General features: G+C 61.5%; 58 protein-coding genes and 1 pseudogene (2 of these 59 running past the window's edge). 35 read left to right on the top strand and 24 right to left on the bottom strand.

Features of this window, described 5'->3' with window-relative positions:
- From QTI51_RS26945 to QTI51_RS26920, 6 genes are all read right to left on the bottom strand, one after another.
- On the bottom strand, window positions 1–619 hold the 5' portion of the coding sequence (locus tag QTI51_RS26945) for an ABC transporter substrate-binding protein (RefSeq protein ID WP_286516806.1). Its footprint begins 875 nt before the window's first position; only the first 619 of its 1494 coding nucleotides appear in the window; the start codon lies at window positions 617–619; its stop codon lies beyond the left edge, outside the window.
- A gap of 52 nt (window positions 620–671) precedes the next feature.
- The gene (locus QTI51_RS26940) at window positions 672–1499 is read right to left on the bottom strand and encodes an ATP-binding cassette domain-containing protein (protein ID WP_286516805.1); all 828 of its coding nucleotides are present in this window, start codon (window positions 1497–1499) and stop codon (window positions 672–674) included.
- A complete protein-coding gene (locus QTI51_RS26935; RefSeq protein WP_286516804.1) occupies window positions 1496–2512 on the bottom strand; it encodes an ABC transporter ATP-binding protein in 1017 nt (338 codons plus the stop codon). The genes QTI51_RS26940 and QTI51_RS26935 overlap by 4 nt, the downstream gene beginning before the upstream one ends.
- Before the next feature lie 15 nt (window positions 2513–2527).
- A complete protein-coding gene (locus QTI51_RS26930; protein WP_286516803.1) occupies window positions 2528–3403 on the bottom strand; it encodes an ABC transporter permease in 876 nt (291 codons plus the stop codon).
- Window positions 3400–4350, bottom strand: a complete 951-nt coding sequence (locus QTI51_RS26925; RefSeq protein ID WP_116912122.1) for an ABC transporter permease — start codon at window positions 4348–4350, stop codon at window positions 3400–3402. The genes QTI51_RS26930 and QTI51_RS26925 overlap by 4 nt, the downstream gene beginning before the upstream one ends.
- A 262-nt stretch (window positions 4351–4612) precedes the next feature.
- Complete coding sequence (locus QTI51_RS26920) at window positions 4613–5695, bottom strand: tartrate dehydrogenase (protein WP_116912121.1); 1083 nt, start codon at window positions 5693–5695, stop codon at window positions 4613–4615.
- 362 nt (window positions 5696–6057) lie between these two features.
- Between QTI51_RS26920 and QTI51_RS26915 the strand changes: the two genes are divergently transcribed.
- Together QTI51_RS26915 and QTI51_RS26910 are read left to right on the top strand one after the other, a co-directional pair.
- Window positions 6058–7497: a sensor histidine kinase gene (locus QTI51_RS26915; protein WP_286516801.1), complete on the top strand. Its 1440-nt coding sequence runs from the start codon at window positions 6058–6060 to the stop codon at window positions 7495–7497.
- A 55-nt stretch (window positions 7498–7552) separates the two neighbouring features.
- Window positions 7553–8410 (top strand): aldo/keto reductase, encoded by an 858-nt coding sequence (locus QTI51_RS26910; protein ID WP_286516799.1) that lies wholly within the window; start codon window positions 7553–7555, stop codon window positions 8408–8410.
- A 66-nt stretch (window positions 8411–8476) separates the two neighbouring features.
- Here QTI51_RS26910 and QTI51_RS26905 read toward each other — a convergent pair whose 3' ends face one another.
- From QTI51_RS26905 to QTI51_RS26885, 5 genes are all read right to left on the bottom strand, one after another.
- On the bottom strand, window positions 8477–9973 hold the full coding sequence (locus QTI51_RS26905; RefSeq protein WP_116912117.1) for a nucleobase:cation symporter-2 family protein: 1497 nt from the start codon (window positions 9971–9973) through the stop codon (window positions 8477–8479).
- A 154-nt stretch (window positions 9974–10127) separates the two neighbouring features.
- A complete protein-coding gene (locus QTI51_RS26900) occupies window positions 10128–11912 on the bottom strand; it encodes an EAL domain-containing protein (RefSeq protein WP_286516797.1) in 1785 nt (594 codons plus the stop codon).
- Window positions 11913–12045: 133 nt separating this feature from the next.
- The gene (locus tag QTI51_RS26895) at window positions 12046–12822 is read right to left on the bottom strand and encodes a GntR family transcriptional regulator (RefSeq protein ID WP_286516795.1); all 777 of its coding nucleotides are present in this window, start codon (window positions 12820–12822) and stop codon (window positions 12046–12048) included.
- Window positions 12823–12836: 14 nt separating this feature from the next.
- Window positions 12837–13583 carry an aspartate/glutamate racemase family protein gene (locus QTI51_RS26890; RefSeq protein ID WP_286516794.1) on the bottom strand — a complete coding sequence of 249 codons (747 nt, stop codon included), beginning with the start codon at window positions 13581–13583 and terminating at the stop codon, window positions 12837–12839.
- Window positions 13584–13606: 23 nt separating this feature from the next.
- Window positions 13607–15100 carry an NCS1 family nucleobase:cation symporter-1 gene (locus QTI51_RS26885; RefSeq protein WP_286516793.1) on the bottom strand — a complete coding sequence of 498 codons (1494 nt, stop codon included), beginning with the start codon at window positions 15098–15100 and terminating at the stop codon, window positions 13607–13609.
- A 395-nt stretch (window positions 15101–15495) separates the two neighbouring features.
- Between QTI51_RS26885 and QTI51_RS26880 the strand changes: the two genes are divergently transcribed.
- From QTI51_RS26880 to QTI51_RS26870, 3 genes are read left to right on the top strand one after another with little or no spacing between them, the layout of a single operon-like run.
- Complete coding sequence (locus QTI51_RS26880; RefSeq protein WP_286516792.1) at window positions 15496–15864, top strand: EscR/YscR/HrcR family type III secretion system export apparatus protein; 369 nt, start codon at window positions 15496–15498, stop codon at window positions 15862–15864.
- Between the two features lie 31 nt (window positions 15865–15895).
- Window positions 15896–16795, top strand: coding sequence for a sigma-70 family RNA polymerase sigma factor (locus QTI51_RS26875; protein ID WP_286516791.1), 900 nt, complete (start codon window positions 15896–15898; stop codon window positions 16793–16795).
- Window positions 16796–16838: 43 nt separating this feature from the next.
- Window positions 16839–18095 (top strand): tetratricopeptide repeat protein, encoded by a 1257-nt coding sequence (locus tag QTI51_RS26870; RefSeq protein ID WP_286516790.1) that lies wholly within the window; start codon window positions 16839–16841, stop codon window positions 18093–18095.
- An 18-nt stretch (window positions 18096–18113) separates the two neighbouring features.
- Here the strand turns inward: QTI51_RS26870 and QTI51_RS26865 are convergent, their stop codons facing one another.
- Entirely contained in the window at window positions 18114–18548 is a 435-nt protein-coding gene (locus QTI51_RS26865) for a hypothetical protein (protein WP_286516789.1), read from the bottom strand.
- Window positions 18549–18591: 43 nt separating this feature from the next.
- The gene (locus tag QTI51_RS26860; protein WP_286516788.1) at window positions 18592–19176 is read right to left on the bottom strand and encodes a hypothetical protein; all 585 of its coding nucleotides are present in this window, start codon (window positions 19174–19176) and stop codon (window positions 18592–18594) included.
- Window positions 19177–20912: 1736 nt separating this feature from the next.
- Between QTI51_RS26860 and QTI51_RS26855 the strand changes: the two genes are divergently transcribed.
- The 14 genes from QTI51_RS26855 (at window position 20913) to QTI51_RS26790 (ending at window position 30347) form a co-directional block, all read left to right on the top strand.
- The gene (locus tag QTI51_RS26855; RefSeq protein WP_286547664.1) at window positions 20913–21179 is read left to right on the top strand and encodes a hypothetical protein; all 267 of its coding nucleotides are present in this window, start codon (window positions 20913–20915) and stop codon (window positions 21177–21179) included.
- Window positions 21180–21368: 189 nt separating this feature from the next.
- Window positions 21369–21986, top strand: coding sequence for a DUF1444 domain-containing protein (locus QTI51_RS26850; RefSeq protein ID WP_286516786.1), 618 nt, complete (start codon window positions 21369–21371; stop codon window positions 21984–21986).
- 75 nt (window positions 21987–22061) lie between these two features.
- The gene (locus tag QTI51_RS26845; protein WP_286516784.1) at window positions 22062–22484 is read left to right on the top strand and encodes a hypothetical protein; all 423 of its coding nucleotides are present in this window, start codon (window positions 22062–22064) and stop codon (window positions 22482–22484) included.
- A gap of 163 nt (window positions 22485–22647) precedes the next feature.
- Window positions 22648–22953, top strand: coding sequence for a hypothetical protein (locus tag QTI51_RS26840; RefSeq protein WP_286516782.1), 306 nt, complete (start codon window positions 22648–22650; stop codon window positions 22951–22953).
- A 380-nt stretch (window positions 22954–23333) separates the two neighbouring features.
- The gene (locus QTI51_RS26835; protein WP_286516781.1) at window positions 23334–23648 is read left to right on the top strand and encodes a hypothetical protein; all 315 of its coding nucleotides are present in this window, start codon (window positions 23334–23336) and stop codon (window positions 23646–23648) included.
- Window positions 23649–24192: 544 nt separating this feature from the next.
- Window positions 24193–24627: a hypothetical protein gene (locus QTI51_RS26830; protein WP_286516779.1), complete on the top strand. Its 435-nt coding sequence runs from the start codon at window positions 24193–24195 to the stop codon at window positions 24625–24627.
- A 72-nt stretch (window positions 24628–24699) separates the two neighbouring features.
- Window positions 24700–25062: a hypothetical protein gene (locus tag QTI51_RS26825; RefSeq protein ID WP_286516756.1), complete on the top strand. Its 363-nt coding sequence runs from the start codon at window positions 24700–24702 to the stop codon at window positions 25060–25062.
- Between the two features lie 128 nt (window positions 25063–25190).
- Entirely contained in the window at window positions 25191–25685 is a 495-nt protein-coding gene (locus QTI51_RS26820) for a hypothetical protein (protein WP_286516778.1), read from the top strand.
- A gap of 384 nt (window positions 25686–26069) precedes the next feature.
- Window positions 26070–26468, top strand: a complete 399-nt coding sequence (tnpA, locus tag QTI51_RS26815) for an IS66-like element accessory protein TnpA (RefSeq protein WP_286516777.1) — start codon at window positions 26070–26072, stop codon at window positions 26466–26468.
- Window positions 26465–26812 carry an IS66 family insertion sequence element accessory protein TnpB gene (gene tnpB, locus QTI51_RS26810; RefSeq protein WP_286516776.1) on the top strand — a complete coding sequence of 116 codons (348 nt, stop codon included), beginning with the start codon at window positions 26465–26467 and terminating at the stop codon, window positions 26810–26812. The genes tnpA and tnpB overlap by 4 nt, the downstream gene beginning before the upstream one ends.
- Window positions 26813–26896: 84 nt before the next feature.
- Window positions 26897–28477, top strand: coding sequence for an IS66 family transposase (tnpC, locus tag QTI51_RS26805; protein WP_503011545.1), 1581 nt, complete (start codon window positions 26897–26899; stop codon window positions 28475–28477).
- Window positions 28478–28533: 56 nt separating this feature from the next.
- Complete coding sequence (locus QTI51_RS26800) at window positions 28534–29031, top strand: hypothetical protein (RefSeq protein WP_286516774.1); 498 nt, start codon at window positions 28534–28536, stop codon at window positions 29029–29031.
- A gap of 67 nt (window positions 29032–29098) precedes the next feature.
- On the top strand, window positions 29099–29572 hold the full coding sequence (locus QTI51_RS26795) for a hypothetical protein (RefSeq protein WP_286516773.1): 474 nt from the start codon (window positions 29099–29101) through the stop codon (window positions 29570–29572).
- Window positions 29573–29807: 235 nt separating this feature from the next.
- On the top strand, window positions 29808–30347 hold the full coding sequence (locus tag QTI51_RS26790) for a hypothetical protein (protein WP_286516772.1): 540 nt from the start codon (window positions 29808–29810) through the stop codon (window positions 30345–30347).
- 131 nt (window positions 30348–30478) lie between these two features.
- Here the strand turns inward: QTI51_RS26790 and QTI51_RS26785 are convergent, their stop codons facing one another.
- Window positions 30479–31618: a DKNYY domain-containing protein gene (locus QTI51_RS26785; protein WP_286516770.1), complete on the bottom strand. Its 1140-nt coding sequence runs from the start codon at window positions 31616–31618 to the stop codon at window positions 30479–30481.
- A gap of 209 nt (window positions 31619–31827) precedes the next feature.
- On the opposite strand from QTI51_RS26785, the gene QTI51_RS26780 reads away from it, so the two are divergent.
- The 14 genes from QTI51_RS26780 to QTI51_RS26720 all read left to right on the top strand — a co-directional run bounded on the left by QTI51_RS26780 (window position 31828) and on the right by QTI51_RS26720 (window position 40025).
- On the top strand, window positions 31828–32451 hold the full coding sequence (locus tag QTI51_RS26780) for a tyrosine-type recombinase/integrase (RefSeq protein WP_286516769.1): 624 nt from the start codon (window positions 31828–31830) through the stop codon (window positions 32449–32451).
- 45 nt (window positions 32452–32496) lie between these two features.
- Window positions 32497–32724: a hypothetical protein gene (locus QTI51_RS26775; protein WP_286516768.1), complete on the top strand. Its 228-nt coding sequence runs from the start codon at window positions 32497–32499 to the stop codon at window positions 32722–32724.
- 71 nt (window positions 32725–32795) lie between these two features.
- Entirely contained in the window at window positions 32796–33152 is a 357-nt protein-coding gene (locus QTI51_RS26770) for a hypothetical protein (RefSeq protein WP_286516767.1), read from the top strand.
- A gap of 241 nt (window positions 33153–33393) precedes the next feature.
- Window positions 33394–33792 (top strand): SMI1/KNR4 family protein, encoded by a 399-nt coding sequence (locus QTI51_RS26765; protein WP_286516766.1) that lies wholly within the window; start codon window positions 33394–33396, stop codon window positions 33790–33792.
- 1100 nt (window positions 33793–34892) lie between these two features.
- A complete protein-coding gene (locus QTI51_RS26760; RefSeq protein WP_116913234.1) occupies window positions 34893–35165 on the top strand; it encodes a DUF6881 domain-containing protein in 273 nt (90 codons plus the stop codon).
- A 147-nt stretch (window positions 35166–35312) separates the two neighbouring features.
- The gene (locus QTI51_RS26755) at window positions 35313–35882 is read left to right on the top strand and encodes a hypothetical protein (protein ID WP_286516764.1); all 570 of its coding nucleotides are present in this window, start codon (window positions 35313–35315) and stop codon (window positions 35880–35882) included.
- 172 nt (window positions 35883–36054) lie between these two features.
- Window positions 36055–36330 (top strand): hypothetical protein, encoded by a 276-nt coding sequence (locus tag QTI51_RS26750; RefSeq protein WP_286516762.1) that lies wholly within the window; start codon window positions 36055–36057, stop codon window positions 36328–36330.
- A gap of 66 nt (window positions 36331–36396) precedes the next feature.
- On the top strand, window positions 36397–36951 hold the full coding sequence (locus QTI51_RS26745) for a hypothetical protein (protein ID WP_286516760.1): 555 nt from the start codon (window positions 36397–36399) through the stop codon (window positions 36949–36951).
- Between the two features lie 201 nt (window positions 36952–37152).
- Window positions 37153–37536 carry a hypothetical protein gene (locus QTI51_RS26740; protein ID WP_286516758.1) on the top strand — a complete coding sequence of 128 codons (384 nt, stop codon included), beginning with the start codon at window positions 37153–37155 and terminating at the stop codon, window positions 37534–37536.
- Window positions 37537–37605: 69 nt separating this feature from the next.
- Entirely contained in the window at window positions 37606–38064 is a 459-nt protein-coding gene (locus QTI51_RS38980; protein ID WP_353506554.1) for an SMI1/KNR4 family protein, read from the top strand.
- 92 nt (window positions 38065–38156) lie between these two features.
- Window positions 38157–38612, top strand: a complete 456-nt coding sequence (locus QTI51_RS26735) for a DUF2059 domain-containing protein (protein ID WP_286516757.1) — start codon at window positions 38157–38159, stop codon at window positions 38610–38612.
- A gap of 92 nt (window positions 38613–38704) precedes the next feature.
- Window positions 38705–39067 carry a hypothetical protein gene (locus QTI51_RS26730; RefSeq protein ID WP_286516756.1) on the top strand — a complete coding sequence of 121 codons (363 nt, stop codon included), beginning with the start codon at window positions 38705–38707 and terminating at the stop codon, window positions 39065–39067.
- 116 nt (window positions 39068–39183) lie between these two features.
- Complete coding sequence (locus QTI51_RS26725) at window positions 39184–39615, top strand: hypothetical protein (protein ID WP_286516755.1); 432 nt, start codon at window positions 39184–39186, stop codon at window positions 39613–39615.
- Window positions 39616–39749: 134 nt separating this feature from the next.
- The gene (locus QTI51_RS26720) at window positions 39750–40025 is read left to right on the top strand and encodes a hypothetical protein (protein WP_286516754.1); all 276 of its coding nucleotides are present in this window, start codon (window positions 39750–39752) and stop codon (window positions 40023–40025) included.
- A gap of 205 nt (window positions 40026–40230) precedes the next feature.
- Here the strand turns inward: QTI51_RS26720 and QTI51_RS26715 are convergent.
- The 3 genes and pseudogenes from QTI51_RS26715 to QTI51_RS26705 form a co-directional block, all read right to left on the bottom strand.
- A pseudogene (locus tag QTI51_RS26715) lies at window positions 40231–40650 on the bottom strand (helix-turn-helix domain-containing protein); the annotation flags it as partial.
- A gap of 403 nt (window positions 40651–41053) precedes the next feature.
- Window positions 41054–42709 (bottom strand): lactonase family protein, encoded by a 1656-nt coding sequence (locus QTI51_RS26710; protein WP_286516753.1) that lies wholly within the window; start codon window positions 42707–42709, stop codon window positions 41054–41056.
- 393 nt (window positions 42710–43102) lie between these two features.
- Entirely contained in the window at window positions 43103–43915 is an 813-nt protein-coding gene (locus QTI51_RS26705; RefSeq protein ID WP_286516752.1) for an SDR family NAD(P)-dependent oxidoreductase, read from the bottom strand.
- Window positions 43916–44017: 102 nt separating this feature from the next.
- On the opposite strand from QTI51_RS26705, the gene QTI51_RS26700 reads away from it, so the two are divergent.
- Window positions 44018–44452: a winged helix-turn-helix transcriptional regulator gene (locus QTI51_RS26700; protein ID WP_286516750.1), complete on the top strand. Its 435-nt coding sequence runs from the start codon at window positions 44018–44020 to the stop codon at window positions 44450–44452.
- A gap of 141 nt (window positions 44453–44593) precedes the next feature.
- Here QTI51_RS26700 and QTI51_RS26695 read toward each other — a convergent pair whose 3' ends face one another.
- From QTI51_RS26695 to QTI51_RS26665, 7 genes are all read right to left on the bottom strand, one after another.
- The gene (locus QTI51_RS26695) at window positions 44594–45118 is read right to left on the bottom strand and encodes a hypothetical protein (RefSeq protein ID WP_286516749.1); all 525 of its coding nucleotides are present in this window, start codon (window positions 45116–45118) and stop codon (window positions 44594–44596) included.
- Between the two features lie 488 nt (window positions 45119–45606).
- Window positions 45607–46029, bottom strand: a complete 423-nt coding sequence (locus QTI51_RS26690; protein ID WP_286516748.1) for a hypothetical protein — start codon at window positions 46027–46029, stop codon at window positions 45607–45609.
- A gap of 196 nt (window positions 46030–46225) precedes the next feature.
- Entirely contained in the window at window positions 46226–46519 is a 294-nt protein-coding gene (locus QTI51_RS26685) for a hypothetical protein (protein ID WP_132970630.1), read from the bottom strand.
- Window positions 46520–46680: 161 nt separating this feature from the next.
- A complete protein-coding gene (locus QTI51_RS26680; protein ID WP_286516745.1) occupies window positions 46681–47217 on the bottom strand; it encodes an ankyrin repeat domain-containing protein in 537 nt (178 codons plus the stop codon).
- Window positions 47218–47494: 277 nt separating this feature from the next.
- Complete coding sequence (locus QTI51_RS26675; RefSeq protein ID WP_286516743.1) at window positions 47495–48667, bottom strand: hypothetical protein; 1173 nt, start codon at window positions 48665–48667, stop codon at window positions 47495–47497.
- Between the two features lie 121 nt (window positions 48668–48788).
- Complete coding sequence (locus QTI51_RS26670) at window positions 48789–54695, bottom strand: hypothetical protein (RefSeq protein WP_286516741.1); 5907 nt, start codon at window positions 54693–54695, stop codon at window positions 48789–48791.
- A 714-nt stretch (window positions 54696–55409) separates the two neighbouring features.
- Entirely contained in the window at window positions 55410–56312 is a 903-nt protein-coding gene (locus tag QTI51_RS26665; RefSeq protein ID WP_286516740.1) for a WYL domain-containing transcriptional regulator, read from the bottom strand.
- A 224-nt stretch (window positions 56313–56536) separates the two neighbouring features.
- On the opposite strand from QTI51_RS26665, the gene mblB reads away from it, so the two are divergent.
- Window positions 56537–56834 carry the start of an anti-phage 6A-MBL system MBL-fold protein gene (mblB, locus tag QTI51_RS26660; protein ID WP_286516738.1) on the top strand. Its footprint extends 899 nt past the window's final position, so the window shows 298 of its 1197 coding nt (coding positions 1–298); its start codon is at window positions 56537–56539; its stop codon lies off the right edge, out of view.

Raw genomic sequence — 56834 nt, 5'->3', positions numbered from 1 at the left:
GAAAGGTCGGCGACTTCACCAGGGTGCACGAGGCGCCGCGCTGCCAGGCCGAGAGCTTGTACGGGCCGGTGCCCACCGGCGCGGTGGCGTTGGTGTCGGCGCTCTTGGGCTCGACCAGGCAGGCGGTCGACTGGCCCAGCATGAAGGGCAGGTCGGGGTTGGGCAGCGTGCTGTTCACGCCCACCGTGAACTCGTCGAGCACCACGGTGCCGACTTCGCTGAAGAAGCGCTTGTCCTTGTTGGTGCTCTTGGTGCCGCCCGCGCGGTCGAAAGAGAACTTCACCACCGACGCGTTGAAGGGCTGGCCGTTTTCAAAGCGCACGTTCTTGCGCAGCTTGAAGACGAAGGTCTTCATGTCGGGCGACGACGACCAGCTCTCGGCCAGCATCGGCGTGACCGAGCCGTCGGCGTTGACCTTGGTGAGCGTCTCGAAGATGTTGTATTGCGTGATCTCGGCAATGGCCGACGCCGCGCCCGTGGTCGGGTCCAGGCCCGGCGGCTCCAGCGGCATGCCGATGGTCAGCGTGTGCTTGCCCGCTTGCGCGCGCGCCTCGGGCAGGAAGACACCCGGAATTGCCGCGGCCATGGCCGAGGTCATGAGTGTGCGTCGCTTCAACATTCGATAGGTCCTGGAAGTGAGGTGGAAAAGGAAGAACGAAGAAAACGCCCGCCTAGCGCGACGGCGTGTGCAGCACGGCCGACAGCAGCGTGCGCGTGTACTCGTGCTGCGCATGGGCGAACAGGTCGGCGGGCCGGCCGCGCTCCACGATGCGGCCCTTGAACACCACGCACACCTCGTCGCACAGGTGGTTGACCACCGCGAGGTCGTGGCTGATGAGCAGGTAGCTGATGCCGAACTGCTGCTGCAGGTCCTGCATGAGGTTGAGCACCTGCGCCTGCACCGACACGTCGAGCGCGCTGACCGGCTCGTCGGCGACGATGAGCTTGGGCCGCGTGATGAGCGCGCGCGCAATCGCGATGCGCTGGCGTTGCCCGCCCGAGAACTCGTGCGGGTACTTGTCCATGTCGGTGGTGCGCAGGCCGACGGCGGCCAGCGCTTCCGAAGCACGCTCGCGTTGTTCGGCGCGGCTGGTTTCGGCCAGCGCCTCGAGCGGCTCGGCCACGATGCGCGCCACGGTCTGGCGCGGATCGAGCGAGCCGTACGGGTCCTGGAACACCATCTGGAAGTCGCGCCGCGCGGTGCGCAGCTCGCTCTTCGACAGCGTGTGCAGGTCGCGGCCTTCGAGCGAGACGCTGCCCGAGGTGGGCGTGTCCAGCGCCATCACGAGGCGTGCGATGGTCGACTTGCCCGAGCCCGATTCACCGACGATGCCCACGCTCTGGCCCGCTTGCACGTCGAAGCTGACGCCGTTGAGCGCCTTGACGGTCGGTGGCGGGCCGAAGAGCTTTTCGCGCGGCAGCGCGTAGTGGCGGTAAAGGTTGTTCACGGACAGCAGGGGCTGGCCGGGAGCGAGAGCGTTGATGGAAGGCTGGCTCATGCGGAGAGAACCGTGGTGGTGGCCTTGGCGGCATGGGCCTCCAGCGCGGCGATTTCACCCAGCCGCAGGCAGCGCACCGTGTGGTCGTTCGGCAGCAGCGTGGCTTGCGGCCGCGTGCCGTGGCACAGCTCGATGGTGTGGGCGCAGCGCCCCGCGAAGGCGCAGCCGCGCGGCATGTCGACCAGCTCGGGCACGCTGCCGCGAATGGTGGGCAGCCGCCCGGCGCGAACGGCACCCAGCGCGGGCCGCGCCGCGAACAGGCCGCGCGTGTAGGGGTGGGCGCGGCCCGCGAAGACCGTGCCGGTCGGCCCGCTCTCCACGGCGCTGCCGCCGTACATCACGAGCATGCGCTGCACGCTGTTGGCGATCACGCCCAGGTCGTGCGAGATCAGGATCAGCGCCATGCCCATCTCCTTGACCAGCCCCTGGATCAGGTCGAGCACCTGCTTCTGGATGGTCACGTCGAGGGCCGTGGTCGGCTCGTCGGCAATCAGCAGGTCGGGGCCGCAGGCCAGCGCCATGGCGATGCCGATGCGCTGGCGCTGGCCGCCGGAGAACTGGTGCGGATACGCATCGAGCCGCGAGGCCGCGTCGGGAATGCCCACGCGGTCGAGCAGGTCCAGCGCCTCCTTGCGCGCCTGCGCCTTGCTGAGCCCGCGGTGCAGCTGCAGCGGCTCGCCGACCTGGCGCGCGATGGTGTGCACCGGGTTCAGCGCCGTCATCGGCTCCTGGAAGATCATGCCGATGCGGTTGCCGCGCACCTGGCACATCTGCTTCTCGGGCAGGCCGACCAGCTCTTGCCCGTCGAGCTTGATGCTGCCGGTGACCTTCGCGCTGGAGGGCAAGAGGCCCATGAGCGACATCACGGTGATCGACTTGCCGCAGCCCGATTCGCCGACGATGCCCAGCGTTTCGCCGCGCTCCAGCGAGAACGAGATGCCGCGTACGGCCTGCGCCGGACCGCGCTGCGTTTGCAGGCCGATCTGGAGGTTGTTGACTTCGAGGAGGGGCATCTTGTTCTCGTGGTCTTAGCGCGCGCGGGCAAGGCGGGGGTCGAGCAGGTCGCGCAGGCCGTCGCCCAGCATGTTCAGGCCGAGCACGGCCAGCGCGATCGCCATGCCGGGGAACACGGCCAGCAGCGGCTGCTGGAACATGAGCGTCTGCGCTTCGCTGAGCATGCGGCCCCACGAAGGTTGTGGCGGCTGCGTGCCCAGGCCCAGGTAAGACAGCGCGGCCTCGGCCAGGATCGCGATGGCGAAGCGGATGGTGATCTGCACGATCAGCACGGCCGAGATGTTCGGCAGCACGTGCTGCATGGTGATGGCGAAGCCGCCCTTGCCGCAGGCGCGCGCGGCGGCCACGTACTCGCGCGACCAGATGGCGTTGGCCGAGGCGCGCGTGATGCGCGCGAAGGTCGGAATGTTGTAGATGCCGATGGCCACGATGGCGTTGACGATGCCCGCGCCGAACACCGCCGTCATCATGATGGCCGAGAGAATGGCCGGGAAGGCGAGCGTGAAGTCCGACAGGCGCATCACCGCTTCCTCGACCCAGCCGCGCTTGGCGGCCGCGAGCAGGCCCAGCGCGGTGCCGACGACCAGGCCGATGCCCACCGCGATCACGCCGACCAGGATGGACGCGCGCGCACCCACCAGCAGCAGCGAAGCCACGTCGCGCCCGAAGGCGTCGGTGCCCAGCCAGTGCGAGGCCGACGGCGCCTGCATCTTGTTGGCCATGTCCATCGCGTAGGGCGACCACGGCGTCCACACGAAGGAGACGAGGGCCGCGAGCAGCAGCAGGGCGGCGAGCACGGCGCCGATGACGAAGCTGCGGTGGTGCAGCGCCCGGCGCCAGAAGCCCGGGACCTTGAGCGCGGCGGCGCTCGGTGCGGTGATGGCGTTCATATGTCGCTGGCCTTGATGCGCGGGTCGATCACGGCGTAGAGCACGTCGACCACGAAATTCACGATGACCACCATGGCCGCGAGCAGCATCACGCAGTTGCGCACCACGATCAGGTCGCGGTTGCTGATGGCCTGGAAGATGAGGCGGCCCAGCCCTGGCAGGTAGAACACGTTCTCCACCACGATGGTGCCGGCCAGCAGTTCGGAAAACTGCATGCCCATGACGGTGATGACCGGAATCATCGCGTTGCGCAGCACGTGGGTCCACAGCACCATGCGCTGCGACACGCCCTTGGCGCGCGCGGTGCGCACGAAGTCCTCGCGCATCACCTCGAGCACCGCCGAGCGCGTGATGCGGGCCAGGATGGCCGCTTGCACCACGGCCAGCGACAAGGCCGGCAGCAGCAGCGACTTGACGCCCGCGAAGAAGCCTTCGCCCCAGCCCTCGAAGCCTCCAGCGGAGAACCATTGCAGCTTCACTGAGAACACGAGGATCAGCAGGATCGCGAACCAGAAATTCGGAATGGCGATGCCGATCTGCGCCGCACCCATGAGGCCGACGTCGCCCAGCTTGTTGTGGCGCGCAGCGGCTGTCACGCCGACGAGCAGCGCGATGACCACCGTGAAGGCCATGGCGAGCATGGCGAGTGGCACCGTCAGCGCCAGGCGTTCCAGGATCAGGTCGAGCACCGGCGAGCTGTAGGCATAGCTGTCACCCAGGTTGCCGGTGAGCAGGCCGCCGATCCAGTGCCAGTAGCGTGTCCATGCCGGCAGGTCGAGGCCGAGCTTCGTGGCCAGGGCGGCCACGGCTTCGGGGGAGGCGTCGGGTCCCATGAGCATCTGCGCGGCATTGCCGGGCAGGATCTCGAGGACGAGGAAAACGATGATCGATGCGCCGACCAGCGTGCCGAGCAATGTCAGCGTGCGCTTCAGCAGGAACAGGCCCATGGTCAGTGACTCCGCTGTGCGTTGGGATTCGAGGGGCAGGCGTTTTTGACGTTGATGTTCAGGGCGTGTGAACAGGCCGCCGGGTACTTCCCTCCGCGAATGTCCCCCGGCTTCGCCTCCTCCTTGATTTCGCTGCGGGAAGCACCCGGCGCCCTGTTCACCCGGGCACGCTGCGAGTGGACCGCGATCGGCGACCGCCACGACCAACGACCGCGCCCCGAACGACGCGGCTCACGACAAACAGCACACGCCAAAAAAGGCTTCATGCCGAAATGCATTCGGCAATGGCACGCCCCACGTCCACGGTGTTGGCCGTACCGCCCATGTCCCGCGTGCGCGGACCTTCGCTCAGCACGGTCTCGATGGCCGAGATGACGGCGGCCGAGGCTTGCGCGTACACCGGGTCGTTGTTGCCCAGGTGGTCGAGCATCAGCGCGGCCGACCAGATCTGGCCGATGGGGTTGGCGATGCCCTTGCCCGCGATGTCGGGCGCCGAGCCGTGCACCGGCTCGAACAGCGAGGGGAACTTGCGCTCGGGGTTCAGGTTGGCCGACGGCGCGATGCCGATGGTCCCGGTACAGGCCGGGCCCAGGTCCGACAGGATGTCGCCGAACAGGTTGGAGGCCACCACCACGTCGAACCAGTCGGGGTGCTGCACGAAGTGCGCGCACAGGATGTCGATGTGGTACTTGCTCGTGGCGATGTCCGGGTGGCGCTTGGCGATTTCCGCGAGGCGCTCGTCCCAGTAGGGCATGGTGATCGAGATGCCGTTCGACTTGGTGGCGGCCACCAGGTTCTTGCGCGGGCGGCGGCTGGCGAGCTCGAACGCGTATTCGATGATGCGGTCCACGCCCACGCGGGTGAACACGGCTTCCTGAATGGCCATTTCGCGCGGCGTGCCTTCGAACAGGCGTCCGCCCACCGAGGTGTATTCGCCTTCGGTGTTCTCGCGCACCACCAGGAAGTCGATGTCGCCGGGCTTGCGGTGCGCCAGCGGGCCGGGCACGCCGGGCATCAGGCGCACGGGGCGCAGGTTGACGTACTGGTCGAAGTCGCGGCGGATCTTGATGAGCAGGCCCCACACCGCGATGTGGTCGGGCACCTTGGCCGGGTCGCCCACGGCACCGAAGTAGATGGCGTCGTGGCCCTGGATCTTGTCGGCCCAGTCCGCCGGCATCATCAGGCCGGTGCGCACGTAGTGGTCGCTGCCCCAGTCGAAGTGGTCGTACGAAAAGTCGATGCCGAAGCGCCGGCCGACCGCGTCGAGCACGCGCAAACCTTCGGGCATGACCTCGACGCCGATGCCGTCTCCGGGAATGACGGCAATCCTGTGCTTTTTCTGCATTGACTCAACCTGTTCCAAATTCGTTGCGGTGGGGGCGCCTGCGCTCGTGAGACAGGACCAGGCAAAAATTCTAGGATGTGGTCGACAGCAGGCCGATGGGGTTGGCACCCAAGGTGCATTGACAAAATCAGAAGGTTCGCAAGGCCGCTTTCGCTTGATGGCATTGAATTTGGCTGTCACGAAACTGACTTTGACTTCTACAAATTAGAAGGCTTGGAACCCCGGCGTACCGTGGGCTCGGCGGCCTGAGCGCAGGGTTCAGCGCGGGGTTCATGAAGGCTTGCTGAACTTGCCCGCCGCGGCCCGGCGGATACTCCGCCGCGCTCGCAAAGTTCGGCGCCCAGTTCGCCGCCCGGAGATCCATGACCCCCCTGACCGTCGCCACCCAGGCCATCGCCCGGCGCGCCAAAGGCTGGCTGCAGCCTTCGCTGCTGCGGCGGCTGCTGCTCGCGCAGATTGGCGTGGTCGCGCTGCTGTGGGGCGCGACGGTGGCGCTGTTCCTGTACGACTCCAACAAGCTGACGGAGCTGGTGCGCTACGACAAGGTCTTTGCGTGCGTCATCGAGGCAGCGCAGCACCTGGCGCACGACCCCGCGCGCCAGCAGGCGACGCTCAAGGCCTTCGACCTGGCGCTGCTCGAGACCTCGGGCGACTTCAACTCCGAGACCGACAAGGCGCCCGTGATGCAGGTGTGGCAGCGGGGGCGGCTGATCTACAACTCCACCGAGGCCATGCCGGCGATGCAGACCTCGGCGCCGGGGCGCATCGAGAACATCCGCATCGGCCACCGGCTATGGCGCGCGCGCACCATGAGCTCGCCGCTGCTGGACACGCGCGTGCTGCTGGCGGAGCCCGATTTTCTGCGGCTGAACTTCACCATCGAGACGCGCAGCTACTACCTGCTGCCGCTGGGCATCAGCCTGCCGATCCTGGTGTTTCCGGCGTGGCTGTCGGTGCTGCTGGCGCTGCGCCCGTGGCGGCAGGTGACGCAGGAGACCGCCGCGCGCGGCCCGGCCGACCTGTCGCCGCTGTCGTTCGAGCCGCCGCACAAGGAGCTGCAGCCGCTGGTGCGCGGCATCAACGGCCTGCTGCGCAGCCTGCGCGAGCGCAACGCGCGCGAGCGCGGGCTGATTGCCGACGCCGCCAACGAACTGCGCACCCCGCTGGACGCCATGCGCGTGAACGTCGAGGCGCTGAAGGCGCAGACCGCCGACCGCGGCCAGCGCGAGCTGATGGCCAACCTGCTGCGCAGCAACGACCGGGCGTCGCGCCTGGTGGGACAACTGCAGCAGCTGATGCGCAGCGACGAGATGCCGCAGGACGCCACACCCGTCGTGCTGGCGTTCGACGTGCTGGTGCGCGAACGCATCGCGCTGATCGACAGCCTGGCGCACGCGCGCGGCATCGCGATCGATTTCGTGCATCCAGGCGGCGAGGCAGATGTGCCTGTGTTCGGCGAGCGCGAGAGCCTGATCTCGATGGTGAGCAACGTGGTGGAAAACGCCGTCAAGTACAGCCCCGATGGAGGCCGGGTGACGGTGCATGTCTTTCGCGAAGCGGGTCAGGCGGTGCTGCGCGTGACGGACCAGGGCCCGGGCATTCCGCCGGCCTTGCGCGAACGCGTGTTCGACCGCTTCTTTCGCAACCCGGACCAGACGCAGTCGGGCAGCGGGCTGGGGCTGGCGATCGTGCGGGCGGTGCTGCGGGAGCACGGGGGCGAGGTGGTGTTGGAGGATGGGGAGGGGAACGGTGAGGGAAGAGGTTTGTGCGTGACCGTGCGGCTGCCGTTGTCTGTCGGTTGATGCGGCCTTGCTCGTGCCGCCTTGCGCTCCCCCCGCGCGTGCGTACCATGGCCCGATGCGAACACTCTCACTCCCCACCGGCGGCGAGATGCCGGTCCTGGGCCTCGGCACCTGGCGCATGGGCGAAGACGCGGGCCGCCGCGCGGCCGAGGTCAAGGCCGTGCGCGAGGCCATCGTGCTGGGCTACCGGCTTATCGACACCGCCGAGATGTACGGCGAAGGCGGCGCGGAAAGCGTGCTGGGCCAGGCCATCGGCGAGGCCCTGCGCGCGGGCGACGTGCGGCGCGAAGCGCTCTTCGTCGTCAGCAAGGTCTACCCGCACAACGCCAGCCGCAACGGCACGCGCGCGGCCTGCGAGCGCAGCCTGCAGCGCCTGGGGCTGGACGCCATCGACCTTTACCTGCTGCACTGGCGCGGCAACCACCCGCTGCGCGACACCGTCGCGGCCATGCAGTCGCTGGTGGCCGAAGGACGCATCGCGCACTGGGGCGTGAGCAACTTCGACACCGACGACATGCAGGAGCTGGCGCGCACCGTGGGCGACGGCCCGGGCTGCGCGGCCAACCAGGTCTACCTGTCTTTGGGGGAGCGAGGGCCCGAGTTCGATCTGCTGCCCTGGCAGCGCGAGCGCGACATGCCGTTGATGGCCTACAGCCCGATCGACCAGGGTGCGCTGGCCGACGACGACGGGCTGGCGGAACTGGCCGCGCGCCTGGGCGTGACGGCGGCGCAGCTGGCGCTGGCGGCGGTGATCGCGCGGCCCGGGGTGGCGGCGATCCCGAAGGCGGTGCGCAGCGCGCACCTGAAGGAGAACCTGGCCGCAGCCGAATTGAAGCTCGACGCGGCAACGCTGGAAGCGCTGGACCGCCTGCACCCACCGCCGCGGCGCAAGAGGCCGCTGGCGATGATCTAGCGAGCGCTCAAGCGCCCAAGGTCTCGAGCGAGCGACGGGTGCCCGCGACGGGCGCCCAGTCGCTCGTCAATGCGCCTCGGCCTGCTTCGCCGCCGCGATCACAGCCTGCTCGTCGTGCTTCGCCCCGTTCAAGAACAGGTTCAGCAGCACCGCCGCAATCGACGCCAGCAGAATGCCCGACTCGATCAGCGAGTGGATCGCGTGCGGCATCCATTGCTTGAAGTTGGGCGCGATCAGCGGGATCATGCCCACGCCGATCGACACCGCGACGATCATCGCGTTGTGGCGGTTGGTCTTGAAGTCCACGCCCGACAAGATGCGGATGCCCGTGGCGGCCACCATGCCGAACATGACGAGGCCCGCGCCCCCGAGCACCACGGTGGGCAGCGACTCGACCAGCGCCGCCATCTTCGGCAGCAGCCCCAGCACGATGAGGATCACGCCGCCGGCCACGCACACGTAGCGGCTCTTGATGCCGGTAACCGCCACCAGGCCCACGTTCTGCGAAAAGCTGGTGTACGGAAAGGTGTTGAAGATGCCGCCGATGAGCGTGCCCAGGCCGTCGGTGCGAAGGCCGCGGGCCAGGTCCTGCTGGCTGATCTTGCGCTCGGTCATCTCGCCCAGCGCGAGGAACATGCCGGTCGACTCGATCATCACCACGATCATGATGAGCGTCATCGTCAGGATGAGGATGGGGTCGAACTGCGGCATGCCGAAGTGAAAGGGCAGCACGATGTCGACCCACGCGGCCTTGCCCACCTTCTCGTAGGTCATGAGGCCCGTGACCGAAGCCACCACCGCGCCGATGACGATGCCCAGCAGCACCGAGATGTTGGCGACGAAGCCCTTGGCGTACTTGACGATCAGCAGGATCGACACCAGCACCAGCGCGGCCACGCCGAAGCCCGACAGGTCGGCGTACTTGGGGTTGGGCACGGTCGGCATGATGGCGAAGCCCTTGGGCACCGCGGGAATGGAGCTGCCGGGCGACGTCACTTCGGCCAGCCACTTGGCGTACACCGGGTCGACCAGCGCGGGCGCCGTCGGGCCCACCGGGTTGCCGAAGATCCAGTTGATGCCCACGCGCATCAGGCTGATGCCGATGACCGCGATGATGGTGCCGGTGACCACCGGCGGAAAAAAGCGCAGCATGCGGCTCACCAGCGGCGCGATGAGCATCGACACCACGCCCGCGCCGATGATGGCGCCGAACAGCAGCTGCGCGCCGTTCTGCCCGGGGTTGGCGTTGGCCATGGCGACCATGGGCGCGACGGAGGCAAAGGTGACGCCCATCATCACGGGCAGCTTGATGCCGAAGAACTGCGTGGCGCCCAGCGCCTGGATCAGCGTGGCGATGCCGCAGCAGAACAGGTCGGCCGAGATCAGCAGCGCGACCTCGTCGGGCGAGAGCTTGAGCGCGCGCCCCACGATGAGCGGCACCGCGACCGCGCCCGCGTACATGACCAGCACGTGCTGCAGGCCCAGGGCCGCGAGCTTGCCGGTGGGGAGCCGCTGGTCCACCGGATGCACCGTGGGGACAGGGGAAGAAGTGTCGGCCGTCATCGTGTATCTCCAGTCAGAGAGAAGGCGTGGACGGCGCGCTCGGTGCCGCGTCCACACGTCGTGTACGCGAAACTGTATACAGTTTATGGCCACAATCGCTTCAGGAAAACCCGAGGAAGCGTTGCGACCGGTATCGGCCGCGGAGATGCAAGGATCAGGCCGGCCCCGGGCGCCCCGCTTGCGGCTCGCGCACCGTCAGGCCCGAAGGCGCCTGCTTGGCCTCGTGCTTGGCAATGGCGGCCTGGCCGGCCACGTCTTCCGCATGGCGGAACATGCCCGGCGGGATGCGTACCGCGCCGATGGCCAGCGTGGTGAACGGGGTGAAGCGCACCACGCCGTGGCGGTCTTCGCCCTCGATGCCGCCGGCCTGGCGGGCGGCGTCGTCATACAGGTCGCGCGCCTGGCGGTTGAAGTCGTCGATGACGGCGGCGCAGCGCAGCTGCCAGTCGGGGCTCTGGAACAGCATTAGGAAGTCGTCCCCGCCGATGTGGCCCACGAAGTCGCGGTGGGCGTCGGCGTGCCGGGTGGCCGTGCGCGCCAGCAGCAGGATCATTTCGTCGCCGCGCCAGTAGCCGTAGTGGTCGTTGAACACCTTGAAGTTGTTCAGGTCGGCGTAGCAGGCGACAAAGTCGGCCCCGCCGTCGAGCAGCCGCCCGATGTGGATGTTGACGGGAATGTTCCCCGGCAGGAAGGTCAGCGGGTTGGCATGCCGCGCGGCCTCGATGCGCGCCTCGGTCACGGCGCGCACCAGCTGGTCGCCGGTGCCCAGGCCGACGTAGTGCTTCTTCTCGGTGACCACGAAGCCTTCGCTCAGGTAGCGCTGGTCTTCCGACATCAGGATGCCCAGCAGGTTCTCCACGTTGTCTTCCCGCTCCACCACGCGCGGCGACTGGTTGCCGTACGACAGGCAGGGGCGCCTGCCGTGCACCTCGCGGAAGTACATGCGCGCGTAGTCGTTCATGAACGCCTGGCGGTTGATGAGCGCCACCGGCCGGCCCTGGTCGACCACCGCGAGCGCATGCAGCTCGGGGTGCTTCTGGAAGATGGCCGATACCTCGTCGATGGGCGTGTGCGGCGCCAGCGCGGGCGCCTGGATGACCGACAGGCTGCGCAGCACGTGGGGCTGCGAAGGCTGGGTGGCATGCGGCATCACCGCGATGCGCGTGTCGCGGATGACCTGGGCCACGCTCGCGGGCAGGGCCGGCTGCAGCGTGGGCGCCGGCTGGCCCAGCAGGAAGCCCTGGCCGTGGGCAATGCCCAGGTCGCGCAGCACGCGCAGGTCCTTGGCGTCTTCCACGCCTTCGGCCACCAGCTCGGTGCCCATGGCGTGGCCGAAGGCGACCACCGCGCGTACCAGTTCCACGCTTTGCGGGCAGCTCGCGATGCCGCGCGTGAGCTGCTTGTCGAGCTTCACGAAGTCGGGCTTCAGCTCGCGCCAGCGCCGCAGGTTGGAATGCCCCTCGCCGAAGTCGTCGAGCGCCAGCCGCGCGCCCATGGCGTGCAGCGCCTGCACCGCGCGCGGCAAGGCTTCGGGGTTGCCGTTGGCCGGGTGCTCGGTGAGCTCGACCGTGACGTCGCGCGCCGGAATGTCGTGCTGCGCCAGCAGGCGCGCGAGCCAGCAGGCCGAGCCCACGCCGCCCATGGCCGCGGTGAGCGCGTCGGGGCTCAGGTTGACGAACAGGCGGCCAGGGGCTTTCAGGCGGCCCCACTCGGCCAGCACGATTTCCACGCACTGCAGCTCGAACTCGGTCAGCCTCGACTCGCTGGCCGCGAGCGCCAGCAGCGCCTCGGGGTGGTGCAGCGCAGTGCTGGCGGGGCCGCGAATGAGTGCCTCGTGGCCGAAGATCGTGCCCTGCCGCAGGTCCACGATGGGCTGGAAGAAGGGGAGGATGGCGGGGTGCGATGCGTTCGCGTCGCTGGGCCGAGGTTGCCGGGGCATGCTGGGGAGTGGGTTCAACGGTGGCGGTTCCGCGCAAGACTCGTGGCCCATCCGGGGTGCAGCATGACGGGGTTATATGACAGTGGCGGCCTGGGGGGCAGGGCGGCTGGGCGCGGGGCGGATCGCTCGCCGCTCAGGCCAGCAGCGCCTTCACCAGGTCGAGCTGCCGGTCGGGCTTGCCGGTTTCCAGCGCCAGGCTGGCCTCGATGCGCAGCAGGTGCTCGTTCATGTGGGCCACGGCGCCTTCCACCTCGCCCTTGCGGCACAGGCGCAAGAACTCGGCGTGCTCGTCCGACGAGCAGTGCGGGTCGTTCGACGAGTGGTACAGCATGGCGATCAGCGAGCTGCGCGCCACCAGCTCGCGCACCAGCTCGGCCAGCGTGTGGTTGCCGGTGGCCTCGGCCAGCGCCACGTGGAAGTCGCCCAGCAGCTTCTCGCGCACGGTGCCCATGGTGGTGGACTGGCGCAGCGCGGTGCGCTCGAACTTGATGTGCTGCTCCAGCGCCTGGTAGTCGCGCGGCCGCGCCGCGGCGATGAACAGGCGCACCACCTCGCTCTCGAGAATGCGGCGCACCGCGAACACCTCGCGCGCTTCTTCCACCGAGGGTTGGCACACGAAGGCGCCCTTGTCGGGAATCATCTCGATGAGCTTGTCCTTCGACAGCATCAGCAGCGCGGCGCGCACCTTGGTGCGGCTCACCGAATACACCCGGCCCAGCGCCTCTTCGCGCAGCCAGGTGCCGGGGGGCAGGCGCTTCTCGACGATTGCCGTGGCAATGTCGTTGGCGATGCTTTCGATGGACGTGTTCCTGTCGGCCGGCGCCCCGGTCTCGGCCGGGGCGGCATCTGTAGGGCCGCCAGGGCCGACGGAACCGGAAGGGAGTGGAGATTTGGAACTTGCGCGGGGCATGCGCGGATTGTGGCCTAGCCCTGGGGCGGCGCGAGCGTGAAGCCCTCCAGCGAACCGATCATCCGCTTGGGCAGCGGCCGGGCGAGCTCGCCGCGCTTGCTGGTGCGCAGCCGCAGCGTGACCAGCGACTCGATCAGCTTGGTGCCCGCCGCCACGCCGTCGATCACCGGCACGCCGAGCACGCTTTCGATGTGCGCGCACAGGTCGGTCATGCCGGCGCAGCCGAGCACGATGCAGTCGGAGCCGTCTTCTTCGAGCGCGCGCCGGCATTCCTCGACGATGCGCTCGCGGGCGTTGGAGCCCGGTTCTTCCAGCTCGAGCACCGGCAGCTCGCAGGCGCGCACGTTGGCGCAGAAGCGCTCCATGCCGTAGATCTCGGCCAGGTGCCAGGCCTGCCCGATGGTGCGGCCCAGCGTGGTCACCACGCTGAAGCGGCTGCCGATCATGCTGGCCAGGTGCATGGCCGCCTCGGCGATGCCCACCACCGGGCCGCGCGCCAGCTCGCGTGCCGCCTTCAGGCCCGGGTCGCCGAAGCAGGCGATCACGTAGCCGTCGACGCCGTCGCGCTCGCCCGCCGCAATTTCCTGCAGCAGGCCCGGCACGGCCAGCGCCTCGTCGTAGTGGCTCTCGATGGACACCGGCCCCATGGCCGGGCTGACCGCGACGATTTCCGTGCCGGCGTGCGCCACCGCGCGGGCGCAGGCACCGATCTTCTCGGTCATGCTCCAGGTGGTGTTGGGGTTGATGAGCTTGATGCGCACGGGGCGGCCCTTTCTGTTTCAGTTCAAAGCTTGTTGTTGCGGTTCAGCAGCACGTACAGGACGAAGCCCAGGCCCATGCCGATGAACCATGCGTAGTTGGCGGCGCCGCGCAGCGTCGGCACCATCACGCAGAGGATGGGCACCAGCGCGGCCGGCACCAGCGCCATGATCGCCTTCGGGTTGTAGCCGCCGCTGTACCAGTACTCGCCCTTCGGGCTCATGGTGTACAGCGCGTCCACGTCGATGCGCTGCTTGCGCACGATGTAGTAGTCGGCAATCAAGATGCCGAACAGCGGGCCGATGAACGAACCCAGCACGTCCAGCGTGTAGTGGATGACTTCGGGGCTGTTGTAGAGGTTCCATGGCGTGAGAAACACCGAACCCACAGCAGCAATCATGCCGCCCGTGCGCCAGCTGATGTGCTGCGGCGCCACGTTGGAGAAATCGAAGGCTGGCGACACGAAGTTGGCCACGATGTTGATGCCGATGGTGGCGATCATGAAGGTCAGCGCGCCCAGCACCACGGCGGTGGTGCTGTCGATCTTGCCCACGGTGTGCACCGGGTCGGTGATGAGTTCACCGAAAACAGGCAGCGTGGCCGCCGTGGTGATGACCGTCAGCAGCGAGAAGAAGACGAAGTTGACGGGCAGGCCCCAGAAGTTGCCCTTCTTCACCGCGTCGAAGCTCTTGCCGTAGCGCGAGAAGTCGCCGAAGTTGAGCATCGGGCCGCTGAAGTAGCTCACCACCAGCGCAATGGCCGAGAGCATGACCGGCAGCGCGTCCCAGCCCTGGAACTTGATGCCGCCCAGGTTCAGGTCGATCTTGCTCCAGCCCGCCTTCCACACCAGCCAGCCGCACAGCACCGCCATGACCACGTACACGGCCGGGCCGGCCCAGTCGATGAACTTGCGGATGGCTTCCATGCCGTGCCAGAACACGAAGGCCTGCAGCACCCACATGACCATGAACGCCACCCAGCCCAGCGTCGACAGGCCCACGAAGCCGTGCTGCGCCACGTCGGCGTACGGTGCCAGGCCCGGGAACATGTGCAGCGCCAGCACCATGAAGGCGGCGGAGGCGAGATATGTCTGCACGCCGTACCAGGCCACCGCGATCAGCCCGCGGATGATGGCCGGAATGTTCGCGCCCAGCACGCCGAAGGGCGCGCGGCACACCACCGGGTAGGGCACGCCCGTCACCTGGCTGGGCTTGGCCACCAGGTTGCAGAAGAACTGCACGATCACGATGCCCACCAGCAGCGACACCAGCACCTGCCAGCTCGACAGCCCCAGCGCGAACAGGCTGCCGGCGGTGATGTAGCCGCCCACGCTGTGCACGTCGGACATCCAGAACGCAAAGATGTTGTATTGACCCCAGGTCTGCTTCTTCAGCGGCGCGAGGTCCTCGTTGGTCAGGCGCGGGTGGTAGCCGGGCTTGATGAGGGCGTTCGATTCCGCGTGCGGCGCAATGCCGGCTTCGCTTGCCCCCGCGGGGGCCTGGCTGACGACTATGCTCATGGTCTTTCCTCGTGCGAGTAGGTAGGGATCGGGACCCGTTTCGACGCGAATTCGGCGCCGTCTTTCGAGTGCGTTATTTGTATACAAAAACTGCACGCAATCAAGACCATTCGGGGAATCATATATCCGTAGATTCCCTGATTGCCGGGCGCCTGCTGCTCTTGAATAAGGTGCGTCGGAAAAATAAGGTGCGTCGAGGCAACGACCTCTTCGTCACACCGGCTGCGAGGCCGAAAACGCCTAGACGGTGGGTTGTCGTCGAGGTCCACACTGATGGCGACCAGCAACAGCCTGGAGTGCTCACTGAGGGGCAGAGAGATGTGTACGACTAGGCAGCGGTCGGCCCCGCCCGCTGCTGTCGGAGGCCTAGTAGCAGATGAAGCGCTGGGAATGCGGTGACTTGTGGCTACGGCAAGGGCGTGGCGCCGTTCCGGGAATTCATGGTGCGGCAAACGCGAGAGGCGGACCTGGCACTGATGGTCGAGTTGTCGAAGGCACCGACGCCGAAGTCGATGGCTGACATCAGCAATGTGCAGCTCATTCCGTCGTTCATGCTCTCGGAGCTGCGCGCCGCGTTTCAGATCGGTTTCGTCATCTTCTTGCCGTTCTTGCTGATCGACCTGATCGTCTCGAGCATTCTCATGGCTCTGGGCATGATGATGATGCCACCGACGACGATTGCCTTGCCGCTGAAGATCCTGATGTTCATCCTCGTCGACGGCTGGAGCCTCGTGCTCAAGGCGTTGGTAGGCAGCTTCCACTGAGTCATGGCCCTCATTTCGCATTGAGACACTCATGGCACGCTTGAGCTCTGCATTGTCTTCCACGCCCGTTCGGTTTTCCGGCGCTGCGGTGGATGTTGCTGCGCCGCGTGATGTCCCGGAATCTTCATCGGAAGGCCTGGACCTTGTTGCGCCACTCTGGACTCGTTGGCGCGGCGACAGCGATGAGGCAGCGCGCGACCTGCTGATCCGGCACTATCTGCCCTATGCGCGGATGATGGCAGCCACCGTCTATGGCCGCCGCACGCACGACGACGTCGAGTTCGAGGACTACCTGCAGCTTGCGAGGATCGGACTGGTAGAGGCCGTGGATCGTTTCGATCCGTGCCAAGGAGCCCAATTCAAGACCTTTGCATCCAAACGCGTACAAGGCTCGATCTTGAATGGGCTCGTTCGCTTGACTGAGAAAAATCAGCAGATCAGCGTGCGCACTCGGCTGCAGCAAGAGCGGATCGCGGCCATCAAGGAAGCCGCAGCTCAAGACCACATCCACGGATCCGAGGGAGAAGGACGCTCAGCCGCACCTGATGCGCTTAGCGCCGACAAATTGTTCAAGTACCTCGCCGAGGTCGGCATCGGCATCGCGCTGGGCGTGTTGCTGGAAGACACTGGCATGGTCGATGCGGAAGCGTTCGACAGCGAAGCTGGCTCGCATGCAGTCTCGCCTGAGGTGAGCTACTTCCGAAAGACCGAGATTCGCCAGTTAGGTACCGTCTTGCGGGGTCTGGTCGATCAGCTGACTGACCAGCAAAAGACGGTCATCCGTCACCATTATCTGCAAGAGATTCCGTTTGACGAGATCGCCTCGCGAATGAACGTCACGCGCGGGCGCATTTCTCAGTTGCATCGCCAGGGACTCCTGCGTCTGCGCGAACTCCTGGACAAGGACTCCAGGCTCGATGTGTCGCTATGACACGCGGGTCACTCCATCCACTTTCTGACATCGCATTGTTGCCATGACCAATACCTCTGAAACCCAGGCCACTACCAAGGGCGAACTTTCGCATCGCGACGATCCGCGCGTGGTCGCTTCATTGCAGCGCCTCGACCGCATGGAGGGATTTCTTCGTGAGGATCCCTCGAACAACTCGCTGCTCATCACTGCCTTCGAGGCGGCGCTGTCGTGTGGTGAGTGGGAGCGAGCGGAGGTGCATCTGCGCCGAGCCCAGTCACTGTCCGAGGATGTGCTGGGCTGGCGATTGCGCGAGGGAGATTTTTGGCTGGCGCAACAGCGCTACGACGAAGCGCTGTCGGTACTCGATGCGCTCACTGACACGCAGGATCCTCCTCCCGGCTTTCTTGATGTCTTGATGCACAACATCGCCTTCATTGAACTGCGGCGCGGCCGCCATGCAGAATGCGTGGCACGGCTGGCGTCAGTGCTCGAAGCCGGTAGTGCAGCATCCGCGTCCCAGACGGCGACGGGTCAGCCTCCTGTCGCTGCGCGTGCGTTGCAGCAGCTCTGGCTGCGCGCGCTGCATCACGATAGACAGATCGACCGTGCAATGGGCTGGACGCTTGTTGCGGAGCAGCAGCGGACGCTTGACCCCCAAGCTGCTGGTGTGGCGAGCCTGATCGCGATCGACGCGTCGAATTTCGAAGCGGCGCAGCGCTGGTGCATGCTGAGCCTGAGTAACGGCACACCGCCGGAGCAACCGGTTGAGGCCTTTGCGACGCGCGCGACCTTGGCTCTGGCGCAACGCGACGCGGCAGCGGCAAGTCAGTTTGCGGATGCAGCGCTTCAACGTCACCCTGGAGATGGCCGAGCCTGGTCGACACGTGGCTTTGCGTCTTTGCTGGCGGGTGATCTGGGGAACGCATTCAAAGCGTTTCGACAGGCCCTCTCGGTCATGGGGCAGCACATTGGCACTTGGCATGGTCTTGGATGGACGCAGATCCTTCAAGGCGACCTCGCGGGTGCGCATGAAAGCTTTGAAACGGCGCTCGCGTTGGATCGGAATTTCGCCGAGAGCCATGGCGGACTGGCTGTGGTTTTGGCAATGCAGGGACGTCCGGGCGAAGCTGGCGAGCAAGCGGAACTCGCTTTGAGGCTCGACCGGACCAACTTGTCCGGTCGCTATGCGCAGGCGCTGCTGACGGGGGATGTGAAGGATGCTAGCGACGTGCAACGTTTCGCGCGCCGAATTCTAGGGGGCATCGCCGCGCCGCTCGGGGGCGATCTTGCTGATCTGGTTGCTACGCCAGGCGCGTAAGCCAACGAATGAAGCGTGTCAGCGCCTGGCGGCAATGGTCGGCTTTGAGTCGGCCAGCAGGAGGTCGCCGGCTTCGCGCAGCGCTGCGTGGAGTTCCTCGTCTCCCTCCATGCGTTGCATCACGGCGTCGACCATCTGATCAAAAGCGATGCCGTCGATGCGTTCGCGGCCGAAGGTCTGCATGAGCACCGACTCGAGGAACAGGCGGAAAGCCTTTCGTTGGCGCTGCGGATCATCGGGCGATAGCGCCCGCACTCGCAGTGCGACCATCTGCTGGATTTGAGCATCCGTGTCGCCGGCGACATACGCGTCAGGCTCGCCCTTTGCTTTGGCGAGTCGGCCATCGCTCGGTGTTTCACGCGCTGCCAGGCCGCGGGCTTTAGCCTGCGCCTGAAATTGTGCGCTGAACCGCGCGCGAATCATGGCGGCGAGCTGCGTGGTCGGATCGATCATGAAGGCGGCGGTATCTGGCTATCAGGCGAGTTCGAGCTTTGGTTCAGTGCACATGACCCTGCTGCTGATAGTTTGCCAACAGGATGTGTGCTGAAGACTCGTCAGGCACGTCCTCGGCACTCTCGGATTGCACTGTGGAGTGCCTCAATGAGCGAATGCCGTCGATCACTTTTTGGATGTCGCTCGACAGTGCGGCGTTCGTCGTATTGAGCGTGAGGCCGTGTTCGTAGTGGGCCAATGCCTCGTCGAATTGATCCTGTGCCAGCGCCGCGAACCCATGGATGAAGTGGGGCAGGGGATCGGTCTGAGGAAGTGCCAGAAGCGGTTGCCAAGTCAACATGGCGACAGCTGCTCGCCCCGAGCTGAACTGCAGCAGTCCCAGTTGGTAGCGTGCCATCGGGAAATCAGGTGCCAGGCGCGTGGCGTTCGCAAACGCAGTCTCGGCTTGGTTCATGTCGCCCAGCGCGGCGAAGTCGGCGCCGAGCATGAACTGAGGCAGTGCAGCGCTGGGCTGGACTGCACTCGCTCGCTGAAAGCCCTCGATTGCGCGGTTTGCCTCGTTGGCCTGGCTGGCGGCCATGGCAGCAGCCATGAGCGCATCAAACGAATCGAAATCGGAGGTTGGCATGGTTGCTTTCAGGCGCGTGGCTCTGTGAGCGATGTGGAGCAGAGTGCACATTGTCGCTGTCTTGGAAGCCGCGTGAAAGCGAGCACCCTCGTACTCCCGTGGGGCATCTGCGCAAGAGCTAAACAGATGGGTATTGCCTTGGATATGTTGCCAAGTGCGAGGCGACGTGGATCTCTTGATGCGCTGCTGCCTCGAGCGCGAATGGTGATCAAGCAATGCAATAGGTTGGGGGACGTTCTCCGACGATTTGAAGAAGGTAGAGAAACATGGTGAAGTGGGCAAGGGTGCGCACGTTCTGCGCCGTTGGGTTGTTGGCTGGGGTGATGTTGACCGGATGTGGAGGCGGAGGAGGTGGTGGTGGCGGCGGCATCGCGGTCGCGCTACCAACGGCGACGAACGCAGGCAGCAACGAGGGCGCAGGGCAAGTTAACGGAACGGGCTCGACCGCTGGTAGTGACCGAGGGTCTACTGGGGGCCCTGGTGGGACGAACTCCGGCGTTTTGGGAGCGCCAGTGAGTGTGGTGTTTTCTCCTGCAGTCGCTCGGGTCACCCTGGCCAAGGGGGACAGCCCCTCGGCAACGCCAGGCATTCAGAAGCTGACCGCAACGCTCACTGGTGCGAAGGTTGCTGGCTTGTACGTGTTTACCACCGCCGCGGACGTACTCTTTCCTGCTCGCCAACTGCTGAACGATGATGGCAATGGGTCATACGTCAGCGGCTTTCCTATCTACTTCAATCGTGATCTACCCGCTGGGATTAAAAGGGAACACTTCAGCTTCAAATGTGCGCGGATGTGGATTGCTCGGTTGAGTACGGTGCGAACGGCGGCAGCTTTCCCTATGAGATCACGGTGCTTCCTGCGCCAACCATATCGATCGCTGTAAACGGGGCACCCGTGGCAGGCGGCACACAGCCCGTAGCATTGAAGGACGGGGATACAGTTGATCTTCACTCGGATGTATCGGTCACTTGGTCGACGGGATCTGGCGGCGTGATGTTCTCTGGTGAAAGCTTCACGGGCACTGATTGGCACTCCGTGATCAGGTACGCGATCAATAGTCATGGATCCACGGCCACGGCCACGGCCACGGCCACGGTGAACGTCAACGCTGTCGCGGCAGTAGATCCGAGTGATCCCGATGGACCTTTGGCAAATACGCGCGTGCGGTTCACGTTAACTGAGTAGGTCCAAGATCTGCTTAATGCGCTGTGGGGTCGACCCTCATTCGGCTACAGTCGGTCAGGACCGTACATACCCGATGCCTCCTTAAATTGTGAACACTGCCTTCGTTGCCTCGCAGCGATGGAAGCTCTGGCTTTTTGCATTTGCAGGCGCAGTGGTGGGTGCTTGCCAGTTCGCACCGGCGTGGGTGGCCGACTGGTTCGGCGCTGACGTGGCGACCATAAGGCTATTGGCGCTTGTTGGAGCCTGCCTGCTCTCCGTCCTAGCATGCATCTCAATTCGGTGCCCTGCTTGCGGCCTCGCTCTGGTTTGGCAGGGTATGCGACGACAACCTGTATCCCAGTGGCTCGCTTGGCTTCTGCGCGTTGAGGCCTGTCCGTGTTGCGGCTTCTCGCACGGGCCATTCGAGCACGGAAAATAGCGGTAGCCGACGTGAGTCGGCCAAAACCGGACCTTCGCCAGCGGCCCCAAGTTTCGAATTTCAAAGACGCGGCAAGGGGCAAAATGCTCACGCCAACAGGTTGGAGAACGGCGCTTGCGACAAGACATCACCTTGAATATCCCGTACGACCTTTCCGAGCAAGAGTGGGCAAAGGTTTTGACCGTCTACGAGTCGATGGATGGTTGGTTAGGCGATAAGAACGGGCCGGCTTGGTACGGGCAGGAGGGCGACGCCCGGTACATATGGGCATCAGTCGAACCCAGCGGTATCCAGTTCTGCGGCGAAGCAGAGCCGCCCGTCTGGATTGGCTGGCTCACGGTGCTGTGCGCAAGAATGAGCCTGGCCCTCGGACGCGAAGTTCATGACGCATGTGCGTGATGGCGGCAGGACGTCGTAGCGCCGCCTTCGGCCAGGACCGGTCATTCGGAGGGCGGCTTCAATTCGCCTGATAGCGGACGTTCGAGGCGTCCGCACCACAATATTGCGCAGATTCAGCAGAACACACTCCGAGCGCGTGCACACCAACGGCGCGCCCATGAACAATTAGGCCAACTTCCGCGTCGAACCATGAGCATCACGCCTCCCGCCGAATTACACCCGCTTGCCGGCAACCTTCATCTTCTCTATCCGTACGTCGTTCCACGGAGCTGGGTGGACTACGTTGGCGCCGATTCCCTTCTGACTTGGGATTTTTCAGAAGACGTCCGCATGGTTCTGGTCATTGACGGACTTGGAACCGTACGCAATGCGAAGTCGCAAGACCTGTCGGAGGCGGGCCTCTCAGTGGAAGACGCCTTCGAGGTGGCCGCGAACAACCTGGGAAAAGCCTTTCAAGCAGGGGAATTTCAGCTCGGCGGGGCAACCCTCATCGATGGAACGAACATCGGGATGGCTCGTGGAAACTGGATGGCGCCCGCCGGCGCGCTGATGCTTGGCAACTTCTACGAGATGCTGAAGGAGAACCTGGGCGGCGAGGAGTTCGCCGCGGTAGCCGTGAACCAACAGTGCCTGTTCGCGTTTCCGACCGACGAGAAGACTCTTAGCTCCAAGTCGCTGCGCATCGCGATTGAGGATGAGTTCCGAGGCCATCCAAAGCCGATTTCACGGGCCTGGCTGAAGCTTGACGGAACATGGCCGAGCGAGCATCCGTTGAACGGTATCTTTAATGCCAGTCCCGATAGTTGAACGCCCTTTGGTCGGCAGTCGGCCAAGACCAGACATCCGAACAGCGTCGCCAGTTCGTTCCCAGAATCCAGCTCGATGACCAGCTACATCAGCCTCAGAGACCGAAGGTTTGCCGTCACGTCAGCGGTGGTTCGGCAGATTGACGGCCTGTGGAGCGTGGAGATTGAGACGGAGCCGAGGGAGTTCGATGGCGAAATGTGGTCACCCAGGCTGTATCACCAGGGCCTGCGGCTCCAAACGCATGCGGATGACAATCTGGAAGGCGCGAGCACTTCGTGGAGTGACAAGTCGGACGCCGCATACCCCCATCCGGAGTTGGGGTTCATGTACGTGTTCGGCCATCATGATGTGTACGACACGACGTTGGCGTTCAGTCGCATGGCCGCCGAACACATCGAACTCGCGTGGGATGGCCTTTGCGACGTATTCTGGTCCGGCGACTTCACAGAGGCTGTACCCTTTCAGTGCCGCTGCGTCGCATCGGTGCACCACGGCTGATGGCAGCACGCGGCCAAGAGCAGAAGTTTGGAGGGGCAATTTGTCATCCTTGATGTATCTCGAAGATGGGCGGGCACTGAACCGTTCCAATCTAGGCTACTGCGGCATGTTGGTCCTAATCGCTCGCGAAATACCCGAACATCACAAGAGGCTACGCACATGGTTGGAGGACCTCTCCGACCGAACTGCACCCTTCTGTGAGTTCGACATACGCGGCCTGTCGGACGAGCATCGACAGACGTTTTGGACTGCCGCCGCTCGTGCTGGCGTGATCATCCGAGCGAAATACGGTTGCGACGCGGTGCCAAGTAACGCGTGGGCGGCGGAAAGCCTCCTGCATTTGTTGCGAATGCATAGCAGCATCGTGACTGGCGAGCCGCCGTCGGCGCTCAACGACCTGGATATGGCGACGCCGTATTCAGGCATGCCTGAAGATCTTGAACTGCTCTGGCGTGATCCGACAGCCTGACAGGTCTCGGCCCAATCGCCGCTTCGCGATCCACTGCGACGGCTGCGCGACCGGCTACAGTCGGCCAACACCAGACATTCGGTTAGCATCTTGCTTGTAACATAAGCATCAGCTCATCCCGCGTAGGGCCAAGAGCACGCGTTCCAACAATGACGAGATTCTTCAGCCGGCCGGCCAAGACGTATCCGCCTGCTCGGTTTGCAAGGGCCATGCAGCATGTATCGATGTTGGTGGCTGCACTTGCAACTGTCGCCCTCAGTGCTTGTGGCAGTGTGACGATGCCAAATGCCCCTCAAGATGCGACAGGAGTTGTCATCAACTCCGTCGGTGACACCGGGTTCCGAATAGATCGAACGTATAGAAATCGAGGAGCCGCGCCATTGATCTCGAAGGTGGATGACACCATCGTTGGGAGTGCCGAACTCGGCTATGCCACGCGAGTGAACACTAAGCCGGGAAAGACCAAACTCCAAGTGATCTGTAAGTTGCCAAGTGCGTCCGCGACGGAGGGACGTCCTCGTCCCTTTGCCCCTCAAGTAAATGGGCAAGCACCAATAAGTGGGGTGGCTTCGGGAGGCGCCGAAGCCCAAATCATCCTGATCGACGAGCTTGAACCCGGCGGTCGATATGAGCTGCACTGCGACGCAATGGGCGGCGCAATGGCGCGGGCCTGGTTGACGAAGGAGAAGTCGTGAGAGTCGGACAAATATTCGTAGTTCTTGCTTTGGCCAGCATGTTGGGCGGTTGTGTTGCTGCGTACAAGCCGCCGCCTTCCGGACCCACCGCCACTTTCCAAGTCCGCTTCGTACATCCAATTTCGGGACTTGTGGGTGTGCGCGCGTACAACAATCCAAAGTGTGAAAAGACCATGGACTTGTACAACGCAAGGCTGGAGCGCGATGGTCCAGAAAGTAAGCCCGTAGCTATCGCGGCGGACAGACCTTTCACAGTGCGTATGGCTTCAGGGCATGACAATTCAGTTTGCGCCATCTCGGTGGTTTTCGACCCTAAAGAAGGCGCTCACTACGTTGCTGAATATGACAGCGTTGGAACTCAGTGCTACATACGCGTGATGCGCACCGAGAGCGGAAGCTCAACAGATCCAGTCTTGGAAAAGAGCGCCCGAAAAAACTGGCCGCAGTGCAGCGGTGTTAGCGGGACCATGTGAGCGAGCTTGGCGCCCGGCGGCAAGTGACGGCCAGGACTGGACCTTCCTTAACGCCCTCCAATTGAGCCATCGTGACGACATCGACGTTTCGCTTCACCTTTGAGCGCGACTGGCGCTCAGCGCCGATGGCGTACTGGGTCCATGTCCCCGATACGACGACTTCAGGAGCATGGGTGCCTGCTGCACCCGTCGCCATTCCGCACAGGGGCTTCCCAGCACTTCGTATCGAGGCCGGCGAGCATGAACTCGTGTTTACGTCGCCAGCGCAGCTTGCCCACTGCATTGAAGTGCTGTCCACGAGACCGTTGCCGACCTCACGGCAGCTGTCGCTGAAGCGTGGCACTACTGCGGGTCCGAACGGCCATTGGCTCAGTCGGCTCCCTGCATCGCTGAAATCTCCGCGTGGACGGGAGCAGCTTGTGGAAATGCTGCGAGTGGCCTATGCCGCATCGGTGCGTCCCGACGGCGCGTCGTTCGAGTTGCCCCAAAAGTTCAAACGGCTATGAGGCGGCAACGGGCAGAATGCGGCCAAGAGCGGTCAGTCGCGTCGTGGGGCAAAATTCGGTCATAACCAGACGTTGCTCAGCACAATGCTTTCACTTCGTATCGATCAGTTCGAGTTCGACGATCCCGGCAGCGAAGAGTCGCTTGAGATCGATGTATCTAGTCAATCGAGATTTCCACATCCAGACGTGAAGGCATTCGTTGGATCAACCGTCGATGTCGCGCAGGCGTCGGCGCTTGACGAGCCAATGCCCTTTTATCGATTGACGGACAGGGCGGGCGTTAGCGACTACCTCAAGCGCTTTGCCAAGGTCGACGTACCGCCGCATTGTGACTGGCCCACTTATTTGCTATCTACGGATTCGTGGAGCGAGACGCATCTTGTCATTTGCGGGCCGACGATATTTATTCGCTACCGCTGGTCTACAAGTGCGTAGCCGAGTGCAATCTCATTGACTTCAGGCACGAGTCGCATGTCCTAGTCCGCTTTGGGCACTTTGCGCCCATCAGGCGACAGGCTACAGCCGGCCAAAAGCAGACATCTCGCAGCCAAGACAAATCGACCATGCTGAGCACCAACAGATACCTGCCATCCTGTCCGACCGTCCTCGCTCTTGTCCTGCTATGCGCGACACCAGCTTGGTGCATATCGCCCGCAAGTTATTTCATCAAGGCGAAGTTCATTCCTGGAACGCTTCATCTTCAGGCAGGTCATGAAGCGCAAATCGAAAAGGAATCGAAAGAGCTTAAGCAGCCGTCCGCCAAACCTAACTGCGTTCTCGATATGTTCGTCCAAGTCACTGCGCACTCTCAACGCGTGGGCACATCCGACGACGGCCAGCGCGCACTCGCGCTGGCGCGTGGAGAAATTTTTAAGCGCGTCCTCGAAAAGTCTGGTCTGCAAAGCGCCGCAGTTGCGCCAACCTATGTGAGCTTCACCGCACGAGCCTCTGAGTTGGACACTGCGGTATTCATGTTTAGGCTTAGGCCACCGATAAAGTACGCCGCGACCGGCGGTATCGAGGTCATTCCTGAGCTCGCAGACTGCACGCGAAGCTGACTGGGCTCGCACTTTCTAAGTGGCCGCTTCGGGCTAACCAAAGCCGATCCGACGGAGCAAAGTGTGGGTCCCTCAGGAGCGGACATCCGAGTGTGTGAATCCGTTTGGGTCACAAAGCCACACAGACGGGTCGGATGCGCCGCAGGACTTCATTTGGACTTCATCAAGATCGAACGCACCCGCAATAGCTTTGGGCGGCAATCTCGCACTGCAAGTAGGCACAAACTGGATGGCACAAGCTCGACAAGATGAGGGCAACCGAACGCCGATCTTGGGTAATAGTCCGACGAAGGCCGTCCTTGCCTGACGCGCTGGCTGCGGGAAGCATCTGACCCGAATCGCAGACCCGCTTGTAGGTGTGCGCTAAAGGAGATGGTGCACACCATGAAGAGTGAGCAAGACGCAGGGAAGGCGAGCCGGCGACATCACGACCGAGCGTTCAAACATGAGCTCGTACAACAAAGCTTGGAGCCGGGCGCGTCCGTGTCGGCAATCGCGCTGCACGGCGGCGTCAACGCCAACATGCTGTTCAAGTGGCGCAGGGAGCATCTTCGGGCTGCTGGCGGCGAGTCGGCGGCTGTACTGTTGCCGGTGACTGTCGCGCCGGCGGCCGAGGTCATGACAGTTCCCTCGTCAGGCGAGCGTGCTGTGGCGCCACCGAGGTCGGCTCTGCGCAGCGGCGTTATTGAGTTGGAGTTCGCCGGCGCCCAGTTGCGCTTGCGCGGGCCGGTCGACGAAAGCAGCCTGCGCAGTGTCCTGCGCGCGCTGCGTCAGAGCGAATGATCGGCCCGCGCGCTGGCACTCGGGTCTGGCTGGCAGCCGGTGTGACGGACATGCGCTGCGGCATGGACACGCTGGCGGCGAAGGTACAGACCGCGCTCACCGAGGACCCGTACGGCGGTCATGTCTTCGTCTTCCGCGGTCGCCGAGGCGATCTTGTCAAGCTGCTGTGGAGTGACGGCGATGGCATGTGCCTGCTGGCCAAGCGGTTGGAGCGTGGCCGCTTCATCTGGCCGCAGGCAGAGACGGGCTCGATCTCGCTGAGCGCTGCACAGCTGTCGATGCTGCTCGAAGGCATCGACTGGCGACGGCCCGAGCGTACCTGGCAGCCGCGCGCGGCAGCATAGGCGGCGTTCTGCAGTTGACAGGACAACTCCCGCTGTGGAAATGGGTGACGACAGGCACAGTCGCACCCCATGACCTCCGAGGAACTGCTGGTTGCCAACGCCGCTCTTAGCGGCGAGGTGCAGCGCTCGCAAGAGGCATTGAAGATTGCACTGCTGACCGTCGAGAAGCTCAAGGTCGAGGTGGCTTACCTGCGGCGCATGAAGTACGGTCGCTCCAGCGAACAGCTCGAGCACGCGCAGCTTGAGCTCGTGGGCGGTCAACTCGCGCAGCCGGCGGTGCCCGCTGAAGGCGCCGATCACCCCTCCAACGTCACGTCCATCGAGCAGGCTCGCAAGAAGCGGCAGAAGCGACAGCGCACCGGTGTACGGGACTTGCCGGATCACCTGCCACGGCGCACTGTGGTGCACACTCCGCAAAGCGGTTGCAACTGCGAAGCCTGTGGCCGCGGCCTTCGCGAGATCGGACAGGACGTCTCGGAGGTACTCGACTACGAGCCGGGCAGCTTCCATGTCCTGCGCCACGTCCGCCCCAAGCTCGCCTGTGCGACCTGCAGCACGATCGCACAGGCACCAGCGCCACGCCGCCCCATCGACCGCTGCATGGCCGGCACCGGCCTGCTCACGCATGTGCTGGTGAGCAAGTACTGCGACCACACGCCCCTGTACAGGTTGTGCGAGATCTACAGCCGTGAAGGCGTCGAACTGCAGCGCTCGACCCTGGCGGACTGGGTAGCGCAGGCGGCACGCCTGCTGAGCCCGCTGGCCGAAGCGATCGGCCGCTACGTGGTGGCGGCCGATAAGGTCCACGGCGACGACACGCCGATCCGCGTGCTCGGCGGTGCGGGCGCCAAGGCCCGCACCGGGCGCCTGTGGGTGTACGTGAGGGATGACCGCCCCAGCGGCGACACAGCGCCGCCGGCGGTGTGGTTCCAATACTCGGTGAACCGCAAGGGCGAACACCCCGTTCGTCACCTGAGGCACTTCAAGGGAATCCTGCAAGCGGATGCCTTCACTGGCTACCACCCGCTGTACGAAGACGGCCGTGTGGTCGAGGCGGCTTGCTGGAGCCATGCACGCCGCAAGGTGTGGGACATCCACGAGCGTCAGCACAAGCTGGCCGGCACGCTGGCGCACCAGGCGTTACAGCGCATCGGCAAGGTGTTCGGCGTCGAGGCCGACATCCGCGGCAAGACGCCGGATGAGCGAATGCGGGTTCGCCAGGAACACACTGGTCCCATGCTGGATGAATTGAGGGAGTGGTTCAACACAACGCTAGCGCAGGTCTCGGCGAAGTCGCCGATGGCGCTGGCGATCGGGTACTCGCTGAGCAACTGGACGGCGCTGACGCGCTTCGTTGACGACGGCCGCATCGAGGCGCACAACAACGCTGCCGAGCGCGCGCTGCGCGGCGTCGCCATCGGACGCAAGAACTACCTGCACTTCGGCTCCGACGCCGGCGGCAGCAGCGCTGCAGTGATCTACACGCTGATCGGCTCCGCCAAGCTCAACGGAATTGACCCACAGGCCTACCTGCGACACGTGCTCGAACGCATTGCTGACCACCCGAGCAACCGCATCGACGAGCTACTGCCGTGGGCCGTCGCCGGTGAGCTCGTCAAGGCTACGCCCACGACATCAGCGACGGCAGACAAGCTCGCGGCCTGAGCGTTGCCGCTGGCAAAATTGCCGACATGCGTGTCGAGCAGATCAAAGACCTTCCCATGGCCACCAGCGCCGAGCTGTACCAGCTCAGCTGGGTCATCGAGCAACTCATGGCCGACCCCCGACGCATCGTGCAGGCGCGCTCGCAGCTGCACATGGGCCAACTGGTGCAGTACTGGGACTGGGGCACTGGCAAACTGCGCAAGGCCCGCATCGTGGCCATGAAAGACCGCCAAGCCACGCTGGTCGACGAGCAGAGCAAAGAGCGCCTGAACGTGCTGTATGCGGCCATCGTGCCGGCCGAGGAGCAGCCGAATGCTTCGGATGCCAGATCAGCGTCAGCGGCGCCTGCGGCGCCGCTGAGGCCGCCGCCGGAGATCAACAGGAAGGAGGACTTCCGTGTCGGCCAGCGCGTCAGCTTCGTCGACCAAAGCCTCAAACGTCAGGTCGGAGAGATCAAGCGCCTCAACCAGCGCACAGCCACCGTTCACTGCGACGGCCGGGCTTGGCGCGTGGGCTTCGGCCTGCTCCAGCACGTAGCCGACATCACGCCATAAAGCACCCGGCCGTCAACGACGGCCTTGAGCGGACTAATACGATCTTGGCACGCCTGCTGGAGTCCCTTTGCGTGGCGACCTCTTGGCTCGCTCTGATCCTCGCGGCACCGATTTTTTTGATCGCGTGTTTGATGCCACACACCTAACGCATCGCATCAGCCCCTCCGAGCAAGATCACATCGAAATCGTGTCCCGTTACGCACGGAATTTCATCGATCAAAACAAAAGGCTCCCGGACCACGACGAGTACCGAAATTGGGTGGTCGGTACTGACAAACGGCAAGGGACGCATCTCGATGGGCTCGGGTACTTCCTGCACACAGAATGCGCGAAAGGGGTCGCGGACTTCTGTGTGGGCTTCTTGGCCGACGATGTCTGGGTAACCTACAGGTCAGGGCAGGCAAGCCCTGCGAAGGTGGCGATCGATGGCCGTCTGGCCGGGACCTGGCTCGAAGGAGGTGCCTTTGCGGGACTACTGGCCATCGCCGTCTTCTTCAGGCGGGCTGCCAGTGTCAAGCGGCGGTCTATGCAAATTGAATGACGTCGTCAGAGGTGCTGCAATGTCTCTTGTGGGCCCAGTAGAGACAGCGCCCTTTCGACTACAGTAGGCCACAACCGGGCAGTCCACCCTTCCCGCCCAAATCACACCAGGAGAAAGCGTGGTATTCCTTGTAATTTCCTGCGGTTTGACGGACGCGTTGCGGGCAGCGACGAATTTAGCCGCAACGATCTGGCGCGGAACAGATGCTGCCTCAGGGGCTTAAGGGGTAGTTTTCATGAAGCCATCAATCAAACGCAGAGATTTTTTTACCTTGTCCAGCGTCGCCTTTGGATTGATTGGCGTGGATTCTCTGGCCCACGCTCTTACACAACCAGCGCCATCGCCTCCCACCCTAGAGGATGACGTCAGAGGCGCCGCGTTAATCTTGGTAGGCACGTTTGATCAATTCGTCTTCCGAGGCCACAGCGATAAGCTTGTGCCGATGAACGAATTTAATGTGGACTTTGATACGGATAATGGGAAGGGGAATCGCTCTCTCAATGGATTTTTGAGAATTAGGCGAATACTCAAGAACGCGATGCCGGAGCAGATCAAGTTTTCAAGCGTCATCAGGTTGCAGGGACCGGTGCCTAGCGATGATTACTCCGCGTATCTCCACAAAGAATGGGTAGTATTCGCGAACCAAGGCGTCATCATCAGATACGGAGAAGAGCGTAGACGGATTTTTGGCACTACTCGGCTACCCGTGCCAATAGCAGATGAAGAAAAAATTCGGCGACTCATCGGAGATTCCGCCGAAAGCGCTGTTCGCTGAAAATTGCGGGTGGCCGGTTGGTCCGGCGCCGACTTGTCGATTCTCAGGCTATTGAATTGGCACCTTCGCAACACTGAAGCGACCGGCGCCACTCGGCCATAAGCTGCCATTGAAAGTCTTGACCAAGGTAGTCATGGGTTACACAGCTTTATCTCGGGCCTCAGTCCTTCGCGCCACGCGCAGTAGGGGTTCTTACCTTCGTAGGAGTAGTTCTTATCTCGCGCATAGTTGAGCGCCGTGGTTTCAAACGTGTCAGTATCTGCGTCCTTTATCAGGACGTCGTCGTAGTAGACGCCATTCTTGTCTTTCGTGTACCAAGATTGCATCTCTGCCGTAAATGTCGCCGGGTCTCTATCAATGGGAACATGCCTTTTAAACACCGCTTTTCCGTCTGTCGAGTAGAGTCCTTGAAATCGGAACTGACGCGCAGTTCTCGGGTCCATTCCGTGGATTTCGCGTCCATCGAGATAGACTGCCCGTTTGTCTCTGTAAAAATAGTTGCCGATGCTTTCGAAGGTGTCTGGGTCCGCGCCCAGAATGCTCTTCGATCCAAGAAAAACCTTCGATCTGTCTCGCCACAAATTGTTGCTAGGGATCAAGACACGCATCGAGGCCGGATCTGCTTTAACAATCTCCCCTCGATTGTTATAGACCGCGGTGCTAGTTCGATAGATCCCGTAGAGACTCGGCAGGCTTTCCAGATTCGTGCCCTTGAGCTTCCGATTTTGGTAAAACACCCTGACGCCATCCGTACCGAACGGGCCCACCTTTTTAAAATCAGATACGCGACCCGTAATTCGCGCAGTTTTGCCGAAGACGGAATTTTCATCGGCGGAGTAGCCATCTCCGAGAAGCCGAAAGCCCGCGAGCTTGGCACCCTTAATGAGCTCACCGCGATAAAAAATTCGAGTGCCGTCGCTGGCGTAGTCGTTGACCAAAGTCGAACAAGGCGCCATCCCATAATCCGGTGGATGAATCGGTTGAAAGGATCTTACGTCAAGCTCCCTAACCCGCCGTTCGATCAGCGGCGGGTTAGCCCAGAATGACACGACTCCATCCTTGATTAAATAGTCCGATATGTATTCTGGGCACGAGAGAGCTAACGCATAAGTAGGCGTAAGAGCGATGGAAAGGACCAGAGCGTGCCAGCGACGAAAGCCAAGAAACACAATTCTTCCTCCTGTTTGCACGCGCAGCCCGTCCATCGTCGGTGCGGCTGGAATAGAGCGGGCAATGATTTCGACAATGCGATTGTCGAGTATTGCCGGCAAGAATTCCTCGACGGGGTTCAGCAGGATGTTTGAGCCAAGAGTGAACGTCCACGAAAGGCCGCTCTTGAGAAGGCCCGGTGACCCTTGCGGCCCCACTCCTGAACTTCGGTTCCAGTGTCCGCTTCATGGAAAGCTCGACGACCGCAGTGGGCCCATGGAAGCCTTGGCGACAGAGCAAAGTTTCGGTCCCTCAACTGAAGGAGACCGAAATGGAATCCCTGATCGTCTCGGCATCGCGCCCTCCGTGGAACAAGGACAAGCTCGTCGGGCAAAAGCGGCCGTTCAAACTCAAGGAAATCTGGGCGATTCGCGTACGACTGCAGCTCTCATGCCGTGCCCGCGAGTTGGCTCTGTTCAACTTAGGCATCGACAGCAAACTTCGAGCATGCGACTTGGTGAAGCTTCGCGTACGGGACGTCGCCAACGGGGAGCGTGCATCCGCCCGGGCCAGCGTAATTCAGCAGAAAACCGGACGCCCTGTTCAATTCGAACTCACAGAACCGACCAGAGAAGCAGTGTCAAACTGGATGAAGATCGCCCACCTGCGCGCCGAGGACTTTTTGTTCCCGAGCCGGGTGAGTACTTCGCCGCATCTTGGAACCCGCCAGTACGCGCGCATTGTCGACGGCTGGGTCGAGGAAATCGGATTGGATGCAGCTGCCTACGGGACACACTCGATGCGACGGACAAAAGCCTCGCTGGTCTATCGCCGCACCAAGAACTTGCGTGCTGTTCAGTTGTTGTTAGGCCATACCAAACTGGAAAGCACCGTACGCTATCTCGGTATCGAGGTAGAGGATGCTCTGGAAATGGCTGAACAGACCGACGCATGAGGTTCTCGGCGCCCCGGCGGGGCGCCCGCAGAGGTGACCTCGGCCTTGGATCTGGACCATCGGGCAGAATTCGGCCAGAAGCTGCCGTTTGATCGCGAGGCCCAGTTCACCCGCAATCCTTCCCGCCTGAAAGTTGAAAGCGATGCACTCAAAATCAGGAAAATCCAGATGCATCGCCTCGGCGTTGAAGTCAAAGAGTTGCGCGGCGCTTCGGGAGCTGCGAGAGGCTTTTATCTTGCGGGAGACGGCCTGGAGTGGATCACGCCGGGCTAACGAATGGGGTGCCGGTGAATTCTGGCTAGTCTATTGATTTCACGCCTGGCCATCACTAAGGAGTCCAGAAAATGACCACCGCTGAATCGATGGCGTTTATCGCAAGAGCTGAGAAGTACCTTGTTTCGCAGGGCGCTCCAAAACTGTTAGCCAACTGTCATTGGCTCGAACTTTCTGACGTAAAAACCTTAGTGGGACAGTCGACTTTGTCAAATGAGCAAAAGGCTAGACTCCGTGCAATACCGCCGCTTCCTTTGCCTACGGGCAGCTTGACGGTAGGTTGCCCGATCGAGGGAATGCCGATTTCTATGGCACTGCATTACTATCGCATTAATGAATGGGTAGTAAATTCTTTGGCCGTGCACTACATTGACAAGCACGATATTGCTATGCCGGTTGGATTGGCGGATGAAATAGCAGCACTTTGAGCATGGTGAGGTCGAGGCGCTGCAAGATGGCGGCGCGACGTGCCGCCGCGTGCACGCCTACGTCAAACCTCGAGAGCAGTTCACCATGTCTACGTCCGACACGCCCCGGTGCGGGAACACACGCGCGAGCACGCGGCGTTGTACCGTAGGCGCGACGCCTTGGGCACATTGCGATAGAACGCGGAAGGCTACAGTCGGCCAACAGCGGTCTCTCGGACCAAGCTTTCAACGAAAGGATTCGATGCCGTTTGATGTTGCTGAACGCTATGTGCAGGCTGCAGAGGAAGCGCTGGGCATCAGCCTTCCGGCGTCATATCGACTAGCCATGACTAGACGCAATGGGGGTTTCATTGCAACTGAGAGCGACGAGTGGGACTTGTACCCAATCGCAGATGACTCCGATAGAAAGCGGCTCGCTCGTACTCTCAATGGCATTGTCCCGGAGACGGAGCGTGCAAGAACCTGGCGTGGGTTTCCGTCAACTGCCATTGCACTGGGCGGCAATGGTGGAGGCGACAAGCTCGTCTTTATCATGGGCGGCGGGTGCCTCAGGCCAGAGGTCTTCATCTGGAAGCATGAGACGGGTGAGTTGCTCCGCGCCGCCGACGACTTCGGTGACCTCGTGCTTCCCGACTCATGACGGCCGTGAGCAGACACTCGATGGGACCATCCACTGTGTTGTCTTACTTCACCCTAAGGCCCCAGATGCGGATTCCAGTCACTTTCGTCGCGCTCTTTGCTTTCTGCGTCAGTGCCGCTTGGGCCCAAGCCCCAGTTATGTGCATGACTTTCGATGGCAAGTATTTTCTGGATGTTTTTTTTGAGCCAACAGCCAACCGTGCGACTGCAAGCGCACGAGAGCGGCTTCCCGAGATGGTAAGCCGCGCAGAGAGTCTCAAATTGCACCCTTGCTGCCCTGATGTACTTTGGACCCTGGAAGCTCATGTTGACAGAGGTGAATTACGACCAAGCGCACTTGAGAATCTGGCACAAGACCGCGCTGAATACGTTCAAGGCTTGCTAGTCGGTCTCGGGGTCGCAAAGAACCGGATATGCAAAAAATCCTTTGGCGCAAGGAGCCCAGTGTTAAAGCCACCTAACGCCAAAAACGCACGCGTCGAGATTTACGCCCTGTGTGCACGCAACTCGCAAGAGGCGAACGGATCATGGTGTTGAAACACAACATCTAGGTTCGAGCCCAAGACTTGCCGATCGAATTGGCCGTATGAATGGTGCCTTTTGGCACGGATCCAAGTTCCGCTTTGGGTCCGCAAGCGCAGGCAGGAATGTGGCAGGATGCGGCCAGGAGCGGACGTTTGCCACGCGCTCTCGATTTCGTGCTGCTGAGGCGTTCCGCGAGCCCTTGCCATAGCTATAGTCGGCAAGAAGCGGTTAGTTCGATCCACCCGCATTCAATACAGCAATGGAACACACCGACGAGGTAGTCATAGCCGGTTTGCAGCGTGGCGGCATAGCGTGGAGACGGTACTTCGTGCTGAACGGACTGCTACCGTGCTACGAGAACGAGGCCGACCAACTCATGGCACACGTCATTGAGGACGATTCCCTCGCTCTGTCCACAAAGGGCTTTCTCGTCCGCCACGGGCAGGTAAGAACTTTGCCCACTAAGTCGTAGAACGGCCAAGAGCAGACGGTCGCCATCGTAGTCAGAACTGCTACCGAAATCCGACACCAACAGGGTTCTCAGCGGTCGAAACGTAGCTCAGAAGAGGGAGCGCCATGCGATACATCAGAGTTGATTGGAAGCACGACTTTGCGGGTGACCCCGTGACAATATTTTCCGAGCTGGATGGACAGTTGTGGGAGCAGCGAAAAATCGAGGTCTTTCGCGATGGAAAACTCGGCTATGCGGACAAGGACGAAGAATTTGGAGGTTCAATGCTCGGCATCGAGCCTTGGCCGAATTTGGAGACCCTGGGTCTTGAGCCTGAGTTTGAGATACAGAATATTTCGAAGGAAGAATTTGAAGGCCGCTGGCTTCAGCGAAGGTAGCACTCCAACAAGCCGCCATCGGCCAGGAGCGGTCGGTCGGTGCGGTCTCAGAAACTCGGTGATAGCGGTCATTCGCGGCACCCACACAACTCTTAGCTAGTTATCAATGGGAATCTATGCACATTTTGGCACTGCCATCCGGCTGGCTTGGTCGATGAGTTTCTCTCTGGACCTCTAGACGAATTCGATGCCTGGTTGCTTGAAACCAACGCGGAATTTCCAGGCGATATTGACGCGTCTGTCCAACCGCTCTTGCGCGTCGTTCGGAGCAACGGTCGTGCTGCGTTGAACGCGCTCAATGCCGCCGAGGCAACCGCGGTTGACCGGTTGATGGACACGTATTTCGGTATGTTTTGCGACATGAAGCGCCGTGACATCAAGCAAGCGGCCGATCAGTCGCTGCTGCGCGCGTCTCACTACGCGAAAATGCTCGACTCCAGCAACGGGGTCGCCGCCCACAGTGCCGCCCTCGAACTTTGGAGCTTCATGTTCTCGGGTCGAGCCGTCGCCCGCGATTCAAATGTCTTCCCCTATGCTTCTGAAGACGGTGTTTACCACCTCTCATATTGGTCTTGTGATGAGGTGAGCCTGCTAGATGAAGCTTTCGCAGCCAAGTCGTTTGCGACCGAAGTCGACCCCAGAGCTCTCGCTGCAGTCAAGAATGCGTTGGCGAGTGCGCTCGCGCGGCGCTCGGGGCTTATCACCGAGATTTGCTAGAGAGCGCCGGCACATGGGAGCGCTTCGCAGGCCTCAGGCTACGATTTTCCATGGCGCTTGTCTGATGCTGGCGTTCTCAACGGACCTATTCGTAACGCAGGCGCAACCGGCTACAGTCGGCCAGGAGCGGTCCCTCGGAAGCGCCCTCAAATTCGATTCAAGGAGGATGACCATGTCAACGCTGCAAAAGCTTCGAGGGGATTCGATGCTCAGATTTCCCACGTTCGGTCGAACGCTAACGCTATACCGACAAGGCGGTCGGTTGGCATTGTTTTCGTTCCTTGCGACGGTGGTGCTCTTCAACTTGCCTTGGCGCCTCATTCCGGCAGTTGGTGAAATTCTTCAAATGCTGGTTGCGGCGGTTGGCTTCTACTTCTCCGCAGTCCTGCTGGGTTCGCTCACGCCCAACGATGCAGATGCTGACACAGCGCCAAGAAGCTGGCTTTGATTTCGGATTTCGGCCGAGAGCGGCCGCTTGACGTTAAAAACTTAATGACCATCACAGGAGACGCGCTTGGGATCGTTCTACACAAGTCACACAGTGCATGGAGCATCACAGAAGGAACTCCTGGATTGGCTCGGCTCACGCCCCGCGCTGGTGTCGAAGACCCAAGCCGGTACGACCGTGGTCCTGGACGCTGCGTGCGAAGACCAGGACGGCGACAAACTAGCCGGGTTGGCTGCTCAGATTTCCCGCCAATTTGATTGCGCAGTGCTAGCCGTGTTGAATCACGACGACGGCGTTCTGTACTTCGAGCTTTATGAGAGTGGGGAGAAAACGGACGAGTACAACTCCAATCCTGCCTACTTTGCTGAAAACGCCGAGTCCGACGAGCCGTCGGGCGGTGACACCATCAGGCTGTCAACAGTCTTCGGAGTTGCAGACCCGAGCAAATTGGACGTAATTCTTCGTGACACAGAGTATGTCGTCGCCACGAAGCGGCATCACGCGTTGGCGCTAGCGATGGGACTCCCGCTGCACTCGGTGGGCCTAGGCTACAAGTACGTCATCGAAGGGAATCTTCCGCCCGGGAGTCCGGACGGCGAGTATCGGCACAGTAAGGCTTAACCCCTCCATCGAGCAAACGTGCCAGAAGCCGCTCATGTCGATCGTTGAACGACTGCTTTGCGGGAATCATGAATTTCCGTTCGTGCCCGTTTGCGACGCCTGCGCGACCGGCTACAGTCGGCCAGAAGCCGACCTTCGATTCCGCCCCCCGAATTCAATCGAGAAACCATCCACGTGCGGCCCCCAACGGACTACGAGGCGATGAAACTGCTCATTCAACGTGCAACGATAGGTGAGGGGCGATTCATTCGCCAAACAGGCTTCCCTCGGTTTGGTCATGTGGTGCTTTCCGTAGAGCCCTCATCCGACAGCGGCCTCTCGTTCCGCTGGGAAGTTTCGCCGGAGCAGATACCTGAGATGTTCAGGGATGCCGTCCGCAGGGGTGTGAGCCGCACCTTCGAGCCTGGCGCAAAGTTTGCTCAGTACGAACCCGATGGCATTTTGATTCGCGTGGTTGGCGGCTCATCGCACGTTACCGACTCCAACGAAGGGAGCTTCGAGATTGCTGCCATGGAGGCCTTTGTGATGGCTCTGGCACCGCCGCCCGACGAGGCCGCCGAGTTGCCGGGCAGTTCGAGAGGCTGAGGCGTGTGGCACAGTTCGGCCAAGACCAGACATTCCCAACCGCCCGTCAATTCGTTCTCAACGCCTGGCATGACAACAACGAACTTCCCCGCACCTGTCGCGGCGCTTCTCGAAAAGGGTGACTGCTCGGGCCCGGTCACCGAAGAATTCATCTCGGAGGTCGAGCATCAGCACGAACTGACCTTTCCGTCGGAGTACCGTACGTTTCTCTTGAGGTACGGCGCTGCGCTTCTGCCTGGCGTTGAGGTCTACGGACTGGTGCCAGCCTACGTCGAAAGCGAGCCGCCTGTTTGGACTGACTTACGCTCTCAACTGACGACGCGACGTGACCGACTTTGTGCGCGCTTGGTGCCTATTTCCGACGATGGTTCCGACCTCCGCTTTTACTTGTCCTGTGCCGACGGACCGACATTCGGAACCGTACTCGTCCATGGCCCCGGGGCTGATGAGGTGTGCGTTTCGTCGGGATTCTTTGAGTTCCTAGAGCGAGCTGCTGCGGACGGCATCTCTGCCGTGGTGCCAGCTTAGGAAGCGCTGTACTGCCGAGCGGCTACAGTCGGCCAGAACCGGCCGCTCGCAGGGCCGGCAAAATCCGCCAAACGTAGAAGCCCATCAGAAAAATGACCTTGATTCACCGCATATCGGTCTCGATTGCCGCACTGCTGATCTGCACCTCCGCCATCAGTCAGGAGGCGCGGATTGCCAAGGCCGAAGCGATAGTCGATGCTTTCCAGGCGATGGATGCCCGGCAGATCGTTAAGTTCGTGGCCGAAGACCTGATACGTCAAAACGGGGACTATCAGTTCCGTGCGCAATACGAAGAATTCCTTTCGGACGTTGCGAAATCTCCAGAGTACAGAGCGGCCAAGGCTTCGGCGTATGCCCGGGTCTTCACCGAAGACGAGCTGGATGGCATATTGGCCCTCGCCAACAATTCGGTGTTCCAGATGCACCAAGAGCGAAGTGCGGAGCTGCAGAGGGAATCGCGCGTGGCATTGGCGAGCGTTCTCCGGCCAAAGGCGATGGAATTCGCAAAGAAGATCGAAGTGCTCAAGGCCGCGGGCTACAGGCGCTAAGGATTGATGTAAGTTGAGCCGCTTGCCTCCGGCTGAACGCGGCCAAGAGCGGTCAGTCGCGTCGTGGGGCAAAATTCGGTCATAACCAGACGTTGCTCAGCACAATGCTTTCACTTCGTATCGATCAGTTCGAGTTCGACGATCCCGGCAGCGAAGAGTCGCTTGAGATCGATGTATCTAGTCAATCGAGATTTCCACATCCAGACGTGAAGGCATTCGTTGGATCAACCGTCGATGTCGCGCAGGCGTCGGCGCTTGACGAGCCAATGCCTTTTTATCGATTGACGGACAGGGCGGGCGTTAGCGACTACCTCAAGCGCTTTGCCAAGGTCGACGTACCGCCTCATTGTGACTGGCCCACTTATTTGCTATCTACGGATTCGTGGAGCGAGACGCATCTTGTCATTTGCGGGCCGACGATATTTATTCGCTACCGCTGGTCTACAAGTGCGTAGCCGAGTGCAATCTCATTGACTTCAGGCACGAGTCGCATGTCCTAGTCCGCTTTGGGCACTTTGCGCCCATCAGGCGACAGGATACAGCCGGCCAGAAGCGGACCTCCAAGCAACCTATGAATCTCTGTGTTGTTGAACTGACCACCACGCCGGCGGATGAGCATTTGAATCATCAAGGGATCGCGCTGCGCGTCGAACTCTCGTATGACAAGGCTGGCTGCCGTGACGGCTGCTATTGGAGGCGATCAACTCATGCAATGGAGTGGATGGAGCACGCAGCTCCTCCGGCTGTCCGCTTTGGAACGCCGGAGCCGCTGCGACAAGAGTTCGCCCTGTCGCTTTGGAACGCGATTTCCAAGGCGAGGATCAGCCCTTTCACAGAGGGGCAGTTCGGCTACATCCACCCAATTACGTTTCGGTTGAAGGTTTCATCGCCGGCCTTTTCCTGCGACCTCTCATGGAAGGACGAACTGCCGCCAGAGTGGAGCGCACTGAAACAGGCCGTTCAGGTACTCGAATTGATCGCCGACGCTGGCGCGTCGGGATGAGACGAGCGCCCGCCTTCTGGAGACTTCTGCATGTCGCCGCGTGAAGCGCGTGAACACCCACTCGCCATCGGGCAGGATGCGGCCAAGAGCGGTCCTTCAGAAGCGCCCTCAAATTCGATTCAAGGAGGATGACCATGTCAACGCTGCAAAAGCTTCGAGGGGATTCGATGCTCAGGTTTCCCACGTTCGGTCGAACGCTAACGCTATACCGACAAGGCAGTCGGTTGGCATTGTTTTCGTTCCTTGCGACGGTGGTGCTCTTCAACTTGCCTTGGCGCCTCATTCCGGCCGTTGGTGAAATTCTTCAACTGCTGGTTGCGGCGGTTGGCTTCTACTTCTCCGCAGTCCTGCTGGGTTCACTCACGCCCAACGTTGCAGAGGCTGACACAGCGTCAAGAAGCTGGCTTTGATTTGGGTTTCGGCCAACAGCGGTCGTCCAAGACAGGCTGTCGATTAAGCCAAGAATCGCAACTTCGATGAGTCACCTCACTATTTCGAGCATCAACTGGCTTTCAGATAGCGGGGACGCCGACGTTACGCTTTCCAGCGATGTGGCCACGGTGGTGGCCTTCTGCTTTCAGTGCTCTTACAAGGTTGGCCAAACAGTTCCCAACCTGCTGCGAGGCGGGCCAATGAGCGGTTCTCTTGAAGCTTGCAGCGCTTCGGCCGCCGACCTCGATCCCACGCGGCATCTTCGGCTTGGCTTGCGCGATGCGCTTCGACGCCGCCGTTGCGCTTGATCTCCCGACTGATCGTGGATGGAGCTCGTCCCAGCCGAGCTGCCGTGGATCGAATCGATTCGCCTGCCACGAGCGCTCGCGAGATCTACTCGCGTTCAGCCAGGCTCAGCGCCATCGAAGCGCGTGATCGCGCCTTCGGTTGAATGCCACCAGTCCGGACAAAGATTTGTTGGATCGACGTGTGAGGTCGATCAAAGAGCCTACCGATCTCGTTCAACGTCCAGCCTTGCTTCCAGCGCTCCCACATCAGCGCCTTCTGGCTCTCGGAATAGTAGATTCGTGGCCGTCGCTTCATTTGCAACACTCCTGCCGCCTACGCGGTGGTTAGTGTGTTGCGTTGACCGGTTGAATCCGCCGCCGATGGCGGCCATTCCGCCCCGCCGCAGCGACGGACGCCAGCTGACGCCAGCTGACGCCAGCTGACGCCGCAATTTAGCCGCTAAATTCCAAAGTTAGTGAGTCAAAACCACAGGAATTCCATCCTTAGTGAAACAGCGGTTCCATCCTCAATGATTGATCCGCCCGTAAGTCGTTGACTCCAAAGGGATGAGGGTTCCGCGCCCCGTGAATCTCGACAGCATCAGCATTTAAGTCCGGAACTGACCAGCCTTGGACGAGAGAGCACGGCGAGGGGAAGTCGCCTGGAGGGGTCTAACCGTCAAGCGCGATCCTTTCCCGGTACAGGCTGCGGGCGCCCTCTATTTGGTGAGCGCGAGGAACTGCGGCCCGCCGCCCGTGGACGGGAGGCTGACTCCCGTCCCAAGCGAGCCGGTCGTCCTGTCGATCGTGAAGAGGGTAATCGTGTTACTGGCCTGGTTGGCCGTATAGGCAAAGCGGCCCGTGCGGTCCAAGGTCACGGAGTTGGGCACGTTGCCCGCCGCGAAAGGCTGGCCTGGCACCGGCGTGAGCGCGCCGGTTCGTGGGTCGATGCTGTACGCCGAGACATCGTTGGAGTTTCTGTTCGCCGCGTACAGGAAGCGGCCGCTCGGATCGATCGCCATGCCAAAGGGCGTGTTACCAGCGGGGACCGAGCCGATCTGGGTTAGCGCGCCAGAGGTCGCGTCGATCGAGTAGGCGAGCAACGTGCCGGGGTTGTTGCCGACGTTGGCATAAGCGAAGCGGCCCGTGGGCTCGATGGCAATGTCGGTGAGTCCGCTGTTGGAGGGCAGCACGACAGACGCGGGCGGAGAGATCGGCTCGCCTGTGGCCGGGTCCAGGCGGAACGTAGCCAACGACGTGCCGTTGACCACCACGAACGCGAAGCGGCCTTGGGGATCCAAGCCGATCTTGCGGCTGGTGCCACCGGCGACGGCCGTGCCGCCGGTGAGGTCGCCGGTGTTGGCATCGACGTCCAAGCTGTGCAGCATCCCGTCCCCGATCACGTAGGCATGCTGGCCGTTGGGCGCGATACCGACGAAGTACGGGTTGGTTCCGACACCGGTGGTGATGGCGCGCTGCTGTGTCAGCGTGCCCGTGGGAACGGTGGTGGTGTCGATGGTGTACTGGATGACGCCCCTGGTGGCGCCCGAAATGTTGCTGGCGTAGATATACGGCTTCGAAGGGTGCGTGGTCACATGCTGCGGCGTCCCGCCCACGGAGAAGCGGCCGACACTCGAGAGACTACCGTCGGAGCCAACGGTGTACATCGACACAGTTCCCGTCCCCTCGTCGGCGGTGAAGGCGAATCGATCGGCACCGGGCGTCGTGCAGGCGATAGTCACCGCGGCAACGGGCGCCGTGGTCACCGTGCCGAAGGCCTGCTTCGCAATGCACACCTGCAACGCGGTGGGTTGCGTCTTCACCGTCACGCCGTAGTCGGCACCGATGGCCACCGGCGTAGCGAAGTCGAAGGTGCCGTCGGCGCTCACGGCGAGATCGTCGCCCGCGTTGTTCTGCAGCACCAGCCCGCCGGCTGCATCGAGGCCCGTGACGGCAACGCTCACTTTCTGGGTCGTGGTGGCGCAAACCACTGCCACGTTGGAGATGTCGGCATCGCCGATGGTGCTGGACGGGTTGTTCACCGTGCAGGTCTGCAAAGGCGTCGAAGGCTGCTGCTTGACGCTGACCGCGTAGCTCGTGCCCTTGGCGAGTTTCTCGCTGAAGACGAAGGCGCCGTCGGCGGCCACGGCCACGTCGGTCGAGCCGGCCAGTGTCAGCACGAGCCCGCTGCCGAGCAGGCCGCTGACGCTACCGCCTACCGTGTACTTCGCGTCGGCCGCGGGGGGCGGATTGTTACCGCCGGGAGGCAAGGGCAAGAGGGAGAAGCCACCGCCACCTCCACCGCCGCCGCACGAAGCGAGCGCGAGCGGCACGAGGGCGAACACAGCAAGGCGAAGATGGGCAACGAACGGCATCGTGGGCATTTTTCTTACCTCCAGCAACAAATGGGCGGGGGAGATATTAGCGGCGCGCCGTTCCATTTGCACTCCCGCCGGTCGGAGGGGCCTGCCTCGTGCAGTCGCGAAGGACAGTCTTCCCGTAGGCTCGAAGGTTTACCTTCTCGGCTCCGCCGACGTCTGATAGCCAGATGCAGACCGTCGAACATGGCAACGAAATGAACGCTCGGGGCTGATGAGGTGTGCGTTTCGTCGGGATTCTTTGAGTTCCTAGAGCGAGCTGCTACTGACGGCATCTCTGCCGTGGTGCCAGCTTAGGAAGTGCTGCACTGCCGAGCGGCTTCAGTCGGCCATGAGCCGACATCCATCTGTTCCTAGAATTCGCCAGTTTTCGACTACGGAAGAACGGTTCTAGTACGCGACTGCGTAGCGTGAAGCGGGCTTGCCCGTCAACGCAGAGACGAAAAGAGCCTGTCCGGCATCGTTGAAGTTCGCGACGAGCACACCGCCCTCCACAGAGGGTGCGGTGATCGCCTCTCCATCACGCAGACCCTGCAGTGACGCGTCTACGCAGTCTTCAGTCGTCATAACCATCGCTGCATCGCCCTGTGAGCCACCCGCAAGTTCCCTGGCTTCGGACATCGTCTGACCGGGTGCAACAAATTGGACAACGACGTTGGTGCCTCTTAGCTCTGCCTGTAACGTCCTTGTGAAGTTGAGGACGTAGGCCTTGGTGCCGCTGTAGATCCCGACACCCGGATAGATACCGAAGGCAGCAATCGAGCCGATGTTGACGATCGTCCCGCGGTTGCTCGATTTGAAGGCGGAGAGGGCCGCAATTGTGAGTTGGGTAAGAGCCGTCACATTCAAAGCAATGATGGCGCTGGCCTTCCTCGGGTCGGCCTCGGCGATGGGCCCCCAGACGGACGCGCCGGCATTGTTGACGAGCATTGTCAGCGTCACGTCCGAAGCAAGCACCTGTGCGAGAGCAAGAACGTGCTCCGGGTCGGTCAGGTCCGCCGTGGTGGTCCGCACCACAACACCGTACTGTGCGGAAAGTGTCTCTGCAAGTGCGTTGAGCCTATCCCGACGTCGGGCGACAAGGTGAAGGTCATATCCCTGCTGGGCGAGGCGGTCGGCGTAGACCTTGCCGATTCCCGCAGATGCGCCGGTGACAACGGCGGTCCCCTTGCTCGCGGGCCTTTGATTTTTTGCGCTGTTCATGGTGATATTTCGGCGGCTTTGCGCCGTCGTGGCTGGTCAGATCTTCATGATATATGCTGTATATCTATGGTCAATAACGCACTTTCACTAGCCTAGATAACCATGAGTAAATCGCGCCCGGTCGAAGTGTTGACCGTCGAAGTCCGAACGTCGAGCCAGTCCAGAAGGGCCCAGGACAGCAGGACACTGATCGACACGCAGAAGACGCGGCCGATCCTGGAGCAGATCGCCAACAAATGGACGGTCCTCATCCTGACCGCCCTTTGCTCGGGACCGCTGCGATTCAATGAAATCATGCGGAGACTCGATGGCATCACGCACAAGGCGCTCGCAGATGCACTGAAGCGACTGGAGCGCAATGGCTTGGTGCGTAGGGAGGTCTTGCCCACCTCGCCGGTGGGCGTCGAATACACGATCACGCCGCTCGGCAAGTCGCTTCAACGACCTTTTGTAGCACTCTACGACTGGGCGCTAACGCATGCCGTCGAGATGGAAAAGGCGCAGACCGAGTATGACGGTGGGCGGGCCAGTAGCTGAAGGGGGGTCGAGACGGAGGTTGATCGGACGTCCGCTTTCGAGAACCGCGTACTTCCGCAATGGGCCCAAAGCGGAAATCGGGCTTGCTCCAGAGCAGTCATTCGTCCCGGTCGTTTGAGTAGCCCAACCTGCTGAAGTGAGTTAGCTCTCGACCTGTCGAACCGGGATTCCTTGCCTCAACGCCTCGGCTGCCACTGCTCTACCTTCAACCTCATCTTCAATGAGCAGCGCCATCTTCGAAACTTCGTTGAACGGCAGGTAACCACTGCGGTCCAGAGCCTGCTCTTCCACACGTAGGCCGCAGTCCCGAAGCCTCTCAATCAGCTTTCGGGCTTCCCGCGACTCCATTTCCCCGAGGTCGATGCGCTGGCGCCCGCGGAGCTGCACGACAGCTTGCTGTGCAGGCAGTGCAGTGAATTCGGGCACCACGCGGCGTAGTGCCTGAATTTCTAGAGGAGTCGCTCCGGGCTCATCAAATAGCACCGCGATGGTCGATGTCTGGCGATGGACCAGCAAAAGTACCCAGCCTGGCTCGGCGCCGTCCCATAAGTGGCTGTAGTTCGACATCATGCAGGGCTCGAATGACTGGTTCTGGCCGAATTCTGCCGGAATGCGCGGGGCCGGAATACGGTTCGCCTCGGCCTCAAGCTGACCGGTGCCGTCCAACTTAGATCGCATTGCCTTGGGTCACCGCTTTCGACGGTGGCTGAACACGGGCAGACCGATGAGCAACAGCCATTCTTCGAGTTCCTCTCGGCTGGCTCGCCGACCGTTCTCGCCGCACGCAATACCTTCGTCGCTCGTCGCCGCTAACAGGCGTTCAAGCTCTTGCTTGAGCGCGTCGGAAGTACTGGTTCTACTCAGCCCAGTCTTTGGAGAGAGGGCGAACTCTGAGACGCCACGACCCTGCCCTCGGCGTCAAGCGTCAGTTCTCTAATGGCAACCTGCTCGTCAAGGGGAGCGTCCTGCGTAAGGCAGACGCCTGGCAGCGGTCCTCCCTGCTGCTTAAGCCGTGTAAGCAACTCTTCTTGCCTGAGTTCTCTTTCCGTTTTGGGGCGTCGTCTTGGGTAGTTCATGGATGTCCGCTTTCGCATCGTGCCGGCACGGCGCATGGCCGGTTCTGGCCGATTGTCGACTTGGTAATCGACTGTCTGCTATCCAAATTGCTCGCTGCGAATCGCTTGCTCGTTGGCAATCAAAACCTGTGGTGCGAGACCATCTGCCATCCGCTCCTGGAAGAAATTTGAACCGATGCCATCGCTCCACTGGCCGGCGGTGTACCTCTGCAAGGCTTCAACCTCCGAGTGAGTCAGGAAACGCGGAATTGAGTATTCGGTGTGGGCCACCAGGCCACCAGCCTGCGGGTCGAACTCAAACTTCAGCTCTCCACCAGAGACGCCGAGGTCTGCAAGTTCTTGGGTCTCGATGCCATCGAGAAGGTAGTCGGAAAAGGACTCTTCCGAATAGGTGAGCCCATGCAGCGTCTGCAGGATGCCTCGGTCCTCAACAAGGTCGCCCTCGTCAGACTGGCGAAAATCGAATACTGACGCTGTTGCTGAAAAGCGGATGGTTGGCATGACTGAACCCTTCGAATCTAGGATTTCTGTTGATAGCCGATTGTTCATGCAGTAGCGGTTGGTGTGCACGCGCTTCGTGCTCGCAACGTCAAGCGAACTGGGGCGTGTTGTGTTGACGCCGCAAATGTCTGCTGTCGGGCGAATTGGTCTTCACACGCAAACGTCGGCTTTTGGCCGGATTCTGCCGGCCGCGCCTTCAGTCGTGAAGGCTGACCTGGATGCTGATGCCGGGATGCCGCTCTTCGAGTCCACGTAGCCACGCCGAAAGTTCGGAGCCCTCATCGCTATAGAGCGTGGCCAAACGAGGAAGGCCGATGACCGTGACCGTCAACGGAAGCGAAGGTTCTGGACCAGCCAACAAGCTCTCACGCAGGAACTCCCACGTAAGCTCGCGGTCAAGAGACAGGCCGAGAAAGCGCGCCACAGCCTGTCGCACATATAGCGGTGATGTGGCGCCGCTCACGTCAAGCACCGATTTCCTGGTCTCCATCAACATCCTTGTCTATTGAGCGTCCGGTTGCGGGCGAATTCTGCGTCGGCCCCGAACGGCTGGTTCTGGCCGACTTTAGCCGGTCAAGCCGCCGTCGTGAACGGGCCCGACGCGGTCTTTCAGGCTGCTCAAAATGGCCGTTCAAATACGGAATCGCAGCTTCAAGGTTGGACGCCGCGCAAACCGCCGTAACGAGTTAGAAGGGCAATCATTTCAGGATCTTCTCTGTCCTCTGCAGTATCGAGCGCAGTTCGGCCGCTACCGTCTCTCGCATTCACATCTGCGCCCAGCTCAAGCAACGCCTCTATCACGTCGAGCCTGTCGTCGCTCTCACTGAGAACGTGCAACGGCGTTCCCTGGCCGCCCTCTCTGGCTTCGAGCGACGCCCCCGCCTCAACTAAGAGTTTTGCTACTGATGGATAGGCTGCAAGGTGAAGTGGAGTTATCCCGGCATCGTTCCGTGCGTTGACGTTTGCGCCCTTGGCGAGCAGGTACTTCGCCATTTCGGGTTGATCTTCGCCGGCTACGCCGTGCAGTGGCGTGAAGCCCCACTCGTCGGCTGCGTTCACGAGAGCCTGGTCCTCGTCAAGCAGACGTGTCACCAGAGCGAAGTCTCCGTAGACCGCAGCGTTGTAGATGGGAAGGGGCTCACTCAAAGTAAATCCAATCTGGCATTGATGCCGCAGTTTGTTGTCCAACGCTTATGGCCGGTCCCGGCCGCATTGTGACGGCACGGCGAAGGGCCGGTTCTGGCCGATAGCGGAAGTCTAGCCGCGTGCGTTTGCTTTCGATCAAGATGGGATGGCCAGCCGCTTACGGAAATCCGTCATCGTTAAAATCGCGCTCTTGTTCCGGTGCGATGTCTTGCGGCAGTTCCCGGGAAGCCGCAAGGTCTGGCGTGGCTTTAAGAACAGCGCCAATGTTTATTTCCATCCCGAAGTAACCCACTTGGCTCGGTGGGGGGCGGCTGAAGGCCTATACGTCGAAGCGGCGCGCTTGTCGCAGTGCGCTCTTGATGTGAGCCCACGCGACATAGTGTCCGTGGGCCATTGCATTGCGTAGTTGAACCGTTTCCCATAACGATTCGCTGATGCTGTTTCGATGGCAGGCAAGCATGGTTTCGCCCAAGCCTGCAAAGTGCCACACATCCTCGGCCTGCGTAGGCGGACAGGGATGACCTGTTGGATAGACGATAGAAGGGCTCTCGCCTCGGCGAAATCGGTCGAACGCTTTGACGGCCTTGTCGTCGGCCTTGTGTACCTGCGTGCCCTCCAGCTGCATGCGAATTCTCGCTTCTGCATTCATGCAGTGAGCCAGGATTTCCGAGGCCAGCGGCATGCAGACCAGATTGTGCCGCAGGCGAGCCACGAGTTCTCGGGGAAGGTCAGGCTGAGCCAACGTTGCGCGTGAAGCCCATGGCGTCAGCTCCTGCCGTTGAATGCCAGGAGGACGCCATAAGACTCCTTGCTCGTTGAGCTCCTGTCGTGCCCGCTCACGGTCTCGCGAATGCCTGTCCAACGCCTGTCGGATCGTTGCAAGCTGCTCTCGCAGGCCCACCGCGTGCGCCACTTCCTGCACACAATGATTCAGGGCGTTTTCGACTGCCGCGTCGTCGCCGAGCGCGCATCGGCCTAGAGCGTCGCCCCATTCCTGAGCCAGTAGGGGATCGCCGCCGGTCTCCCAGCAGCAGCGATGGTGCAGATAGGCGCGCCACACCGACGCTTCATCGCGACCCAAGGCGCCGGCAAGCAGTAGTTCTGTGCAGCGTCCAGCAGTGAAATCAAACGATGGATCGTGCTGTAGCGCATTGCGACCATCCAGCGCGATCACACACAGGGGAACCCCAGGTATGCGTTTGCTGAAGTGGTCGACCAGCATGGCCAATTCGGTCCATGCGCGGGTAGCGACTGCCGAGCTTTCCGACAAAACAAACACCGTGGGCCGGTCCAGGAAGCGAACGCTCAGCAGATCTTTCGCTTCGAATGGATTCAGGTCAGGACTCAGCTCTATCGACGCGAGCAAGGCCTGCATCGGCGAGCCATGGTCATCGCCACAATCGACCCGCTGAATCGATAGTCTGCGTTCGTCGCCGTGGGCCGCTCTGACTAAGCCGCTGATCGGGCCGTGCAACATATCGCCCGCGCCCATGCTCCTCAAGCGCAGTACGCACAAACCTCCGCCGTTCAGCCAAGGCCTCGCCCTGGCCCAAGCTTCGAGGCCTGCCGATCCACGGAACTCCCAATTGGCCGTGTGCCCAGCAGTCGAAACCTCACACCGCACCGATAGGCCCCAGTGCTGCCAGCAGATCGAACAGGGCTGAGTTCCTGTCAATGGATACCCTGCCGAGCTCCGTGACGTTCCCGACGGACGAACCTTCCTGCGCGGGCAGCAGCCCGATGCTCATCAGCAATTGAAGGCTGATGCGATCGCGCTCATCGGTGAAGGGAGCCTGCAAGCCGGTAGCCGGACAAAGCTCCCATGCCACGCGCAGTTCGTCCTGCAGGTCAAAGCTCGGTTGCACTTCCATGACTACTGTGCGAATCATGCGCAGTAGTTCCAATTCCCGGCCAGTAAGGCGCACGGCCTCGGGCCCAGTTGTGAGCAACTGCGCTATGTGTTGCATCTTTCCCCGGAATGCGCTTAGCGCGACCTCGAGATCATGCGCGGTCACATCTTCAGCCGGCAGCTTCGGGAGGCAATGCGCAAACTCTCCCACCAACAGCGGGATGCCCAACGTCGCGTCAAAAATCTGGTCAACAAATTCAGGTCGCTTGAAGACATAGGCCTGGACATTCTCAAACCACCAGGACAATGTGGCGCGCGACAAGGGCGCGAAAGCACGTACGTCAAGTGCCGTGTCGGAGCCTTCGAGCTGGCGCATCAGCGCATCGCGTAACAGGTCCACGCCCCCAATCAGCAGCAAGGGTTTTTCACACCGTGCTTCGATGAATGTCGGTAGCATGGCCGCGCTAACGCCGCGGTAGATGCGGTAGCGTGGCAGTTTTTCATGTAAGGCGTTGGGATCACGCGCATAGGCGACAGCCTTGGTGCTGTAGCCCAGTCGATCGGCGATACCGGCTTTGTCGTCCACAAGTGCGTCCATCCAGTGCCCTGCCGCGATGGCCAAGGCACACTCCTCCGTGCTGTCGGCTCGGAAGACATACCTGATCGCATCCAAAGAGGTGTCGGAGAGAACGCTTTCGATGAGCCGGGTGGGTGCTTCCTCGCTGCGTAGAAACTGCACATGCTGCCGGATTTCTTGCACCAAATCCTGCTGCCCTAGAACCGGCGCAAAGTTCTGGAACTTCAGCCTATATTCGCGGATGCCGAATCTAGGACCATCGGAGACAGTCAACAGCTCGCGATCCACGAACTCTTGCAATTGCCGCTCGACTTGGGCGAGGGGGTCGGATCCGCGACTGGTCAACCATTCGCTATCCGGATCGATCGAGCGCAATTTCGACAGCACGTGCTTGGGGCCGTCGTCGAGCGCCATGCCCGGCTCCAGGTCCTTGAGCGCCAGGAGCGTGGCCGCGAAGACGGCTGCGGCGACACGGTTGCCCTGGAAGTTGTTGTTGACTACAGTCCTGATCTCCTCCATGACGGCCGGATCGGACATCGTGGCGAGAACGTCCTCATGCGAGACAAGCAGGCGTTCCCGCGAAGGCGATCTGGAATTTCGCTGTATCCGTTTTAGCAGCGCGTCGCCGAAACGGATCAGCACCGCTGGTTGATAGCCACATCGCCTTGCGGCGAAGGTCGCATGGTTGCCGATGTCGACACCGATCCTGGCCAGCATGCCCTGCAAAAACAGGGTGGCGTCAGCTTCTGCTAGGGGTTTGAGCACCAGCACGTCCCCCGCATTGGCCCAAACACCGCCGCGGGTGTTGGTTATCCTGTAGCCGGCAAACAGGAAGCGTACGCGTGGCATGCCCTCATCTTCAGACTCTGGCATGCGCTTCATCATGTTGAAGCTCAGTGACCGGTCACGTTCGCGCTCGTATCTACGCAGTTGTTCCTCCACGAACGCATCTGCTTCATCAAGAATGATGAGGACATTCTTATCTTTTCGCTCCGCGGCGAAGCGCTTCATGTAAGCGGCAAAGCGATCGACCGCGTCCTTGAGAGAGTTGGCCTCCGCCTCGGGCCACAGCTCAAAACGCTTGGTCATCGCGTCGATGATGGTGTCGACTACCCATTCGGGCGAAGCGCCTCCGGCAATGCTGATAAACAGTACGTGCAGGCTCTTGTTGGACGGCAGGCGCACCCCTTCGTAGTGTCTTGCCACGAAGCGCAAGAGCGCGCTCTTGCCTAGCTTCCGACCAGAAAACAGCCGTGAGTATTCCCAGCGATGAGCTATATCCTCGGCGTCTTGCTGGCGGCCCACAAAGCTCTCAAGTCGCACATGCTGCCCATCCAAGCTGGAGAATGGGGAAATCAACGTAAGGTCGAGCTGTTCGAATACGACCTCGAGAAATGGAACGAAGTCGTGCGTATTCGCATGACCGTCGGTGAGACACAGTCGACAGATATCGAGGTCATCTAAGATCACCGCAGGCACCTGCCGTTTGCGGAGACCCGAGGCGATCTCGTCGCGCCGGCCTGGCGATATGCTGGGCTCCAGAAAAACACTCAAGACCCGCGACCCTTCCGCATGTGCGGCTCGGACGTAGAGATCTACCGCATTTCCGGCCTGCGCCGAACTTGGCATTGAGGCAAGCACGATCTCGTCGAAATCGGCTAGCTGCGGGAGAAACGTCGGATTTAGCTTGGTCAGCTGAAACCACTCGCGCAACACCGCGCAGTTGATGATGGTCTTGCGCTCTTTGTGCTGCCGGAGCTCAGCAAGCCTGCCCCCGAACCTGCGCTTGTTGACTTCCTGGGCATGGCCGCCTTCGCCGCTAATGACGTTGTACAGGCTGCGACGCAGGGTATCGCGATAGAGCAAGTCGTTCTCGCCTGGCGAGACCCACCATGACACCAAGGAACTAAGGAACGTAGTAGAACCCTTGCGTTCTTTAACCAGTGCGGCGCGCGGATTCGGGAATTTGCGCACAGCTTCCGGGCGCCACATTGTGCGTCGTACAGGGGATTGTTCGCCATCGCCCGCAGTCTCATTCGGATAGGCAAGCTCCATGGCTCCACGATAGTCGTGCACAGAAATCAGCTTCTCGAATTGCGCGCCGATACCAAGTGAGTTGCGCTGCGCCTCTTCCGTTCGAACCCGGACAATCTGATCCAGCACTTGGCTTGCCTCTCGAAGCCCTCTGTCCAGCCACGCCTGCAGCAGTAGCGTTTCGGCGATTGGCGCGTCGCCAGCCGCAAACGAGCACGCTTCATAGGCGCTGTCCACAAAATGCCGGTATTCCTGTGCCCTGGGCGCACTAAGGACGTCACAGGCGGCCCAGATGCTCTCTAGCTGTCGCGTGCTCTCGAAGGCCTTATCACCAAGCGCAAGTGCCCGTTTGGCGAGCAGTTCGACTTCCCCGGGCAAGAGACTGCCAGAAGGCACGAGAGCGGCGAGGATGTCTGAGCGATCCTGCTCAATTCCGTACTCCCTGACCTGGTCGAATACCGTCGCGACATCGATCTCGTGCGGGTCTGGGTCGGCCTGAGCTGAAATCAGCGCAGCCGCGAGCCCAGGATGTTCCATGTCCGATACCGAGATGCCTGCCGTTTTCGCGGCGCTAGCGAGATTGGCTGCAGAGATGGCGCGGATTATTTCCGGATCAGAGTTCAGCTGCGCCATCGGCAAGCGCAAGGGGTTGGTCGCCGTCTTTTGTGTCCAGGCGGTGCGGAGCATAAGCGCGCACAAACCCTCTATGGGATCGGACGGCAGATCGGCCAGTAGTTGCTCGATTTCAACATGCGGCAGGTTCGTCCGCGAAATCTTCTTGGCGGTAACCGATCGCAGCCGCGACTTTGCATCGACCACCCGCTCGATCGCCGCAACGATCTGGTAGGCGCCGGACTGCGCCGCGCTTAGGTCGCGCTTTCGCACCCCGCCGTCTTTCATCATCGCCGCAAAGGCTTTGCCCAGCGCTTCGACCTTCGATCTGGCGTTGTCTGCTGCGAGCGGTGAAGAGTCCCTTTCCGATTTGATCGGCGCCAGGGTATCGCGTAACGGTGCAACATGGTCCCGAACGAAGTGCGTCCAGACCTTTTTGCTGCTGTTCTGCGTGATGCGCCCACCGGCTGCATTCCATTGCGTCGCCACAACTCGCTGGAGATCGACCTGTGCATCGCGGCATTGCTGCGCCAACTGCGTGGGATTTATAGGTGTCGCTTCTGCAAAAGCCCGCACCAGTGAAAGTGGATCCCCGGCGGACGACCATGCGGTGAGAGAGAAGGCGAGGACGCTGACAAGGGCAGGCGACCGAAAGCCGGCCCTTTCGCACAATTGCTGAGCCTCTTCTGAGCTCCATGTCACAGGCCCCGTCGGCGCGAGCGCCTCCAGGGTCACCGCCACAGCCAGGGTCGGTATCGACTGCGCCTGCCCCTGAAGCGCCATGCGCAGGCGAGCAGCGCGCAGTGGATCCCGCAAGCTGGCTATTTCGACGGGCCGATCGAGCAAGCGATCGGCGGCCGCGAGATCTTCGACGTTCAATTGCGACGCCGGACCGCTGACCTTCGCGCAGAGATAGGCTTTCGCCAGTTCGCCGCCTCGCCAGGCTTGCAAGGCAGTTTCAGCAATACGGTTGTAGAACTGCGGCTCTACCCATGGCGCGGTTCTCACGCGACCGTGAGGGTCGACCCAGGCTGCCTTCTTGAAGTCCGAGAACGTGGCCGCATAGGGCAAAGCATCCTCGATCTCGGCGGCTGTGCCTTCGGAGGGCGTTAGCCGAGGTGTTTCGGCCGTCGGGGAAGGTGGCCTCGCGCTTTCGACAGCGCCAGTTTTCTCCATGGCCGTCTTATATCCACGGGATGGTTCCTGCGAGTCTGGAATGGACACCGAACTACTACAGTCCGGCTCTGCAGGATGCCCCCCCTGTAAGGCTGTCGCGCCGTCTGGCGCGGAGAACAATGACGTCAACGGTCCCACTGGATCGACCACCGTCTCTTCCGGGCTCGGTTGCGCTTCCACCGGCAGCGCTGGCGCGTTCGTGACCGAATGGAGTGGATCGTCCGCGGCGACGTCGGTGGCTGAGCGGGCATCCTGTACGGGTGCCGGAGGGGGGGGCGGCAGGACCGCAAATATGATCCGGCCACGCTGCAGTGCGATGGCAAGCAGACTCCCATAAGCTGCGCGAACCAAATCGTCATGAGCTGCGGCCTCGGCTTCCTCAAGTTCTCCGCCACAACGTACCAAAGCATCAACGGACATTAAGCCCGGCATCAAGTGCTGCAGCTGCTCGGTCTGCCCGCTTTTCAGCAGCGCAAGAGCGCGCTCGGCATCCGCGATTACCGGGTGGTGCGCTATGTAGCCGGGATCGGACTTGTGGGCGACTCTTAGCAGTCGCTCGAGTATCGGATTAAGCGACAACGTCTCCTGCTTCTTCAGGAAGAGGTCACGCAGTTCATGCAAGCTGTCGGTGTCTGCCTCGAGGCAAACGCGGAAAGTGCTGAACCTTGCATGAAGGCTAACCCACCGCCGCGAAAGTGGATCGAACTCAGGCAAGCGCTCTTGGGTCATCGCAAAGACCGCCTCCTCCAAACCCCGCTGCAAGTCTCGAAATTCTTTTTCCAGTGCCTGGAAATTCTCGGGACCGAAGCTCAGCGAGGGCTGGTTTTCGTTCGGCCCTCCAACGGCTGCTTCGTCAGTTACTTCATTCAACGGCTGCGAAAGATCCCTTGACGGATCTTCGTCAGGAGGCGTGCGCGTGACTGCACCGCGGTCTTCCTGCAGGATGGGTGGCTCGGACTTCTCGAGCTGGCAAGCGATGATTTCCTGCAGCGGTGCCACGCAGCTCAGAAGAGGACGCCATGCCGGGGCATTCATGACCAAGGCATAGCAAACTAGTGCCAGGTCACTAGCATCCAAATTATGCGCAAGCGGCATGATGGCCTGTTGGGCGCTTTCATCATCATGCTCTGGTATTGCGCCTACCAAGTTACCCACTTCGTCGTGCCCGCATTCAAGGGCTTCCAAGCTGGAGACCAGGACATCACGACGAGAGAGCTGGACCCAGCGGCAAAACGCGTTCGTCAGAAAGTGATGCGCGTTCGGTTCGATCAATAGCCTCTCTCTTAGTCTCAGCAAACCACGTTGCAGTTCATCTGCTGATAGTCGCTTTGTGGCCCGTGGGAGGCCAACGATGAAGCTCTTCCTGAGCGGAGCGCGGCTACTGAGGTTGTGGATTGCGGCAGAGAGTCCATCAAAGATCTCGTCATACCGTCTGGGCCCCTTGGGCGCTTTGTAGTTCTGTGCGTCTGAGGCCGCGAACTCCCAATAGTTCGCTCGCTCCTCCGCATCTAGTAAGGCCCATGCGCTATTGATTGTTGCGGGGCGCATATCCTGCGGGCCCGTATGAACTTCTGCAACCACCTGCTCCTCCGTCCGTTGTGCAAAGATCATACAAGCGAGCACGCCGCATAGTCGCGCTGAATAGCATGGCGACCACAGGTGCTCGCTAAAAGCATTCTTGTTTCGTCTGCACGGACCAGTAAGTGCACCTCCGCAATTCCAGACCCATATTCTCCTGGCTCGTGCAACGCTGCTCATCCACGTGGCGCCAGCCCGGCAACTTCGTACACCCGCGCCGCGTTTGTGCGCATAGGTGGTTGTCCCGCGCACTGTTGAACGAAAACATCCAGGTTGCCGCAATTGGTCGCATCCCGCGCATATGAATCGGTCGCTGGGCCAAGAGTGATCTTTGACCTCTGCCGCATTCGGACGCCGAAGTACTCGAACAAGGGCGTTTGCGTTCCGGCGCAGCCGACGACCGCCTGCCTATCCTTGACCTGGCCGCGGTAGAACTGGCAATAGCTGATCTAGATTTCGTATGACCAACTGCCGCTCGCCTTCTCGTGGTACACCGCGGTGGTCAAAGTTGAGCGTACGAAGCGTGTAGAAAAGCATGGCCTCTCGACACTCCACGGTCACGGCTCCATCCCTCATCCCGTAGTCAATCTCTACTCCCTCACGCTGCGCCTGGGAGAGATCTGGGTTGGGCGCAAGGATGATCTGTACGAGGTTGTGCCACTCGTGGTCTAGGGCGACATCGATGTTGGATGGCCGAGGATCTTCCAGAGCCAGGATCCGTCCCAGCACCAAGTCACGGAATCCATCGCGCAGGTGGCAGTAGGCCCTGGTGTGCCAGCGCAGACCATCCGTACACATCGCGTGAGGACTGATGTCTCGCCAGCGCGGCTCATCGCGGGCAATCGACTGATAGCACACGCGTACTGTTTGCGAGGCTTCAATGGCGTGAAGGAGCGAAGAGAGGATGCTGCGATCGACAGTCCGGTTTGGAACAAGGACCGACTCGGTCGGTGGGCGGCTGCCAATCAATGCTTGCGCGGGGTCCAAGATACCCCGGTCAATGGCCAGCAACTGTGCCAAATACTGCTCGGAGCCGGAGCTGTCGAACAACATTTGAAAAGACGGTCCTCTCACGTACGTACGTGAGCTGCGGTCGTAGTGGATGTTCTTGGGCGCTTGCTCGGCGTACTTAGAAATGTCAGCCGATGCCTGCGGTACTGAGATCCCAAAAAAACTGGTGAGATCTGTGCGGTTGAGGCGCCCTTGCCATTGCAACCTGAAATCTATGAATCGAAGGCGGCGATCCTGGCTCCATCGAGGTGCGCGGCCTAAGTCCTCAGTTTCAAGTGGAAGGGGTGATGCACTGGTCATGAAGGCAGTATAGTAATTTTATGGGCATACTTTTTCGACGCGTAGTTGACTTTACATATGCACAACGACCGGAATATTGAGATTTAGAACAGTAAGCATCTAACACCGCAGCGTTATGAAACACTTAGTTTCAACTTTGCAAGCGTCTAGTTTGTAGACGGGAATGAAAAGTAGTCGTATGATTTCTATACTGATGCCACTTCGCGGCGTTTATAGGAGTACGTATGCCGAGCACCACTGTTACGTTTTTCCCTGTTGACAATGGCGACATGACGCTGATCCGTCTCGGCGATGCCGACGCCAGCACCATCCTTATCGACGTGAACATCCGTCTTGATGCCGACGACCCGAATAGCAAGGTTCGCGATGTGGCCAAAGACCTGCGCGCTCAACTGAAGAGGGACACAAGCGGACGTCCGTACGTTGACGCATTTCTGCTGAGCCACCCGGACCGAGACCATTGCCTCGGCTTGACTCGACACTTCCACCTGGGACCGTTGGCGAACTATCCGGACGACGACA

The organism is Variovorax sp. J22G73 (assembly GCF_030317035.1).
Lineage (GTDB): Bacteria > Pseudomonadota > Gammaproteobacteria > Burkholderiales > Burkholderiaceae_C > Variovorax.
This window is presented reverse-complemented; position numbering and strand designations above follow the sequence as displayed.

Excerpts from the sequence above, each read along its gene's own strand:
- QTI51_RS26940 (WP_286516805.1), bottom strand. The coding sequence starts at position 1,499 with ATGAGCCAGCCTTCCATCAACGCTCTCGCTCCCGGCCAGCCCCTGCTG.
- QTI51_RS26935 (WP_286516804.1), bottom strand. The coding sequence starts at position 2,512 with ATGCCCCTCCTCGAAGTCAACAACCTCCAGATCGGCCTGCAAACGCAG.
- QTI51_RS26930 (WP_286516803.1), bottom strand. The coding sequence starts at position 3,403 with ATGAACGCCATCACCGCACCGAGCGCCGCCGCGCTCAAGGTCCCGGGC.
- QTI51_RS26925 (WP_116912122.1), bottom strand. The coding sequence starts at position 4,350 with ATGGGCCTGTTCCTGCTGAAGCGCACGCTGACATTGCTCGGCACGCTG.
- QTI51_RS26920 (WP_116912121.1), bottom strand. The coding sequence starts at position 5,695 with ATGCAGAAAAAGCACAGGATTGCCGTCATTCCCGGAGACGGCATCGGC.
- QTI51_RS26915 (WP_286516801.1), top strand. The coding sequence starts at position 6,058 with ATGACCCCCCTGACCGTCGCCACCCAGGCCATCGCCCGGCGCGCCAAA.
- QTI51_RS26910 (WP_286516799.1), top strand. The coding sequence starts at position 7,553 with ATGCGAACACTCTCACTCCCCACCGGCGGCGAGATGCCGGTCCTGGGC.
- QTI51_RS26905 (WP_116912117.1), bottom strand. The coding sequence starts at position 9,973 with ATGACGGCCGACACTTCTTCCCCTGTCCCCACGGTGCATCCGGTGGAC.
- QTI51_RS26900 (WP_286516797.1), bottom strand. The coding sequence starts at position 11,912 with ATGCCCCGGCAACCTCGGCCCAGCGACGCGAACGCATCGCACCCCGCC.
- QTI51_RS26895 (WP_286516795.1), bottom strand. The coding sequence starts at position 12,822 with ATGCCCCGCGCAAGTTCCAAATCTCCACTCCCTTCCGGTTCCGTCGGC.
- QTI51_RS26885 (WP_286516793.1), bottom strand. The coding sequence starts at position 15,100 with ATGAGCATAGTCGTCAGCCAGGCCCCCGCGGGGGCAAGCGAAGCCGGC.
- QTI51_RS26875 (WP_286516791.1), top strand. The coding sequence starts at position 15,896 with ATGGCACGCTTGAGCTCTGCATTGTCTTCCACGCCCGTTCGGTTTTCC.
- QTI51_RS26870 (WP_286516790.1), top strand. The coding sequence starts at position 16,839 with ATGACCAATACCTCTGAAACCCAGGCCACTACCAAGGGCGAACTTTCG.
- QTI51_RS26865 (WP_286516789.1), bottom strand. The coding sequence starts at position 18,548 with ATGATCGATCCGACCACGCAGCTCGCCGCCATGATTCGCGCGCGGTTC.
- QTI51_RS26860 (WP_286516788.1), bottom strand. The coding sequence starts at position 19,176 with ATGCCAACCTCCGATTTCGATTCGTTTGATGCGCTCATGGCTGCTGCC.
- QTI51_RS26850 (WP_286516786.1), top strand. The coding sequence starts at position 21,369 with ATGAGCATCACGCCTCCCGCCGAATTACACCCGCTTGCCGGCAACCTT.
- QTI51_RS26845 (WP_286516784.1), top strand. The coding sequence starts at position 22,062 with ATGACCAGCTACATCAGCCTCAGAGACCGAAGGTTTGCCGTCACGTCA.
- QTI51_RS26820 (WP_286516778.1), top strand. The coding sequence starts at position 25,191 with ATGCTGAGCACCAACAGATACCTGCCATCCTGTCCGACCGTCCTCGCT.
- tnpA (WP_286516777.1), top strand. The coding sequence starts at position 26,070 with ATGAAGAGTGAGCAAGACGCAGGGAAGGCGAGCCGGCGACATCACGAC.
- tnpB (WP_286516776.1), top strand. The coding sequence starts at position 26,465 with ATGATCGGCCCGCGCGCTGGCACTCGGGTCTGGCTGGCAGCCGGTGTG.
- QTI51_RS26800 (WP_286516774.1), top strand. The coding sequence starts at position 28,534 with ATGGCCACCAGCGCCGAGCTGTACCAGCTCAGCTGGGTCATCGAGCAA.
- QTI51_RS26790 (WP_286516772.1), top strand. The coding sequence starts at position 29,808 with ATGAAGCCATCAATCAAACGCAGAGATTTTTTTACCTTGTCCAGCGTC.
- QTI51_RS26780 (WP_286516769.1), top strand. The coding sequence starts at position 31,828 with ATGGAATCCCTGATCGTCTCGGCATCGCGCCCTCCGTGGAACAAGGAC.
- QTI51_RS26770 (WP_286516767.1), top strand. The coding sequence starts at position 32,796 with ATGACCACCGCTGAATCGATGGCGTTTATCGCAAGAGCTGAGAAGTAC.
- QTI51_RS26765 (WP_286516766.1), top strand. The coding sequence starts at position 33,394 with ATGCCGTTTGATGTTGCTGAACGCTATGTGCAGGCTGCAGAGGAAGCG.
- QTI51_RS26760 (WP_116913234.1), top strand. The coding sequence starts at position 34,893 with ATGCGATACATCAGAGTTGATTGGAAGCACGACTTTGCGGGTGACCCC.
- QTI51_RS26750 (WP_286516762.1), top strand. The coding sequence starts at position 36,055 with ATGTCAACGCTGCAAAAGCTTCGAGGGGATTCGATGCTCAGATTTCCC.
- QTI51_RS26740 (WP_286516758.1), top strand. The coding sequence starts at position 37,153 with ATGAAACTGCTCATTCAACGTGCAACGATAGGTGAGGGGCGATTCATT.
- QTI51_RS38980 (WP_353506554.1), top strand. The coding sequence starts at position 37,606 with ATGACAACAACGAACTTCCCCGCACCTGTCGCGGCGCTTCTCGAAAAG.
- QTI51_RS26735 (WP_286516757.1), top strand. The coding sequence starts at position 38,157 with ATGACCTTGATTCACCGCATATCGGTCTCGATTGCCGCACTGCTGATC.
- QTI51_RS26725 (WP_286516755.1), top strand. The coding sequence starts at position 39,184 with ATGAATCTCTGTGTTGTTGAACTGACCACCACGCCGGCGGATGAGCAT.
- QTI51_RS26720 (WP_286516754.1), top strand. The coding sequence starts at position 39,750 with ATGTCAACGCTGCAAAAGCTTCGAGGGGATTCGATGCTCAGGTTTCCC.
- QTI51_RS26710 (WP_286516753.1), bottom strand. The coding sequence starts at position 42,709 with ATGCCGTTCGTTGCCCATCTTCGCCTTGCTGTGTTCGCCCTCGTGCCG.
- QTI51_RS26705 (WP_286516752.1), bottom strand. The coding sequence starts at position 43,915 with ATGAACAGCGCAAAAAATCAAAGGCCCGCGAGCAAGGGGACCGCCGTT.
- QTI51_RS26700 (WP_286516750.1), top strand. The coding sequence starts at position 44,018 with ATGAGTAAATCGCGCCCGGTCGAAGTGTTGACCGTCGAAGTCCGAACG.
- QTI51_RS26690 (WP_286516748.1), bottom strand. The coding sequence starts at position 46,029 with ATGCCAACCATCCGCTTTTCAGCAACAGCGTCAGTATTCGATTTTCGC.
- QTI51_RS26685 (WP_132970630.1), bottom strand. The coding sequence starts at position 46,519 with ATGGAGACCAGGAAATCGGTGCTTGACGTGAGCGGCGCCACATCACCG.
- QTI51_RS26675 (WP_286516743.1), bottom strand. The coding sequence starts at position 48,667 with ATGGGCGCGGGCGATATGTTGCACGGCCCGATCAGCGGCTTAGTCAGA.
- QTI51_RS26665 (WP_286516740.1), bottom strand. The coding sequence starts at position 56,312 with ATGACCAGTGCATCACCCCTTCCACTTGAAACTGAGGACTTAGGCCGC.